This window comes from Pseudomonas sp. ANT_H4 (assembly GCF_008369295.1).
GTDB lineage: Bacteria > Pseudomonadota > Gammaproteobacteria > Pseudomonadales > Pseudomonadaceae > Aquipseudomonas.
Window position 1 is genome coordinate 1 of the sequence record NZ_VOBG01000033.1, and the last position, 56,777, is coordinate 56,777.

The following is a 56,777-nucleotide window of genomic DNA, read 5'->3' on the forward strand; positions in this document are numbered from 1 at the left end:
TTTGAACATTACAACGAGCAGCATCCGCACAGCGCTTTGAACTATCGCTCACCGAGGGAGTTCAGGCGCTTGGCGGCAGCACCAATTTAACAGGGAGTTGGTGTCCGGTTTTGTAGGGGCAAATCCATGTTGCTTGTTGGCATACCGCGATTAGTGATCGAGGCTAAGCGTGAATCTCGGTAATTAGCGATGATTTCTGCAGAGAGTGCTGCCATCGAGTACTTGCCCAGATGGTTTATCAGTTGCTTAGACTTCGTTACCTCGGAGCGCTGCGTGCTAAGTTTTTTCGTAGGGCTGATCTCGGCCAGGTATCGCTTCAACGCCATAGCCAATGTCATGCGCTCTGAGCCACTTCGCTGAATGTACACACCCCTGACCATTTCATCTTCTGTACGACGAGCCCAGTCTTCGGCATCACGTTTGGTACGAAAGGTCTTCGCGTTTGCGGGCCAGCCTGTCTTGCGCACTAAAGCTTTCCAGGTGCCGGCATCTGTTTTGACGATGGTGGCCATCTTGTTGCTGCTCCAAAATCGCACCGTTGCATTGGCACTGTACTGATTTTGTACCTGCGGACCATAGGATTGGTCTAGCTGTTTTTTTCGCAGACAGCAAAAAGCCGCGCAGTGCGCGGCTTTGAGTATGGTGGGCCCAGTAGGACTCGAACCTACGACCAAGGGATTATGAGTCCCCTGCTCTAACCAACTGAGCTATAGGCCCTCAGTAGGTCGCGGATTATAGCGATGGTTTCTCTGCTGTGCTATCCGAAAAATCCGAAAGGTTCATGCGAAGGAAGGTGGCGGCGAATACGTCGGCGGGTAGGGGTAGGCTGACGATGTAGCCTTGCATCTGTTCGCAGCCTTCGGCGGCGAGGAAGGCTTGTTGGGCGGGGGTTTCTACGCCTTCGGCGATGATGGTGAATTGCATGCTGTGGCCCAGGGCGATGATGGCTCGGACTATGGCCACGTCGTGGGGGTCGTCGGGCAGGCCGCGGACGAAAGATTGATCGATCTTCAGGAAGTCCAGGGGTAGGCGTTTCAGGTAGCTGAGGGATGAATAGCCGGTGCCGAAGTCATCGATGGCCAGTTGCACGCCGAGGCGCTTGAGTTGATGTAATACCTCCAGGGCTTCTTCGGCCTGACTCATGATGAAGTTTTCGGTGATTTCCAGTTGCAGGCAGCCCGGTTCCAGGCGGTTGTCCCGCAGCAGTTGTTCGATGCGCGCCAGCAGGTTGGGGTGACGCAGTTGGGCGCCAGCGAGGTTGACAGAAAGGGGGCCGAAGTCCTCGTAGGCCTCTTTCCAGGCGTGCATTTGCTGGCAGGCCTGTTCCAGTACCCAGTCGCCAATTTGCAGAATCATGCCGTTCTCTTCGGCCAGGGCAATGAAGTGTTCGGGCGGCACGTCGCCGAAGGTGGGGTGACGCCAGCGAAGCAGCGCTTCGGCGCCGATCAGTTGTTGAGTCCTCAGGCTTAGCTTCGGCTGGTAGTAAAGGAACAATTCGTCCCGTTCGATTGCCCGACGCAGTTCGTGTTCCAGCGCCACTCGCTCGTTGGCCTGGGCGGTGAGGTCTTGGGTGTAGCTCTCGACCCGGTTGCGGCCCTTGGCCTTGGAGCGGTACATGGCGGCGTCGGCGTTTTTTACCAGGGTGGCGACGTCAACACCGTCTTGTGGATAGAGGCTGGTGCCGATACTGGCGCTGATAAAGAACTCGTGTTCGCCGGCCTGGAATGGCGGGGTGAAGCAGGCCAGCAGTTTATTGGCCAGGTGCTCGGCGTCGCTGGCTTGTTGCAGGCCTGGAAGCAGAATGATGAATTCGTCGCCGCCCAAGCGGGCGACGGTGTCGATGTCGCGCAACTGGTCCTTGAGGCGAATGGCGATGTCCTTGAGCAGCAGGTCGCCGATCGGATGGCCGAGGCTGTCGTTGATGTGCTTGAAGCGGTCAAGGTCGAGAAACAGTACGGCGCCCTGGCTGCCGGTTTCCTGTTGATTGTTGAGGGCGGCCAGCAGGCGACTTTCAAACAGCGTGCGGTTGGGCAGACCAGTCAGTGGGTCGTGATGGGCCTGGTAGTCGAGCCGCGCCTGGGCGTGTTTGAGGCTGGAGATGTCGGCGAACACCGCAACAAAGTGGGTGATCACCTGGTCGCGGTTGCGCACGGCACTGATGGTTAGCCAACTGGGATAAAGCTCGCCGTTCTTGCGCCGGTTGGAAATCTCGCCCTGCCAGTGGCCGTAGGCGGTTAACTGGTGCCACATGGCAGCGTAGAAAGCGCTGTCATGCAGGCCTGAGGCAAGTAGGCGCGGGGTATGGCCCAGCGCTTCGGTTTCGCTGTAGCCGGTGATTTCGCTGAACGCACGGTTGACGGCGCTGATGTTTTGCCGGATATCGGTGATCAGTACGCCTTCGGCAGTGCTCTCGAAAACTGTCGCGGCCTGTTGCAGTTTTTCCTGCATCAGCTGACGTTCGGTGATGTCTCGGGCGATGGTCAGCATGCAGTCTTCGTCGCCGATGGGCAGCGGGCGACTGGAGACTTCGCACAGGCGGATCTGGCCGTCATTGCGCCGGATGTGGCAAACGAAATCGAGGACCAGGCCGTCCCGTTGTAACAGCTCGAGCATGTGCTTGCGTTCGTTCAGGTCCACCCAGATGCCCAGGTCCAGCGTTGATTGATCCAGTGACATCGCGCGGTTGAAGCCAGTAATGCGGCTGAACCCTTCGTTGACTTCAAGCAGCAGGCCGTCCTGCTGGCGAGTCAGCAACAAACCGTCGGGTGACGCGTGGAAGGCCTTGGCGAATTTCTCCTCGGAAGTCTGCAGTCGCTGCTGAGTTTCCTTCAGTTGAGTGATGTCGCGAACCACCACCACAAGGGCTTCGGTGGTATCGAGTTGAAAGGGTTCTGCAGAGATCAGTCCGGTAAATGCTTGGCCGTTGCTGCGCAAAAAGGGCATTTCCAGGTTGCGAATGCTGGTGGACTGCACCCGTTTCAGCAGGTTGGGGCCGACGCCTTGAATGCCCCAGATATTCAGCTCGGTGGCGGTTTTGCCGACTACTTCTGCGGCGCTGAGACCGATTTGATCCTCAAAGGCTTTGTTGACCTCCAGCAAGCAGCCATCCGGCAGCCGGGCAATGACCAGGATGTCTGGGCACTGCTGGAACACCGAGGCAAATTTTTGCTCCGAAAGCCGCAAGGCTTCCTCGGTGTGCTTGGCCTCGCTGATGTCGATCATCAAACCGCGCATCACTGGTTCATGACCATGCTCGATCAGGCTGACAATGTTCCGCACCCACAGGCAACGACCATCGGCAGTGATGACCCGGTAGTCAAGGCTATGGTCGCGATTGGCACGGGTTTCGCGGTAGCAGAAGGTTTCTGCACGGGTCAGGTCGGCGGGATGAATGATGTTGCGCCAGAAGCCGGGGGTCAGCCAGTTCGCTTGGGGATAGCCCAGCAGCTCCTCGGCATGGGGCGACACATAGCTGTAGGTGAAATCGTTGATGTCGGCTTCCCAAGCGATGGCGGAGAGGCTTTCTACCAGGCCACGGTAATGGTATTCGCTGCTGCGCAGCTCTTGCTCCAGGGCCACCCTGCGCGAAATTTCCGAACTGAGCCGGCGGTTGATACGAATGACGATGGCCAGCACGGTGCTTAATAGTAGTACGGCGGGCAGTCCATACAGCAGCAGATCGGTCCAGAAGGCTCGATGATCGATAACGTTACCGACCCAGTGTTGCTGGATGGCGTCAATTTCGTTCGGGCGGAGGTCGGCCAGGACTTTGTCCAGAATGCTGATCAGCACCTTGTTATCCTGCGGTACGCCCATCGCCAGTTGATAGCGATAGGGCGTCTCACCGCTCACATACAGGCCATCGAGCTTGAGCTGACGCAGGCTCCAGACGCTGGAAGCCAGGTCGCCTACCACTGCGTCGACTTCATCGGTGGCCAGGGCCTGCAGCGTTGAGCTGACGTTGGGCATGGCTACCAGGTTGAGGTCGGGATGGTGGGTGCGCAGCAGTTCGTGGGGTGCGTAGTTTTCCACAACGGCGATCTTCAGACCGTACAGGTCTTTGAGGGAGCGAGGTTGGGCGCCGCCTTCATGGGCGAGGATCACAATGGGGAAGTCGAGGTAGGGCCGGGTAAATGACAAAAAGCTCTGGCGTTCCGGAGTTGACATGATGCCGGGTAGCAGATCGAGCTGATTGTTCTTGGCTTGTTCCAGTACCGCACTCCAGTTTGCTGGCTCGATCAGTTTGATCTTGATCGCCAGGCGATCCTGGATCAGCCGTACATAGTCGGCGGCTAGGCCCTGGTAGCGGCCTTCTTCATCACGGTATTCAAACGGTGGCCACGATGCATCAACGCCCAGGCGTAACTCAGGGTGGTCCGCCAACCAGCCACGCTCTTGATCTGTGAGAGTCAGCGCGCCAGCCGTTGCGGTCCAGGTCAGCAGCGACAGCAGTAGCACGGTCGGCAATCTGGGCATAACGGTCTCGTTATGGCATGGGGAATGTTTCGAGTGTAGACGGGCATTTCGGGGGAGGGAGGCGGGTAGATTTAATCTGTAGAAAGCAAAACCCCCGGCCAAGGCCGGGGGTTTTGTGATCACTCGTCGAGGAAGGAGCGCAAATGCTCGCTTCTCGTCGGGTGGCGCAGCTTGCGCAGCGCCTTGGCTTCGATCTGGCGAATCCGCTCACGGGTCACGTCGAACTGTTTACCGACTTCCTCAAGGGTGTGGTCGGTATTCATGTCGATGCCGAAACGCATGCGCAGTACCTTGGCTTCACGGGCAGTGAGGCCGGACAGTACGTCGCGAGTCGCTTCTTTAAGGCTCTCAACAGTGGCGACATCGATTGGCGACTGCATGGTCGAGTCTTCGATGAAGTCACCCAGGTGGGAGTCTTCGTCATCACCGATCGGGGTTTCCATGGAGATCGGTTCTTTAGCGATCTTCAATACCTTGCGGATTTTATCCTCAGGCATTTCCATGCGTTCGCCCAGCTCTTCCGGGGTCGGTTCACGACCCATTTCCTGCAACATCTGCCGGGAAATACGGTTGAGCTTGTTGATGGTCTCGATCATGTGCACCGGAATACGGATGGTGCGGGCCTGGTCGGCGATCGAGCGAGTGATCGCCTGACGGATCCACCAGGTGGCATAAGTCGAGAACTTGTAGCCGCGACGGTATTCGAACTTGTCCACCGCTTTCATCAAACCGATGTTGCCTTCCTGGATCAGATCGAGGAATTGCAGGCCACGGTTGGTGTACTTCTTGGCGATGGAGATCACCAGACGCAAGTTCGCTTCAACCATCTCTTTCTTCGCGCGGCGGGCCTTGGCCTCACCGATCGACATGCGACGGTTGATGTCCTTGATCTCGGCAATCGTCAGACCGGTCTCGGTCTGCAGTGCGATCAGCTTATGCTGGCAACGAAGGATGTCGGCCTGGAAGCGACCAATAGCTTCAGCGTATTTGCTTTTGCCCTTGGCCAGCGCATCGGTCCAGCTTTCGTCAACTTCGTTGCCCGGGAACTGGCGCAGGAAGTCGGTACGCGGCATGCGCGCATCACGGACACAGAGCTGCATGATGGCGCGCTCTTGTGCACGTAGACGCTCAAGGGCGCCACGAACCCGTGCAACCAGGCCTTCGAACTGCTTCGGCACCAGTTTGATCGGCATGAAGAGTTCAGCCAGGGCCAGCAATTCGGCGGTTGCCTGCTTGCTGCCACGGCCATGCTTCTTCAGGGCCTTGCGAGCCAGTTCCATCTGGTCGGAGACAGCGCCAAAACGCTGTGCCGCGACGACCGGATCCGGACCGCTTTCGACTTCTTCGTCGTCGTCGGTGCTGGCTTCAGCTTCTTCTTCGTCGGTATCGTCGTCCGCTTTCGCGGTTTTCGGATCGACAGGCGGCGGAACTTCAGCCGCAGGTGGCGCAGCAATGCCGTCGTCCGGGTCGATATAACCGCTCAGGACGTCGGACAGGCGGCCACCTTCGGTGGTGACGCGAGTGTACTCGGAGAGAATGTGGTCAACCGTGCCTGGGAAGTGCGCGATTGCGCCCATCACTTCACGAATGCCCTCTTCGATACGCTTGGCGATTTCAATTTCGCCTTCGCGTGTCAGTAGCTCTACCGTACCCATTTCGCGCATATACATGCGCACAGGGTCAGTCGTGCGACCGATGTCGGTCTCGACCGCTGCCAACGCGGCAGCTGCTTCTTCAGCGGCTGCTTCGTCGGTATCGGAGTCGGCCAACATAAGGGCGTCCGCATCCGGAGCACTCTCGTGTACGGGGATCCCCATGTCATTAATCATGCGGATGATGTCTTCCACCTGCTCTGGATCTGAAATATCCTCAGGCAGGTGGTCGTTGACCTCTGCGTAAGTCAGATACTTCTGCTCACGACCCAGGGTGATCAACTCTTTGATACGAGACTGCTGTTGCGATTTTCCGGACATAACACCCTATCCACTGAAGGTCTTGGCGGGCAAAAAACAAGCCGAGGATTATACCCGAGCTATGACCTCACGCGCCAGCTGAGGTCGGGTTTGATGCGCAAACATTGCGACTTAAAAGGTCGCGCAGTTGATTTTTCTCTTCGGCAGTCAATTCACTCTGACGTGCTTTGCGAAGAAGTTGTTCCAAATTTCGCTCGCGTTGACGAGCTGACAAGCTAGTAATGGTGTCGAAAAACTGTTGTTCAAGGTTGTCGCCATCAATCAGCCATTCCTTTTCCGCCAATGCCTTGAGCAAGCGGCCCTGTTCGGTGCCGTGCCAGCGTGCAATCAACTGGAATGAGTTTAGCTTAGGATTCTTTTGTACGGCTTCGAGCAGTGCCACCAACAATTGCGTATTGGTGTGGTCCTCGGCTGCGAAATGCCCAGCGTCTTCGACCTTTTGCGCCAGTTGCGGATAGTGCAAAAGGGTACGCAGGGCTGCCATCGTGGGCGGTTCTACAGCAGCTGGGACGCGTGGTGCGCGAGGTTCGTCACGACTACCGCCACGCTTGCCGTTTTTATCCCAGGGTTTCTTGTCCCATTTCTTGCCGCCTACCCCCGGTTTCTTTGGCGTCCACTCCTGCTGGGGCGCGTACGCCTCCTGAGGCTGGTGGTAGTCGGCGAAGTCCGGCATGGCGTCGTAATCGATGCCGGGATCGTAAGCGGGCGGTGCGTCTTGAGGTGCGCTATGCACCAGCTGGCTGACCGCTTCGCCGCTCAATCCAGTGATTTCCAGCAGTCGCTGACGCATCAGGGTTCGCAGGTTTGCACCTGGAACCTTGTCGATCAGCGGCGCCGCAAGGGTGACCATATGGGCCTTGCCTTCGAGGGAGCGCGGATCGGACTCTTCGGTCAGTTGCTGGAAAAAATAATCGGCCAGCGGTTGTGCGTGTTGATTGATGCGTGCACGGAAGGCGTCGGTGCCTTCGGAGCGGACCAGGGTGTCCGGGTCTTCGCCTTCGGGCAGAAACAGAAAGCGCGCACGACGGCCGTCCTGCAGGCTTGGCAACGTTGCTTCAAGCGCGCGCCAGGCGGCGTTTCTGCCAGCCTGGTCGCCGTCGAAGCAAAACAGCACGTTGGGCACTACGCGAAACAGTCGCTTCAAATGCTCTTCGCTGGTGGCGGTGCCAAGAGTGGCTACCGCATTGCGCAGACCTTGCTGGGCCAGGGCGATAACGTCCATATAGCCTTCAACCACGATAATTTCATCGAGGTTGCGGTTGTTCTTGCGTGCTTCGAATAGGCCGTAGAGCTCTTGGCCCTTGTGAAATACCGGGGTTTCCGGAGAGTTCAGGTATTTGGGTTTGTCGTCCCCCAGCACTCGGCCGCCGAAGGCGATGATCCGGCCGCGACTGTCGCGGATCGGGAACATCACCCGATCGCGGAAGCGGTCATAGCGCTTTCCAGTCTCGGCATTTTCCACCAGCAGGCCGGCGTCGATCATGGCTTTCTGCTGCAGGGTGTCGCTGCTCAGGTGTTTGTACAGGTTGTCCCAGCCTGGCGGTGCGAAGCCGAGGCCGAAGTCGCGGGCGATTTCCCCGGTCAGGCCGCGGCCCTTGAGGTAATCGACGGCCGCTTTGCGCTGCGGGTGGCTTTTCAGTGCCAGGCGGTAGAAATCGGCAGCGGCGGTGAGCAGCGGGTACAGCGGCGAATCGGTGGGTTGCCGTGGTTTGTGCGGTCGGCCACTTTCTTCGCGGGGGATTTCCATGCCGGCGGCTTTTGCCAGTTCCTCGATGGCCTGGGGGAAGTCCAGGTTGTCGTGGTCCATGATGAAGCCGAGGGCATTGCCGCCAGCGCCGCAGCCGAAGCAGTAGTAGAACTGCTTGTCGGGACTGACGCTGAACGATGGGGTCTTTTCTTTATGGAATGGGCAGCAGGCGGTGTAGTTCTTGCCGGCCTTTTTCATTTGCAGGCGCGAGCTGACAACATCGACGATGTCGGTGCGGTTCAGAAGGTCGTCAATAAAGCTCTGGGGAATGAGCCCGGCCATGGCGTTCTCGTCATCACTGCATGTCAATGAGGCCCCGAAGGGCGGTCGAAGTGCTCGAGGCGCGCGCATTGTGCGGCTCGATCATCAATCGTCTGCTTGGGCTGTCAGGAAGTGTATCTGCCGAACATTCACTGACGTTAGTTCCAATCAGTCTTCGACGTTATTGAAAGTATTGCCCTGGAGTCCGGTCTCGGCCAATGGCGGGCCTCGGAAGCTCATCGGTGGGCACAGTCGACCTGTTGATCGCCTGTTTATAGAATGAGTGTGCTCGTCAGTAGCCTTGTTAGGCTCGTCAGAAGAGACGCGCACCGCTGGCAAAAGAGCCAGTCCTGACGTGTGAAGCAGTGTCTCGGTCGCGTGTGCGGCGTCGACGGTGAAGCATCAAGCGATATCCGCAAATGCCAACAGCCCGGCTGAGGGCCGGGCTTGGCAGAAGCTTGCTACGAACGTCTGTGTATTAGTACAGACGAACGGCGCGGCGCTGCTCGCGCTGAACTTTCTTGGCGTGACGCTTAACAGCGGCTGCTGCTTTACGCTTACGCTCAGAAGTTGGCTTCTCATAAAATTCGCGGCTACGAACTTCAGCCAGAACACCGGCTTTTTCGCAGGAGCGCTTGAAACGACGCAGAGCTACGTCGAAGGGTTCGTTCTCTTTTACTTTGACGGCTGGCATCCAGAGCTACCTTCTTTCATTACCGGGAATCAACGTTCTCGTCGCAAAAAATTCGCGGCTGAGGTCGTCGGTTTTTAAGGGTTGCGGATGTTAACCCCACATTGACCGGAATGCAAAGCCTCTGATCGAAAACCGCTAGTCGGGAGGGGGAGTGGCGACTATTATGCGCGCCTTCGAATTCAGCCTCTACAAGGCGCAAACCCATGTTAGTACTGGGATTAGAAACCTCCTGCGACGAGACCGGTGTCGCACTTTACGACAGTGAACGCGGGCTCTTGGCCGATGCGCTGTTCAGTCAGATCGACCTGCACCGCGCCTATGGCGGCGTGGTGCCGGAGCTGGCCAGCCGTGACCACGTCAAGCGCATGCTACCGTTGATCCGCCAGGTGTTGGACGAGGCCGGCTGCGTGCCAGCCGAGATCGATGCCATTGCCTACACCGCTGGCCCTGGATTGGTCGGAGCCCTGCTGGTTGGGGCTTCTTGCGCCCAGGCGCTGGCTTTTGCCTGGGGCATTCCAGCCCTTGGTGTGCACCATATGGAGGGTCATTTACTGGCGCCCATGCTGGAAAAAACGCCGCCGCAGTTCCCGTTCGTCGCTTTGTTGGTTTCGGGCGGCCATACGCAGCTGGTTCAGGTCGACGGAATCGGCCAATACACGCTGTTGGGCGAGTCCCTGGACGACGCCGCCGGCGAAGCGTTCGACAAGACCGCGAAGATGATGGGCCTCAATTATCCGGGTGGCCCGGAAATCGCCCACCTCGCCGAGAAAGGCGTCGCCGGCCGCTACACCTTCCCGCGCCCGATGTGCGATCGCCCCGGTCTCATGTTCAGCTTCAGCGGCTTGAAAACCTCCGCGTTGAACACCTGGCAGCAGAGCGTCAGCGCCGGGGACGACAGTGAGCAAGCCCGTTGCGACATCTCGCTGGCGTTCCAGCAGGCGGTGGTGGAGACTTTGACCATCAAGTGCAAGCGCGCACTGAAACAAGCGGGCATGAAGCGCCTGGTGATCGCAGGGGGCGTCAGCGCCAACAAGGCGTTGCGCACTTCGCTGGAAAAAATGCTCGGCGACATGAAGGGCGATGTGTTCTACGCCCGCCCTGAGTTCTGCACCGACAACGGCGCGATGATCGCCTATGCCGGTTGTCAGCGCCTGCAAGCCGGACAGCATGAAAGCCTGGCGATCAGCGTGCAGGCGCGCTGGCCCATGGAGCAGTTGTCGCCGCTGTAGTGGGAGAGCGTGAGCGGGGTTCATCGGGCGTATTTAAAAATGCCGTTCGCGCCCGGCAAACAGGTCGCGTAAATTGCCCCGGTGGCGCCAGACGATCAACAGCGTCAGCACGCTCATTGGCATCAGCGCTGCCGGTTCCTGCCAGGCCAGCAGCGGTAAGGTCAGAGGTGTGGCGATCAATGCCGCCAGGGAGCTGGTACGGGTCAGGTAGAACGTCAGCAACCAGGTGCCGATAGCCAGCAACGCTGCTGGTGGGTAGATCCCCAGCAGCATACCAGCCGCCGTGGCGACACCCTTGCCACCGCGAAAGCGAAAGTACAGCGGGAGCAGGTGGCCAAGGACAGCGCAGACGCCTACCCAGGCTTGTTGTTGCAGGGAAAGCCCGGCGAGATCGGCGATCAGCACTGGCAGGAGGCCTTTGCAGACATCGCCGAGCAGCGTCAGGACGGCGAGTTTCTTGCCGGCCAGGCGTAACATGTTGGTGGCACCGGCATTGCCCGAGCCACTCATTCGCGGATCGGGATTTCCCGTCAGGCGGCTGAGCAAAATGGCAAAGGACAGAGAGCCAAGTAGGTAGGCGAGAGTCGCCAGTAACCAAAACATGCTAACTATTCCGGGCGAGGACGCCCTGATTCTAACGGGGCATTGCGCCCTTGTCGTGCTGTGGAGAAGAGTGCTTGGACAGAGTGTTTATCGAAGGCCTGGAAGTTGACACCGTGATCGGGGCCTACGACTGGGAGCGAGGTATCAGGCAGTGCCTGCGCCTGGACCTCAGCTTCGCGTGGGATAACCGCCCGGCGGCAGCCGGCGATGACCTGACCCTGGCGCTCGACTATGCCAGTGTGTCCGCGCGCATCCAGGCCTTTGCCGAGCAGGCACAGTTCCAATTGGTGGAAACCTTTGCCGAGCGTCTGGCCGAAGTATTGATGAGTGAATTCCAGATTCCCTGGCTGTACCTGAAACTGACCAAGCCCGGTGCCGTTCCGGCAGCCAAGGGCGTGGGCGTGGAGATCGAGCGCGGATGCCGCTAACTCAGATTTACCTTGGTCTTGGCAGCAATATCGAGCGCGAGTCCCATCTGTGCGCAGGCCTTGATACGCTGGCGGGTTTTCTGACCGACGTGCGCTGTTCTGCGGTGTTCGAGAGTCAGCCGGTGGGCATCAAGAGCGGTCCGTTTTTCAATCTGGTGGTGTCGGCGTATACCGATTTGCCGTTGATGGAATTGGATCGCCGGCTGAAATTCATCGAGGCTGACAATGGCCGCTACGCCCCGGATCGAAAGGGCTTGCCCCTTGATATCGACGTGCTGCTGTATGGTGACCTGACGGGTAACTTCGATGGTTTGATTTTGCCTAGGGCAGAAATCCTGAAAAATGCCTTTGTGCTCTGGCCGCTGTCGTTGATGGCGCCGGATCGGGTGCATCCTGAAGCAGGCAAGACGTTTGCCTCGTTGTGGCGCGATGCACAAATCGACCAGGTATTGGTGCCAGTCGCGTTTGAGTGGCGCGCGCAGCAACTGACGCCGGACGCACTCTTGTAGGTAGGCGCTCGCTACAGGAGATGTTGTTCTTTGTAGGTCTTCAATGCCTTGAGTCGTTCACGCTTGAGCGCCTCACCCAACTCCGGCCCTTTGAAGCCTTGCTCCAGCAATGGCGCAACGGCAACGCCGCGTGCCACCAACGCAGCCCCGCGCAAATAATCAGCCTGTGGATAACTTCTTTCCTCCAGTCCCTTGCGGCCTCGGGCATCCATTTCGCACGCCACGACAAACTCTTCAAAGCGTTGCGGGCGGCGATAAACGTCAAAGCTTTGCAGCAACTCCAGCAATGTCGAGGCCCGCAACTCCAGTGCTCGGTGACCATGGGTATGGTATTCGCCCACCAGCAGCGCCAGTTCCTGGCAATCTCTGGGCACCTTGAAGCGCTCATTGGCCGCCTTGATAAGCCGCAAGCCCCTTTGCTCGTGAGCAATATGCTGCGGTAACTTATCCACAGGCGTCAGGCCCTTGCCCAGATCATGCAGCAGGCAGGCCCAGCGAACGGTCAAGGGTTGTCCATGGCGCGCGGCCTGTTCCAGCACGCTCAAGGTGTGCACGCCGGTATCAATCTCGGGATGGTGAGCTTCGGGTTGCGGCACGCCGAACAAGGCGTCGACTTCCGGCATCAGGGTTTTCAGCGCGCCGCAGTCTCGCAATACCTGGATAAATACCTGTGGCTGATCTTCCATCAGCGCCCTGGAAATTTCCTTCCAACTACGTTCCGGCGTCAATGCTTCCAATTCGCCGCAATCACTGAGTTGGCGCATCAGGTCCAGGGTTTCCGGGGCGACGGTAAAACCCAGGTTGGCATAGCGCGCGGCGAAACGGGCGACACGCAGAACCCTGAGGGGATCTTCGGCGAACGCGGGGGAAACGTGGCGTAGAACGCGGGCTTTCAAATCGCGCTGGCCATGATAGGGGTCGGTTAGGTTTCCATCGTCATCTTCGGCCATGGCATTGATCGTCAGGTCGCGACGGATCAGGTCTTCTTCCAGGGTGACGTCGGGGCTGGCATGAAAGACAAATCCGCCATAGCCGCGACCGCTTTTACGCTCGGTGCGGGCGAGGGCGTATTCCTCGCCTGTCCTGGGATGCAGGAATACCGGGAAGTCTGCACCTACCGGACGAAAGCCCTGAGCGAGCATTTCTTCGGTGGTCGCACCAACCACGACGCGGTCGATATCGGTAACGGGAATGCCCAGCAAACGATCACGGACCGCACCGCCGACTTTGTAGATTTGCATGAAAAAGCCTCCATTAGCGGCACAGGATAACGCCTGTGCCTTGCCAGTGGAGGCTTTGCTGTTTCAAAGGTGGACAACGGCCAGGTCCAGGCGGCCGTAATCGTTATCGCCGTGTTCGTGGCGGGGCGGCACATGGTGGGTTTTCATGATCTGGTCGCCTTGCAGGGTTTCCAGATGGATATCGAACCCCCACAGGCGATGCAGGTGCTTGAGGACTTCGTCTGTGGACTCACCAAGGGGTTTTCGGTCGTGTTGCTGGTGGCGCAGGGTCAGCGAGCGATCACCGCGTACGTCGATGCTGTAGATCTGCACGTTGGGCTCCCGGTTGCCCAGATTGTACTGCGCGGCCAGGGTTTCGCGGATGGTGCGGTAGCCAGGCTCGTCATGGATGGCCGGGACCAGCAAGTCGTCCTTGAGGTCATCGTCGAGAATGCTGAATAGCTTGAGGTCGCGAATTACCTGTGGCGACAGGTACTGCAGGATGAAGCTCTCGTCCTTGAAGCTGCTCATGGCGAACTTGAGTGTGGACAGCCAATCGCTGCCGGCAATGTCTGGGAACCAGCGCCGGTCCTCCTCGGTTGGGTGTTCGCAGATGCGGCGAATATCCCGGTACATGGCAAAGCCCAGGGCGTAAGGGTTGATGCCGTTGTAGTGCGGGCTGTCGAAGCCGGGCTGAAATACGACGCTGGTGTGGGAGGTCAGGAACTCCATCATAAAGCCGTCGGTGACCAGTCCTTCGTCGTACAGGTCGTTCATCAGCGTGTAGTGCCAGAACGTCGCCCAGCCTTCGTTCATCACTTGGGTCTGGCGCTGTGGATAAAAGTACTGGGCAATCTTGCGCACGATTCGCACGATTTCTCGCTGCCAGGGTTCCAGCAATGGAGCATGTTTTTCGATGAAGTACAGGATATTTTCCTGAGGTTCGACGGGGAAGCGCGCATTGTCCTTGTCGCTGTTCTTGTCGGCGCGCTTGGGAATGGTGCGCCACAGGTCGTTGATCTGTTTTTGCAAATGCTCTTCGCGATCCTTCTGGCGCAGCCGTTCCTCCTCGGCGGAAATTGGATAAGGCCGTTTGTAGCGATCGACCCCGTAATTCATCAGGGCGTGGCAGGAGTCCAGCAGGTCTTCCACTGCATCGATACCGTGGCGTTCCTCACACTGCATGATGTACTGCTTGGCGAACACCAGGTAATCAATGATCGAACTGGCATCGGTCCAGGTGCGGAACAGGTAGTTGCCCTTGAAGAAGCTGTTGTGGCCATAGCACGCGTGCGCGACCACCAGCGCCTGCATGCAGATGGTGTTTTCTTCCATCAGGTAGGCAATGCAGGGGTCGGAGTTGATGACGATCTCGTAGGCCAGGCCCATCTGGCCACGTGTGTAGGACTTTTCGGTGCTAAGGAAGTGCTTGCCGTAGGACCAATGGTGATAGCCCAGTGGCATGCCCACCGAAGCGTAGGCGTCCATCATTTGTTCGGCGGTGATCACTTCAATCTGGTTGGGATAGGTGTCCAGGGCGTAACCGGACGCTATGCGGCTGATTTCCCGGTCGTAGGCCTGGATCAGTTCGAAGGTCCATTCGGACCCCGTGGAAATGGGTTGGCGCTTATGCTCTTTGGCGGTCATGTCACTAACCTGCGCTGGAAGAGTTCACGAAAGACCGGATAGATATCACCGGCCGAGATCAATTGTTGCTGGGCAAAGGTGTCAGAGAAGGCTTCGCTGATCCGCTCGTATTCGAACCACAGGGCCTGGTGTTCGCGGGGAGTTATCTCGACGTAAGTGTAGTACTGCACAAACGGCATGATCTGGTTGATCAGGATGTCGCGGCAGATCGGCGAGTCGTCGTTCCAGTTGTCACCGTCGGAGGCCTGGGCGGCGTAGATGTTCCACTCGTTGGATGGATAGCGTTCGGCCATGATCTCTTGCATCAGCTTCAAGGCGCTGGAAACGATGGTGCCACCGGTTTCCCGTGAGTAGAAGAACTCTTCTTCGTCTACCTCACGAGCGCTGGTGTGATGGCGGATGAACACCACGTCAATCTTGTCGTAGTTACGCTTGAGGAACAGATACAGCAGGATGAAGAAGCGCTTGGCGATGTCCTTGGTCGCCTGGGTCATGGAGCCGGAGACGTCCATCAGGCAGAACATCACGGCCTTGGAGCTGGGATTGGGCTGCTTGACGAGCAGGTTGTACTTCAGGTCGAAGGTGTCGAGGAACGGTACGCGATGAATCCGTGCGCTGAGTTTGGCTATTTCCGCCTCGATTTCCTGGATATCGCCGAAATTGTCTGGCTCTTCGCGCTTCAAACGTTCCAGTTCGGTCTTGGCGTCCCGCAGTTTTGCCCGGCTGCTGCCAGACAGCGCAATACGCCGGGCATGGGCCGAGCGCAAGGTGCGGATGATGTTGATCCGTGACGGATTGCCTTCGTTGCTGATCCCGGCGCGCACGGTCTTGAAGGTGTCGGTACCGGTCAGGTTGCGCTTGACCAGGTTGGGCAGTTCGAGGTCCTCGAACATGAATTCGAGGAACTCTTCCTGGGTAATCTGGAACACGAATTCATCCATGCCCTCGCCGGAGTTGCCGGCCTTGCCTGGGCCTTTGCCTCCAGCACCGCCCTGTGGGCGCTGGATGTGTTCGCCGCTGGTGAATTCCTTGTTGCCTGGGTGGACGACGGTCTGTTTGCCGCCACGGCCATGGTGCAGCACCGGTTCATCGATATCCCGTCCGGGAATGCTGATCTGTTCGCCATGCTCCATGTCAGTGATGGAACGGCGGCTGACAGCCTCTTCGACGGCCTTTTTGATGTGATCACGGTAACGCCGCAGGAAACGCTGGCGGTTTACCGTGCTCTTGTTCTTGCCATTGAGACGTCGGTCGATCACATAGCTCATGGGGAGCCCTCCGGGCAGCTTCAAGTTACAAGCTTCAAGCCGCAAGCTGGAAGCTTAAAGACAGGCGGTCGGTTGCCGCGTCTCCAGCCGCGCCCGTCGGTGCGGCTGGTGCCTGCAACTTGTCGCTTGTCGCTGCCTCACTGCGATTTTCTGACCCGCAGGTACCACTCGGAGAGCAGTCGTACCTGTTTGTCGGTGTAGCCACGCTCGACCATTCGTGTAACGAAGTCGTTGTGTTTTTGCTGATCCTCCTTGCTGGCCTTGGCATTGAAGCTGATGACGGGCAGCAGATCCTCGGTGTTGGAGAACATTTTCTTCTCGATGACCACCCGCAGCTTCTCGTAGCTGAGCCAGGTGGGGTTCTTGCCGTTGTTGTTGGCGCGGGCGCGCAGAACGAAGTTGACGATTTCGTTGCGAAAATCCTTCGGATTACTGATGCCAGCCGGTTTTTCGATCTTTTCCAGCTCCTCGTTGAGGGCCACTCGGTTGAGGATTTCGCCGGTTTCCGGGTCGCGGTATTCCTGGTCCTGTATCCAGAAGTCGGCGTACAACACGTAGCGGTCGAAGATGTTCTGGCCGTACTCGCTGTAGGACTCCAGGTATGCGGTTTGGATTTCCTTGCCAATAAACTCGATATAGCGCGGTGCCAGATACTCTTTCAGGAAGCGCAGGTAGCGCTCGCGGATTTCGGCCTGGAATTGCTCCTGTTCGATCTGTTGTTCCAGCACGTAGAGCAGATGCACTGGGTTGGCAGCAATTTCGTGCGGGTCGAAGTTGAAGACCTTGGAGAGGATTTTGAAGGCAAAGCGCGTTGAAAGGCCGTTCATGCCCTCATCAACGCCCGCGGTATCGCGGTATTCCTGGATCGACTTGGCCTTGGGATCAGTGTCCTTGAGATTTTCCCCGTCATACACGCGCATTTTTGAGTAAATGTTGGAGTTTTCCGGCTCCTTGAGACGCGACAGCACGGTGAACTGGGCAAGCATTTTCAAGGTGTCAGGGGCGCAATGGGCCTTGGCCAGGGAGCTGTTGAACAGCAACTTGTCGTAAATCTTGATTTCATCGCTGACCCGCAGGCAGTACGGCACCTTGACGATATAGATCCGGTCGATGAAGGCTTCGTTGTTCTTGTTGTTGCGGAAGGTGTGCCATTCCGATTCGTTGGAGTGGGCCAGCAGGATCCCGGTAAACGGAATCGCCCCCAGGCCCTCGGTGCTGTTGTAGTTGCCTTCCTGGGTGGCGGTGAGCAGTGGATGTAGCACCTTGATCGGTGCCTTGAACATCTCCACGAACTCCATCAGGCCCTGGTTGGCCCGGCACAGCGCGCCCGAGTAGCTGTAGGCGTCGGCGTCGTTCTGTGGGAATTCTTCCAGTTTGCGGATATCGACCTTACCCACCAGCGCCGAGATGTCCTGGTTGTTCTCGTCTCCGGGTTCGGTCTTGGCCACGGCGATCTGGTTGAGGACTGAAGGGTAGAGCTTGACCACCTGGAACTGGCTGATATCGCCGCCGAATTCGGCCAGGCGCTTGGTGGCCCATGGCGACATGATGGTATTGAGGTAGCGCCTTGGAATGCCGAAGTCTTCTTCGAGAATCGCACCATCTTCTGTGGCGTTGAACAACCCCAATGGCGACTCGAACACCGGAGAGCCCTTGATGGCGTAGAAGGGCACCTTCTCGATCAGTTGTTTGAGCTTTTCGGCCAGGGATGATTTACCGCCGCCGACCGGACCGAGCAGGTAGAGGATCTGTTTCTTCTCTTCCAGGCCTTGGGCGGCATGGCGGAAATAGGAGACGATCTGGTCAATGCATTCTTCCATTCCGTGGAAGTCTTCAAAGGCCGGGTAGCGGCGGATCACCTTGTTGGAGAATATTCGCGACAATCGCGAATTGGCTGAGGTGTCCTGCAGCTCCGGCTCACCGATCGCCAGCAGCAGGCGTTCGGCTGCAGACGCGTAGGCGCTACGGTCGCTTTTGCACAGATTGAGGTACTCCTGAAGCGAGAGCTCTTCCTGGCGTGTGGACTCGAAGCGTTGTTGGAAGTGGCTAAAAATACTCATGACGTCGTCACCTCGCTCGATACGTGGAGCCGACGCCGGATCAATCAGTCGATGCTGGCAGTCATTGGCTATTGCCAATGGCCGTTTTCCCCCCAGAACACCCTCAAACGCTACCGATGACCCGCACGCCGGTGTACCGGCTCTCCCCTGTTTTGGATGGCCTGCGCTAAGGATAGTTCGGAATACGGGAGGTCAAGGCGGGATGCGTAATTAGTTTGGGTGCGCCGTTTGTCAGAAACGGCGCGAGCCCAAGTGTCACGGGGGATAGCGGGGTGTGAAAAAAATTATTGCGAGTCGCCAGAGGCAATTTCTGCCGGATAGGTCGTACGCCACAGTTCAAAGCCGCCGTCCAGGCTGTAGACGTCGCTGAAGCCCTGGCTAACCAGATAGGCGGCTGCGCTCTGGCTGGAATTGCCGTGGTAGCACGACACGATCACTGGCGCGTCGAGGTCGGCGGCGCGGATGAAGTCGGCAATCGAATGATTGTCCAGATGCTTGGCACCACTGATATGGCTCGCGGCATAGGTGGGCTGGTCGCGGATGTCGACAACGACAGCGCCTTGCTCACGCAGGGCCTGGGCTTGTTCGGGAGGGATACGTTTGAATTCGCTCATGGCGGGCTCCTTGGGCCTGGATGAAAGTGCCGTCTAGCGCTTTGCGATGGCCTGTAATTGTTCGGGAATAGGGGGTTGGTTGTGGCCCTGAGCGTCGCACTGGCAGCTCAGGCGCTCGCCGGTGTCGATGTTCATCAGGGTCATGGCGCCGCCCCAGACGCAGCCGGTGTCGAGGGCGAATACGCCAGGCTCGTCGCACTTGCCTTCAAGGGCTGCCCAGTGACCGAAGATGATCTTCGTTTCACGGGTCTTGCGTTCCTTGTGGGCGAACCAGGGTTTATAGCCGGGCAGCGCGGTGTCGGCGCCTTCCTTGCTCTTGAGGTCAAGTTTGCCTTCGGCGGTGCAGAAACGCATGCGCGTGAAGTAGTTGGTGATGACCCGCAGGCGTGCGACTCCGGTGAGATCGTTGTCCCACTTCACCGGTTCATTACCGTACATGCCATCCAGGTAGGGCGTGAACAGGTTGTCATCACCCAGGGCTTCTTCGACTTCAGCGGCGCACTTGAGGGCTTTTTTCAGCGTCCATTGAGGAGGAATACCGGCATGGACCAGCGCCATGTTGCGGTCTTCGTCGTAATGCATGAGCTTTTGCTGGCGCAGCCAGTCGAGCAATTCGACGCAATCTGGCGCTTCAAGAATTTCCCGTAGGGTGTCGCCCTTTTTCAGGCGCTCGATGTTATTGCCGGCGGCCAGCAGGTGCAGGTCATGGTTGCCCAGTACGCACACCAGCGAATCGCGTATGCCATAAAGGAAGCGCAGGGTCTCAAGGGATTGCGGGCCACGGTTGACCAGGTCGCCCACCAGCCACAGGCGATCCTGTGTCGGCTTGAAGGCCACGCGTTCAAGCAGGCCCTTGAGCGGTTCCAGACAGCCTTGCAGGTCGCCGACGGCATAGGTTGCCATCAGTGTAGGGCTCCGGGCACCGCCAGGCGGAAGGGGGCGATGATGGCGTCGAAGTGCTTGCCGTCGTCGCAGAGCATCTGATAGCTGCCTTGCATATTGCCAACGCGGGATGTCATCACCGTGCCGCTGCTGTAGGTATGGCTCTTGCCCGGGGCGATAAGCGGTTGTTGGCCCACGACGCCGGCGCCACGCACTTCCTCGACCTGACCGTCACCGTCGGTGATGACCCAGTGACGTGACAGCAACTTGGCCGAGAGCTCACCGTTGTTCTTCACCGTTACGGTGTAGGCAAACGCGAAGCGGTTTTGGTCGGGTTGCGATTGTTCCGCCAGGAAGCGGGTGACGACGCTGACGTCGATCTGATAACGAGGATCGGACATGCAAGAGGCCTTAAAAGCAAAATCGGGGGGACAACGGATGCCGGTCAGTCTAGGCCAAGTGACAGGCACTAGGCCAGACATGGTGTCTGGCTGTGCACAGGTGGTGCGGGTGAGGCTCAGGTTCAGTCGGCGGCTGGCGCAGGCTGAATGGCAAGTTGGTCAGCCAGACGCACGAACGCTGCCAGGTCCAGTTGCTCTGGGCGCAGGCTGCCGTCGACGCCGGCGGCTTCGATTTCGTCGTTGCTGAGCAAGGCCTTGAGGGTGTTGCGCAGGGTCTTGCGGCGCTGGTTGAAGGCTTCGCGCACAACGCGTTCCAGCAGCTTGTGATCCTTGGCCGGGTGCGGCAGCACAGCGTGAGGCACTAGGCGCACGATGGCCGAGTCGACCTTCGGTGGCGGATTGAATGCGCCCGGACCGACGTTAAATAGATGCTCAACCCGGCAATGGTACTGAACCATGATCGACAGGCGACCCCAATCACCACCGCCAGGGCCTGCTGCCAGACGCTCGACTACTTCCTTTTGCAGCATGAAGTGCATGTCGCGGATCAGGCCTGCGTTGTTCAGCAGGTGAAAAATCAGCGGTGTGGAGATGTTGTACGGCAGGTTGCCCACAACCCGCAGGCTGTTGGGCGCCGCATTCAGGCTGGTGAAGTCGAACTTCAGTGCATCGCCCTGGTGCAGGTGGAAGTTGGGTTGGCTGGCGAACAGCTGGTTGAGGATCGGGATCAGGTCCTTGTCCAGTTCAACCACGTCCAGTTGGCCGCCACTGTTGAGCAGGCCTTTGGTCAGCGCACCCTGGCCCGGGCCGATTTCCAGCAGACGGTCTTCGGGCTTGGCGTGGATGGAACGCAGGATGCGGTCGATCACGCCAGCGTCGTGCAAGAAGTTTTGCCCGAAGCGCTTGCGCGCACGGTGTTGGTAATGCTCAGTCATATACGGGTCTCGGCCATCTGATAGGCGGTTTCCAGGGCCACATGCAGGCTGCCGGTATCGATCTTGCCGCTGCCGGCCAGGTCCAGGGCGGTGCCATGGTCGACGGAAGTACGGATGATCGGCAGGCCCAGTGTCACGTTGACTGCGGCGCCGAAGCCTTTGTATTTCAGCACGGGCAGCCCCTGGTCATGGTACATCGCCAGCACTGCGTCGCAGTGCTCCAGATATTTGGGGGTGAACAGAGTGTCGGCAGGCAGTGGGCCACGTAGGTCCATGCCCTCTTTGCGCAGGCGCTCTAATGTCGGTTCGATGATGTCGATTTCTTCATGGCCCAGGTGGCCGCCTTCACCGGCATGGGGGTTGAGGCCACATACCAGGATCCGCGGTTGGGCGATGCCGAATTTTTGTTGTAGGTCAGCGTGCAGGATGCGCGTCACACGTTCCAGGCGTTCAGGGGTGATGGCGTCGGCAACCGCCCGCAGGGGCAGGTGAGTGGTCACCAAAGCTACTCGCAGGCCACGGGTCGCCAGCATCATCACTACTTGTGCGGTATGGGTCAGTTCGGCGAGGAATTCGGTATGGCCGGAAAAGGCGATGCCGGAATCGTTGATCACGCCCTTGTGTACCGGAGCGGTGATCATCCCGGCGAAGTCTCCATCCACGCACCCTTGTCCAGCGCGGGTCAGAGTCTCCAGGACGAATGACGCATTGGCTTTGTCCAGTTGCCCGGCAACAACCTTGGCCTGCAGCGGGGTGTCCCACACATATAGGCTGTTGGCGGGCGCCGGAAGATCTGGCCAGTTGCCGGGTGCCACCGATAGCAAGTCGACAGCCACCCCCAGTTGCGCGGCCCGCTCAAGGAGCAGGTCGCGGCTGGTAATGGCAATCAGAGGGTATGGCTGGGGCTGCGAGGCGAGCAGCAGGCAAAGGTCAGGACCAATGCCGGCCGGCTCGCCGGGTGTCAACGCGAAACGCTGGGGTTTCACTGTGCTGCCTGGTCGGTGCCTGTTTGATCGGCGCCAGGAAGCTTGTTTTCCACGTAGGCTTCGTCACGGATCTGACGCAACCAGGTTTGCAGTTCTTCGTCGTATTTGCGGTTTCGCAGTACGGTCAAGGCTTGTTGCTCGCGGGCCTGGGCGGTGCTGTCAGTGGCGCGACGGCCAAGGACTTCCAGGACGTGCCAGCCATATTGGGTCTTGAATGGCTTGGACAGTACGCCTTGCGGAGTATCGGCCATCACTGCCTGGAACTCGGGCACTAGTGCCTTCGGGTCGATCCAGTTCAGGTCGCCGCCGTTGAGGGCAGAGCCTGGGTCTTCCGAGTAGCTTTTGGCCAGGGTGGAAAAGTCTTCGCCGCTGGTAATGCGCTCGTAGAGCTTCTGGGCCAGGGCCTTGGTCTCTGCTTCGCTGCGAATTTCGCTTGGTTTGATCAGGATGTGACGAACATGTACTTCGTCCCGTACCTGAGTCTCGCCGCCGCGCTTTTCCAGCAACTTGAGGATGATGAAGCCGCCAGGAGTCCGAGCGGGCTGGGTGATGCCGCCGATCTCCATGGTGCTCAGCTCGCGATCGAACGGAGGTGGCAGTTGAGCAGCTTTACGCCAGCCCATGTCACCGCCTTCGAGGGCGTTGTCGCTGCCGGACTGGGCAATAGCCATCTGAGCAAAGTCAGCGCCTTGCTTGAGCCGGTCATAGACAGCCTGGGTTTTTGCCGCCGCTGCGTTGAGCTGTTCAGCGTTGGCACTGTCTGGCGTCGGGATCAGGATATTAGCCAGGTGCAGTTCTTCAGAGAGCTGCATCTTGCCCAGGTCCGAGGCCAGGAAGTTCTTCACTTCCTGTTCGGAAACCTGAACCCGCTCGGCCACACGGCGCTGACGCACACGGCTGATGATCATTTCGCGGCGAATCTGGTCACGGGCGTCTTCATACGACAGACCGTCGTGAGCCAGTGCGGCGCGGAACTGATCAATGCTCATGTTGTTGCGTTGAGCGATGGTGCCGACGGCCTGGTTCAACTCTTCGTCGGTGATACGAATGCCGGAACGGTCGCCGATCTGCAATTGCAGGTTTTCGACGATCAGGCGTTCCAGCACCTGCTGGTCCAGGACGCTGGTAGGCGGCACGCCACCGCCACGCTTGGCGATGGTTTGCTGAACTTCCTTGACCCGTTGGTCCAGTTGGCTCTGCATGATCACGTCGTTATCGACGATGGCCACTACCTTGTCCAGCGGTTGAACTGCAGCGTGTGCCGCTGCAGTACCCAGGAACAGCGCGCCCAGCATCAGCGGGCGCAGACAATCAGAAAGCTTTATCTTCACGTTCACGATAACCTTGGATGCCTTTGTCGAGGAAGCTCTCTACCTTGGCGCCAGTGAGGCCGCCGAGTCCCTTCAGGACAATTTGGAGGAAGAGGCCGTGGTCGCCTTTTTCGTTGAGCGGGGCGATCTGGCTGTATTCGTCGTTGGAAACCCAATAACGGTTGATCACGCGCAGTTTCCAGCAGCAGTTGTCGTACTCGAAACCACCGAAGGCTTCCAGGGTACGGTTGCGTGCATAGTCATACTGCCAGCGGGTGATCAGGTTCCACTGGGGAATGATCGGCCACATCATCGAGAAGTCGTGTTGCTGGATTTTGTAGTAATCCTTCACGAAGTTCGGTTGACCTTCCTGGCCGTAGTCGCCACCAAACTGCCATTTACCGGTCAACTGGTTATAGACAACCTGGTCATTGCGATAGCGATAACCAACGTTGACGACCTTGTTCGGGTTGTCTTCCGGCTGGTAGTGGAACATCGCGCTGCCGGAGCGTGCGCTATGGCTTTCGGTGTCCCAGTTGTAGTCGGCGGTGGCGCGCCAGTCGCGGTTGAAGCGGAACTCGTAGTCAAGGGCGATAGGCGAAACATTCGACTGTGCATCCGCGCGGTCGGCGGCCAGGATGCCTGGCAGTTGGACTTCACGGTCCTTGAAGTACAAGGCTTGGCCGACGGAAATACGTTGACGCTCAAAGCCGTTTTCTTCGATCCAGCGGTTGGTGACGCCAAGCGATAGCTTGTTTTCGTCACCGATGCGGTCGCCGCCGACGAAGCGATTGTCACGGAACAAAGAGGCGTAATTGAACGTGGTTTCGCCGGTGTCGAATACGGGGATATCAGCCTGGTCTTTCTCAGGAACGTAGAGATAGAAAAGGCGAGGTTCCAAGGTTTGGTTGTAGTTCTTGCCGAACCACTGTGTGCTGCGGTCGAAGTAGAGACCACTGTCTACGCTGGCGATCGGGACTGAAAGGTCCTGGGAGCTTTTGAACTTCTGGCCTGCTGTGACCATTTGCGACTTGCCTGTTCCGTCGAGGTCAAGATCGTATTTGGTATAGCGGTATTTGAGCTTTGGTGTAATGAACCCGTAGGTCCAGTTCATCGGGTACTCGACGCTCGGCGCGCCGCTCAAACGGGTGCCGTTGGCGCGGGTCAACCCTGTCACGTAGGTATCTAGACGAGGCGATACGAGGCCGTTCTCATCAGTAAACGACCCCGTCTCAAGATCCCGATCAAAGCGTACAGCTTCGGTTTCATAGGCAAAATTCAACCCGCCCGGATGGTACGGCAGCGCACCATTGAAGGTGATCTGTGGCAAACGGTTATACGGAGTGATGTTGGAAATCGTCGCCAGCTTGTAAGCCTGGAGATTTAACCGAGCAGTGTAGTTGTCGCCACGATAGTTGACGGCACCCTGCTGGTTGATAAAGTCCTGGGACTCAACGCCAATCTGATCAGTCTTCAGATCCTGGAAGTAGTACGGATCGCTGATGTCGGTGTAGTCGACTTCAGTCATTACGCGCGAATCCAGGCCACCCTTGTGCTGCCAGTTAAGCATCCAGCGGGTTTTCTCGTAATCGGATTGCTTGCTGCGCTCATCGTTGTCGTCGTTGAGATACGCGCCGCCGAACTGCCCTTCGCTGGACTTGGTCAGGTAGCGGAACTCGCCTTCCATCAACATGCCGCGCTTGGTCATGTATTGCGGGTACAACGTGGCATCGTAGTTCGGTGCCAGGTTGAAGTAATACGGCGTATTCAGGGTAAAGCCCGTTTCACTGCCGGTGCTGAAACTCGGCGGCAGGAAGCCGGATTGACGACGGTTGTCGATCGGGAAGTAGATGTACGGCGTGTACAGGATCGGAATGTTCTTGATCCGCAACGTCGCGTTTGTCGCCGTACCGAAACCGGTGGCCGGGTTCAACGTGATGTTGTTGCCCTTGAGCTGCCAGGCGTTGCTGTCTGGCTCGCAGGTAGTGTACGTACCGTCCTTGAGACGGATGATCGCGTTCTCGGCACGCTTGGCGTACAGCGCGCTACCGCGGATGCGTGATTTGTGCATCACGTATTCGGCGTTGTCGACTTGCGCGGCACCGGTGTCCAGTTGGACCTGGGCATGGTCGCCGACGATCAGGGCGCCGTTGTCGCGCAAACGGACGTTGCCGTTCAGCTCTCCACGGTTCTCGGCCTGGTACAGGCTGGCCTCTTCGGCTTCGACCTGCATGCTGCCTTGGCGCATGACAACGTCACCGGCCAAGGTCGCGACTTGTTGTTCCTGCTCATAACGAGAGACCTTGGCTCCGATGAAGGTCGGCGCGTCGCTCTTGTCCGTCTTGTCGTTCATGCCAGGACGAAGCGGCTCGACATAGGAACCGGCGCAATAAGGACCGGTTTCAGCCAGCTGAGCGGCGGTTAGCTTCTCGCGAGGGACCCAATCCAGGTGGCTGTAGTCGGCGCTGCGCGAACGCAGGCCACGGCCTTTGGCTTCGGTGACCAGCTTGGTCTGCGGCACGGCCTCGGCGCCAGCAGTCTCGCCTTGCGGCGTGCCGTTGGCCGAGCTGACGGCACTGCCGTCATGCACCGGACGCGGTGGTAATGGGGCGGCGCTGGTTTTCGGCGCGCAATCCCAGGCACCCGAAGCAGAGACTGAGCAGTCATACTGTTCCGCGGCGACCACGAATGAGGTGGCGAAGGGTTGCATGGCCAGCAGACTGCCGGTTACCAGCAACGGAAATTTTCTACGAAACGCGGGGGATTTCAATGCCATCTTATTAGTCCGGGCTTCCTGCGTGCCATCTGCCCGCGGTGTGGGCCGCACGCCTCTCGATGGTCTGAAAAAGATGCGTGATAATAAAGCATGACCCGCTTGACGGCTAGCGCCGTCGGAGACCCTTGTAATGCCCGAGCAAGATCTACGTTTGCAACACCTGAAAGTCTGGCTTGATGAGCAGCTACCTTCACTTTTTACCGCTCAAGGCTGGGGTGTCGTACCCCCGGCCACGTTGACTGCGGCCAGCAGCGACGCGAGTTTCAGGCGCTATTTCCGTTGGGAAGGCGAGGGCCGCAGTTTTGTCGTCATGGACGCCCCTCCCCCCCAGGAAAACTGCAAACCTTTCGTCGATATCGCTCAAATGCTGGCGAAATCGGGGATAAACGTCCCACAAATTTATGCAGAAGATCTGCCTCGCGGCTTTCTTTTGCTCAATGACCTGGGTAGAAAAACGTATCTGGACGTCATGGACGGCGAAAATGCCGATCAATTGTTCGCTGATGCCATCGACGCGTTGCTGGCTTTCCAGCAGTTGCCAATGGACGCCGGTTTGCCCAGCTATGACGTTGCGCTGTTGCGCCGAGAGTTGGAACTGTTCCCCGAGTGGTATGTGCACCGGCACCTGGGCATTGAGTTCGATGCTCATCAACTGGACCTGTGGCAGCGGGTCAGCACATTGCTGATCGACAGTGCCCTGGCTCAGCCCAAGGTGCTGGTGCATCGCGACTACATGCCGCGCAACCTGATGATCAGCGAGCCGAACCCCGGTGTGCTGGATTTCCAGGATGCGGTCTACGGCCCGGTGACCTATGACATCACCTGCTTGTTCAAGGACGCGTTCCTCAGTTGGCCCCAGGCTCGTGTGCAGGAATGGCAGCGTGGCTATTGGCAGCGCGCTGGCCAATTGGGCATCCCTGTACAGGAAGACTTTGAAGATTTCCTGCGGGCCAGCGACCTGATGGGTGTGCAGCGTCACCTCAAGGTGATCGGTATCTTCGCGCGTATCTGCCATCGTGACGGCAAGCCGCGCTACCTGGCCGATGTGCCGCGCTTCTTTGCCTATATAGACGCGGTGCTTGCGGATCGTGCGGAGTTGAACGACCTGGGCGAACTGCTGGCGAGCCTGCGCCAACCCGCCGAGGCCGTTGTATGAAGGCCATGATCCTGGCTGCCGGCAAAGGTGAGCGGATGCGTCCGCTAACTTTGCATACCCCCAAGCCGCTGATCCAGGCGGGAGGCAAGCGCCTGATCGAGTACCACCTTGAGGCGCTGGCGAAAGCCGGCTTCACCGACATCGTCATCAACCACGCCTGGCTCGGTCAGCAGGTCGAGGGCTATCTGGGCGACGGTTCGCAGTATGGCGTGCGAATCCAGTACTCCGCCGAAGGCGAGCCGCTGGAAACGGGTGGCGGGATTTTCCAGGCATTACCGCTTCTGGGTGACGAGGCGTTCCTGGTGGTCAATGGTGATATCTGGACTGACTACGACTTCGCCGGCCTGAATCAGCCGCTCAAGGGGCTGGCCCACTTGGTGATGGTCGATAACCCGGCGCATCACCCCAGTGGTGGTGACTTCTATCTCAAGGACGGTTCGCTTCATGATGCCGTGCCCGGTGCCGATAACCTGACCTTCAGTGGCATTTCAGTGCTGCACCCCGAGCTTTTCGCGGGTTGCAGCGCTGGCGCCTTCAAGCTGGCGCCGTTGTTGCGCGCGGCGATGGCTCAAGGTTTGGTGACGGGGGAACACATGGAAGGACGCTGGATCGATGTCGGGACGTTGGAGCGCCTTGCGCAAGTCGAAAACCTGCTGACAGCGGGGCAGTAAGATGCTGTGGCCAGGGACTCTGATTGGAGCCGGGGCGGGCTTTGCCATCGCCAGCATTCCGGGGGCCATGTTGGGCGCGCTGTTGGGTCAGGCGATGGACCGACGTTTGCAACTGCACAGTTGGGCGCAATTGCGCGAGCGACTGGGTGGGCGTCCGGCGCTGCGCAACGATGAATTGCTGTTTGTACTGCTCGGCCGCCTGGCCAAGAGCAATGGCCGGGTGGTGGACGGGCATATCCAGCAGGCCCGTCAGGAGATGCGTTCGCTGAATATGACCGAGCCGGCCCAGCGCCGGGCCATTGCTGCGTTCAACCGAGGCAAGTCCGGCTCTGACCGAGTGCGCAGTTATCTGCGCCTGCTCAAGGCCCAGCCCCATGCGGCGGAAGGCGTGTTGCGCGCCTGTTGGCGGATGGTCTGGGCGGATGGCAAGGCCAGCACTGCCGAGCGCGAGCTGATCGGGTTATGGGGCAAGTGGCTGGGCTGGACGCCGCAGCAGACTCAGGCACTGGCGGCTGATTACGAACCTGAGCGCAAACCGTTGGCCAACCGTGGCAGCACTTATCAGGAAGCGTTGCGGATTCTCGGGGTGACGGCGACCACTGAGCCGTCGGTGATTAAGCGGGCTTACCGGCGGCTGCTCAGTCGTCATCACCCGGACAAGATTGCCGGGAGTGGTGCCAGCCCGGCGCAGGTGCGTGAGGCGACCGAAAGGACTCGCGAACTGCATAACGCCTATGCGTTGATTCGTGAGCGGCGGGATTTCAGGTAGCCGCTGGCGATCAACTCCCAGTGTTCTGCGGGCTTAACCAGCCACGAATCCGGCGATACAACTGTTCCTGCCCGGCCTGGTTGTTGCCGGGAAGGGCCTTCAATGACACCTGTTTGTAGTTGTCATTCTTCAAGCGCTTGCTCGCCTGGGCTCGTTCCAGGGCATTTTTGCGTGCCTGGGCGTTGTCCTGATAGAAAAAGTCGGCGGTGGCCAGTTTCAGCGTTGGTGCCAGTTGTTGCAGGTCCGGAGCGCCTGCGAGCGGCGTCTGCGCCGCCACCATGATGAATTTCTGGACCTGAGGCGGTTGTTTTTCACTCAGATAGCGAGCCGCCCACCATGCGCCCGTGCCGTGCCCCAGCAGCACCACGCTGCGGGCATTTTGCGTCTGGGCGAAGGCAACGGCGGCATCGATGCGGGCAAAGATTCGCGTGGCGTCGGTCTTGTCCTGCTCATCTACGCCTGGGACGACGGCCGGGTCGGTGCCCTCGGCTTCGGCGCTGGCAGCCTGTTCGATCGGCTTGGGTGCTACGGTGCTGGCATCTTTGCTGCTGGTGTCCACGGCAGCCTTGGGGGCTTCGATTACACGCGGTGGAGTAGTGGCCAGGCTCAGGTCTGGCAGTGACAAACTGAGACTGCCCCAGGCGGCGTCCGGCAATTTTTGCCGCAAAGGGCCGATTGCTTGAGGCCAGTCAGCACTTTCCCCAGCGCCAGGGACAATAATTACCACGCCCTCAGGCTCGGCGCTGTTGGCAGGTTTCCACAGGGCGAGGAACGTATCGCTGCCGGCCTGCAATTGTTGCTGTTCCTGGGACGGGACTGTCCTCTCAAGCGCCGCGGTTTCTTCCTGGCTACGCTCGGGCAATGGCTGGCGCTCGGCCGGTTTTTCTGCAGCCGGTGGTTGGGTATCAGCGGCCTGGACACAAAAGGCGCTGGTAAACAGCAGCGACAGGCACAATGCTGGCAGTGCCGAACGGTGGGGAAGGGGCATCGTTGATTCCAGGCCAGAAGTGATTCCGGCAGCCTAATGGGTTGGTCAGTATTTGTCAGTGATGTGAGATGTGAATCATGATTTTTCGCTGTCTGCTGGTTATCGGCTGTCTGTGCTTTCCCTTGATGGCGGGCGCTGTGCCGGTGCCTGTCGTGCCGCAGGCGGTACTCAGTGTCGAGCAGCGTGAATGGCTGGCCCAGCACCCGGAGCTGCGGGTCGGGCTGGTCCTGCAGGCGCCCTATGCGCAATACGACCGGCGCTTGCAGCGTTTATCCGGGGCCAATGTCGAGCTGATGCAGTGGTTAGCCAAGGCGCTGAATATAGAGCTGACCTGGCGCAACTTCCCCAATCAGGAACAGTTGGACGCGGCGGTACGCGACGGCGAGGTCGATCTTGCCCCCGGCCTGTTGCAAACCCCGGCCGGTCTGCGTCTGTGGCAGTTTTCCGACCCCTATATGCGGGTTCCCCAGCGCGTCGTCGGCATCCGCGAGGGCGGCGGCACCGTGGATCTGGAAAAGCTCGATGAGCAATCCCGGGTGGCGGTGCGCATGCCCAGCACTGTCGCCGATTACCTGCGCAGCAATTACCCCAGCCTAAACCTGCAAGGCGTGCCCCTGGAGCGCCAGGCCCTGCAATTGCTGCTGAGCCAGCAAGCCCGCTACGCTGTGATCGATGAAGCGCAGCTCAGTCGCTTGTCTGTGGAGCCTGAGTTTTCCGGGCTCGCGGTGGTAGGTGATATCGGCCTGCCGCAACTGCTGCGGGTGGCAACTCGACGTGATTGGCCCGAGCTTGCCGAGATCATGGAAAGCGCCTTGCGGGCGATTCCGGCTCGGGACCTGGACCAGTTGCATGCTCGCTGGCTGCAGCCCAAATACCCGCGCCTGACCGAATCCCCCGGTTTCTGGCAGAACCTGAGCCTGCTGCTGGGCATCCTGTTGCTGGCCTGCATGGCGGTGGCATTGTGGCAGCGTCGTCAGCAGCGCGGTTTGGAGCAGGACCTGCTGGCGACTCGGGAAGAAAGCGCCGCTCGCGCCGCCGGTGCCGAAGCGTTGCGCCTGACGCAGTTTTCCATCGACCAGAGCACCGTCGGCATCCTCTGGGTCAACTGGGACAGCCATGTGCGCTACGCCAACGTGGCGGCAGAAACCATGCTCGGCTACGCCCCCGGTGCGCTGATCGAGCGGCCGCTGATCGAGTTCGAACCCAAGTTGACCATGGACCGCTGGCTGAACCTGTGGAAGCGCGCCCGTGCCAGCGAAGACGGGCCGCAAAGTTTTGCCACCGATTGCCTGCGGGCCGACGGCAGTGTGTTGCCCACTGATGTCTCCTTGAGCTTCCTGCGTTTTGCCGGTGGCGAATACCTGGTGGTTTACCTCAATGATGTCACTGAGCGTCGCCGAGCCCTGGCCGCGTTGCAGGAAAGTGAAGCGCGCTTGCAAGGGATTGCCGCCAATGTGCCGGGATTGGTGTTTCGGCTGGAGCGGCTGCCGTTGAGCGCCGCTATCGACTTTGCCTATATCAGTGAAGGAAGTGAAAGCCTGGTGGGCTATGCCCCGGCGGTGCTCCGTCATCGCGATGTTGGCATTCGCAGCCTGGTGCACCCGGACGACCGCGCCAGTTACCACCGCACTCAGGACCAGGCCATCGACACCGAAAGCAATTGGTCGTGGCAAGGCCGCATCCTCACCCGCCAGGGCGAGCAGCGTTGGGCCGAAATCAAGGCCGTCACCCGGCGCCTGGAGGAGGGTGTTGTGGTGTGGGACGGGATTGTCTGGGATATCAGCGAGAGCAAGCGCATCGAGTTGGAGCTGGACGCCTCCCGCGCACAATTGCGTGAATTGTCAGCTCACCTGGAAACCGTGCGTGAGGAAGAAAAGGCGCGCATCGCCCGCGAAGTGCATGACGAACTGGGGCAAATGCTTACGGTACTCAAGCTGGAAACTTCGATGTGCGAACTGGCCTATGCGCAGCTTGACCCAGGCTTGCATGAGCGCTTGAACAGCATGAAGCGCCTGATTTCCCAGCTCTTTCAACTGGTACGGGATGTTGCCACCGCGTTGCGCCCGCCGATTCTCGACGCCGGGATTGCCTCGGCTATTGAGTGGCAGGCCCGGCGTTTCGAATCCCGCACGCAGATTCCTTGCCTGGTGCAAGTGCCGGACAACCTGCCGGCGCTCAGCGACGCCAAGGCCATTGGCCTGTTCCGGATACTGCAGGAGGCGCTGACTAATGTGATGCGCCATGCCCAGGCGCATACTGTTGAACTGACCCTGGCGGTGGAAGGTGCCAATCTGCGGCTGACCATCAGCGATGACGGCGCAGGTTTTGTGCCTGCGCCAGGGCGTCCGGTGTCATTTGGCCTGGTCGGCATGCGTGAGCGGGTACTGATCATGGGCGGGCAGTTGACCCTCGACAGTGAGTTGGGGGAGGGCACGACCCTGAGTGTTACGGTGCCGCTGGATGCATAACTCCAAGAAGAGGAAACCCCTGTGATCCGCGTACTGGTAGCCGAAGACCACGCCATTGTTCGTGAAGGCATCAAGCAATTGATCGGCCTGGCCAAGGACCTGCTGGTAGTAGGCGAGGCGAGCAATGGTGAACAACTGCTGGAAACCTTGCGCCACGTTCCGTGCGAGGTGGTGCTGTTGGACATCTCGATGCCCGGCGTCAACGGCCTGGAAGCCATCCCGCGGATACGCGCCCTGAACAATCCTCCCGCTATCCTGGTGCTGTCTATGCACGACGAAGCGCAAATGGCCGCCCGTGCGCTGAAGGTGGGTGCCGCCGGTTATGCCACCAAGGACAGTGACCCGGCGCTGCTGCTGACGGCGATCCGCAAAGTGGCGGCCGGCGGGCGTTACATCGACCCGGACCTGGCGGACCGCATGGTCTTCGAAGTTGGCCTCACCGACGCCCGGCCCTTGCATTCGCTGCTGTCGGAGCGGGAGTTCTCGGTGTTCGAGCGCCTGGCCCAGGGCGCCAACGTCAACGACATCGCCCAGCAACTGGCCTTGAGCAGCAAGACTATCAGTACCCACAAGGCGCGGTTGATGCAGAAACTCAACATCACCTCCCTGGCGGAACTGGTGAAGTACGCCATGGAGCACAAGCTTCTATAGAGTCATATCTATTTGCGACACCCCGAAAAACGTCGCCAAGCCCATTCTTACCGCTTGCAGCTTGATGCTCATGCCTGCACTGTCCAGTGCCCGCCATCCGTGTAGGGCAATCCCTACCCTGAACCTTCCAAGATGCTGATGCCAATCTCTCCTGCACCCCGATTTTCGGGGGCTTGCGCCTGGACTACGCTTGCTTCACGGCAGTCCAAAACGAAAAGGTGTGGGTATGAGCGAGGTGGATTCAAATGATGTGCTGGTCAGCTTTCGTGGCGTACAGAAGAGCTACGACGGCGAGAACCTGATCGTCAAAGACCTCAACCTGGAGATTCGCAAGGGCGAATTCCTCACCCTGCTCGGGCCGTCCGGTTCGGGCAAGACCACCAGCCTGATGATGCTCGCCGGTTTCGAAACGCCGACCGCGGGCGAAATCCAGCTGGCCGGGCGCTCTATCAACAACGTGCCGCCCCACAAGCGTGACATCGGCATGGTGTTCCAGAACTACGCCTTGTTCCCCCACATGACGGTCTGCGAAAACCTGGCGTTTCCGCTGTCGGTCCGGGGCTTGAGCAAGACCGATATCAGTGAGCGGGTAAAGCGCGTGTTGAGCATGGTCCAGCTCGATGCCTTCGCCCAGCGCTACCCGGCGCAACTCTCCGGCGGCCAGCAGCAGCGGGTGGCCCTGGCCCGGGCGCTGGTATTTGAACCGCAGTTGGTGTTGATGGACGAGCCCCTCGGTGCCCTCGACAAGCAACTGCGCGAACACATGCAGATGGAGATCAAACACCTGCACCAGCGCCTCGGCGTGACCGTGGTCTACGTGACCCACGATCAGGGCGAAGCGCTGACCATGTCCGACCGTGTGGCGGTGTTCCACCAAGGTGAGATCCAGCAGATCGCAGCTCCGCGCACCTTGTATGAAGAGCCGAAAAACACCTTCGTTGCCAACTTCATTGGCGAGAACAACCGTCTTAATGGCCGCTTGCACAGCCACAGCGGCGACCGATGCGTAGTCGAGCTGGCGCGGGGCGAGAAGGTCGAGGCGCTGGCGGTGAATGTCGGCCAGATCGGCGGCCCGGTGACCCTGTCGGTGCGCCCGGAGCGGGTAAACCTCAATGGCTCCAGCGAAAGCTGTGTCAACCGCTTTTCCGGGCGTGTGGCGGAGTTCATCTACTTGGGCGACCACGTGCGGGTGCGCCTGGAAGTCTGCGGCAAGAGCGATTTTTTTGTGAAACAACCGATCGCCGAGCTGGACACGGCGTTGACGGTCGGCGACGTGGTACCGATTGGCTGGCAAGTCGAGCACGTTCGCGCACTCGACCCACTTCTAGAGGCGAATTGATCGCCCCCTTGCTTCACCCAACCCTGCACGTGGAGAGAACAACAATGTTGAGATCCCTTAAATTCAGCGCTCTGACCCTTGGTTTGTTGGGCGCGACACAGGCCATGGCAGGCCCGGACCTGACGGTCGTGTCCTTCGGCGGCGCGAACAAGGCGGCGCAGGTCAAGGCCTTCTACGCCCCGTGGGAAAGCGCGGGCAACGGCAAGATCATCGCCGGTGAATACAACGGTGAAATGGCCAAGGTCAAAGCTATGGTCGACACTAAGAGCGTGTCCTGGGACCTGGTGGAAGTCGAGTCGCCGGAGCTGTCCCGTGGCTGTGACGAAGACATGTTCGAACCGTTGGACCCGGCGCTGTTTGGCAAGGCTGAAGATTTCGTCAAGGGTGCGATTCAGCCGTGTGGCGTAGGTTTCTTCGTGTGGTCGACGGTTATGGCGTACAACGCCGACAAACTGAAGACCGCCCCTACCGGTTGGGTGGATTTCTGGGACACCAAGAAATTCCCCGGCAAGCGTGGCTTGCGCAAGGGTGCCAAGTACACCCTGGAGTTCGCTTTGATGGCGGACGGCGTAGCGCCTAAAGACGTTTATAAAGTGCTGGCCGGCAAAGACGGTCAGGACCGGGCTTTCAAGAAACTCGACGAACTCAAGCCGTCGATCCAGTGGTGGGAAGCCGGCGCACAACCGCCGCAGTACCTGGCCTCGGGCGATGTGGTCATGAGCTCGGCCTACAACGGCCGGATCGCCGCAGTGCAGAAAGAAAGCAATCTGAAAGTGGTGTGGAACGGCGGCATTTACGACTTCGACGCTTGGGCGATTCCAAAAGGCCTGGCCAAGGATCGTGCTGAAGCAGCGAAGAAATTCATCGCCTTCTCGGTCGCGCCACAGCAGCAGAAAACTTATTCGGAAAACATCGCTTACGGTCCGGCCAACACTCTGGCGGTACCGCTGCTGGCTAAAGATGTGCTCAAGGATATGCCGACCACCCCGGAAAACATCGCCAACCAGGTGCAGATCGACGTCAGCTTCTGGGCGGATAACGGTGAGCAACTGGAGCAGCGCTTCAATTCCTGGGCGGCCAAGTAACCCGGCTTTGCCACTGAGCTTTTGTGGCGAGGGGGCTTGCCCCCGTTGGGTTGCGAAGTAACCCCAGTAGAGTCACCGCGTTTTATCAGACATAGCGCGGCGGCTGGTTTTGGGGCTGCTACGCAGCCCAACGGGGGCAAGCCCCCTCGCCACAGGGGTTGCAGCCTTACGCGAGACTGTTGTCATTATCAGAATTTCGGAGTTTGCCATGGCCATCGCCGTTCCCTCGAACGAGGTCTCCACCCCCACCTTGAAGCAGCGCCTGGCGCGTGCCGAGCGGCTTAACCGCTGGAAGGCCCAAGCCTTGATTGCGCCGCTGGTGCTGTTTTTGTTGCTGGTGTTCCTGGTGCCGATCGTCGCGCTGCTCTACAAAAGCGTTGGCAACCCGGAAGTAGTGGGCGGCCTGCCGCGCACCGTGGTCGCGGTGACCGCGTGGGACGGGCGTGGCTTGCCCGGCGAGCCTGTGTATCAGGCCCTCAGCGAGGACCTGGGCGAAGCCCGGAAAAACCAGACCCTGGGCGATTTGTCCAAACGCCTGAACATGGAATTGGCCGGCTACCGCAGTCTGCTGACCAAAACCGCGCGGGCGCTGCCGTTTACTCAAGTGCCTGTCTCTTATAAAGAAGCGCTGGAAAACCTCGACGAGCGTTGGGGCGACCCGGCGTACTGGCAGGCGATCCGCCGCAATACTAGCAGCTTGACGCCTTACTACCTGCTGGCGGCCGTCGATCACCGTATTGACGACCTCGGCGAAGTCGCCCCGGCCACACCGGACCAGGCGATTTACCTCGACATCTTCGCCCGGACCTTCTGGATGGGCCTGGTGATTACCGTGTTTTGCCTATTGTTGGCCTATCCCCTGGCCTACCTGTTGGCCAACTTGCCGGCTCGGCAAAGCAACCTGCTGATGATCCTGGTGCTGCTGCCGTTCTGGACCTCGGTGCTGGTGCGAGTGGCGGCGTGGATTGTGCTGTTGCAATCGGGTGGGCTGATCAATGGCGCGCTGATGAGTATGGGCATCATCGACAAGCCCCTGGAGTTGGTATTCAACCGGCTGGGGGTCTACATCTCCATGGTGCATATCCTGCTGCCGTTCATGATCTTGCCGATATACAGCGTGATGAAGGGAATTTCGCCGACCTATATGCGTGCGGCGATTTCCCTGGGCTGTCATCCATTTGCCAGCTTCTGGCGGGTGTACTTTCCGCAGACCTACGCGGGCGTCGGTGCGGGCTGCCTGTTGGTGTTCATTCTGGCAATTGGTTACTACATCACCCCGGCGTTGCTGGGTAGCCCGAACGACCAGATGGTCAGCTACTTTGTGGCCTTCTACACCAACACCAGCATTAACTGGGGCATGGCCACGGCCTTGGGTGGATTGCTGCTGCTGGCCACCGTGGTGCTGTATCTGATCTACAACTGGCTGGTGGGCGCCAGCCGCCTGCGCCTGAGCTGAGGAGACCTTGAGATGCTGAGCCCTTACATGTCACCCGTTGAGCGGGTCTGGTTCTACAGCTTGCGGATTCTCTGCGGCCTGATCCTGTTGTTCCTGATTTTGCCGGTGCTGGTGATCATTCCGCTGTCGTTCAACTCCGGGAGTTTCCTGGTGTACCCGCTGCAAGGGTTCTCGCTGCACTGGTACGAGGACTTTTTCGCCTCGGCGGAATGGATGCGAGCGTTAAAGAACAGCATCATCGTCGCCCCGGCGGCGACCGTGTTGGCCATGGTCTTCGGTACCCTGGCGGCGATTGGCCTGACCCGTGGCCATTTCCCCGGCAAGGCGCTGGTGATGGCGTTGGTGATTTCACCGATGGTGGTGCCGGTGGTAATTATCGGTGTGGCCAGCTACCTGTTCTTTGCGCCGTTGGGCCTGGGCAACAGCTTCTTTTCGTTGATCGTGGTGCATGCGGTGTTGGGCGTGCCGTTTGTGATCATTACCGTCTCGGCGACCTTGCAAGGCTTCAACCATAATCTGGTGCGTGCGGCAGCCAGCCTGGGGGCTTCGCCGGTGACGGCATTTCGGCGGGTGACCTTGCCGCTGATTGCTCCTGGGGTGATCTCCGGCGCGCTGTTTGCCTTCGCCACTTCGTTCGATGAAGTGGTGGTGACACTGTTCCTCGCAGGTCCCGAGCAGGCGACTTTGCCCCGGCAGATGTTCAGTGGTATCCGTGAAAACCTCAGCCCGACCATCGCCGCTGCGGCGACCTTGCTGATTGCGTTCTCGGTTGTGCTGTTGCTGACCCTAGAGTGGTTGCGTGGGCGCAGTGAAAAGCTGCGTACCGCACAAGTCTGAAGGCTAAGTCTGCCATTCAACCCCTGAATGGCAGACAACCCTCAATCCCGAGCTATCCTTGTGCCAGCCCCCAACCTCTAAGAGGCCACGCACATGAGTACTTCCTCATTCAAGATCGCCCACAAATTGCTCACTGGACCAGGTGCCATCGAGCAACTGGCCGCCGAGCTGACAAGGCTGGATGTCGACAACCCGCTGATCGTCACCGACGCGGCGCTGGTCAAGTCCGGCACCGTGCAGTTGGCGTTGGCGCAGTTGGGTGATCGTCCGTACGAAATTTTCGACCGTGTGATGCCCGACCCGGAAATTGCCATCGTCGAAGACTGCATGCAGGTCTACCGCGAAGGCGGGCATGACGGCTTGATTGGCGTGGGGGGCGGCAGTGCCATCGACATCGCCAAGAGCGTCGCCGCCTATGCCGGCTATCACGGCGCCCTGGAGGACCTGTTCGGCGTCGACCAGGTGCCCCGCAAGGGCCCGCCGCTGATCGCGATTCCCACCACCGCCGGCACCGGTTCGGAGGTGACCAATGTGGCGATTCTGTCGGACAAGGTCGCCCAATTGAAAAAAGGTATCGTCAGCGATTTCCTGTTGCCGGACGTAGCGCTGATCAGCCCGCAGATGACCTTGACCTGCCCGCGCAGCGTCACCGCAGCCAGTGGCGTCGATGCGCTGGTGCATGCCATCGAGTCCTACCTGTCGCTGAATGCCTCGCAGATCACCGACGCCCTGGCCATTGGCGCGATCAAATTGATCGTCAATGCCTTGCCCAAGGCCTACGCCAACCCGGCCAATCTCCAGGCCCGTGATGACATGGCCACCGCCAGCCTGATGGCCGGCATGGCCTTCGGTAATGCCGGCGTGGGCGCGGTGCATGCCCTGGCGTATCCGTTGGGCGGGCGCTTCAATATCTCCCATGGGGTCAGCAATGCCTTGTTGCTGCCCTATGTCATGCACTGGAACAAGCTGGCCTGCGTCGAACGCATGCGGGATATCGCCCAGGCCATGGGGGTGAATGTCACGGGGTTGAGTGTCAACGATGCCGCCGACCAGGCCGTCGACGCCATGACACGGCTGTGCGCCGCCGTGGAGATCCCGTCAGGTTTGCGCAGTTTCGGTGTTCCCGAAGAGGCTATCCCGGCCATGGCTGTGGAGGCTGCGGGCATCGAGCGACTGATGCGCAACAATCCGCGCAAGCTCAGCGCCGCGGATATAGAGAAAATCTACCGCGCTGCGTACTAGCCATTGAGTCAGGTCACGGTGCGCGCAACAAAGCATGCGGTATACAATGCGCGCCATCGTGATTTAGCTCAAAAAGGTGCGTCATGCAGCCCTTCGTTATTGCTCCATCGATTCTCTCCGCCGACTTCGCCCGCCTGGGCGAGGAAGTGGACAACGTGCTGGCCGCCGGTGCCGACTTCGTTCACTTCGATGTCATGGATAACCACTATGTGCCGAACCTGACCATTGGTCCGATGGTCTGCGCCGCCCTGCGCAAGTACGGCGTAACCGCGCCTATTGATGCGCACTTGATGGTCAGCCCGGTGGACCGCATCATCGGTGACTTCATCGACGCTGGCGCGACCTACATCACCTTCCACCCGGAAGCCACGCTGCACGTCGACCGCTCCCTGCAACTGATCCGCGAAGGCGGCTGCAAGGCCGGCCTGGTGTTCAACCCGGCGACGCCGCTGGACGTGCTCAAGTACGTGATGGACAAGGTCGACATGATCCTGCTGATGAGCGTCAACCCAGGCTTCGGTGGGCAGAAGTTCATTCCCGGCACCCTCGACAAGCTGCGCGAAGCCCGCGGGCTGATCGATGCCTCAGGTCGTGATATCCGCCTGGAAATCGACGGTGGCGTCAACGTCAACAATATCCGCGAAATCGCTGCTGCCGGTGCCGATACCTTTGTCGCCGGCTCGGCGATTTTCAACGCGCCGGACTATCAGGAAGTGATCGCCAAAATGCGCGCAGAACTGGCGCTGGCGCGTCCATGAGCGGCTTTGAGCAGTTGTTCCCCGGCACACTGCCGCGGCTGGTGATGTTCGATCTGGACGGGACGTTGGTCGACTCGGTCCCGGACCTGGCGGCTGCCGTGGATAACATGCTGCTCAAGCTCGGACGCGCGCCGGCCGGTATCGACTCGGTGCGTGAGTGGGTCGGCAACGGCGTGCAGATATTGGTACGCCGGGCCCTGGCCAACCATATCGACGCGCAAGGTGTGGATGACGTCGAGGCCGAGCATGCCCTGCAACTGTTCAACGCCGCCTATGAAGACGGCTATGAACTGACCGTGGTCTATCCCGGCGTGCGTGACACCCTCAAGTGGCTGCACAAACAGGGCGTGGAAATGGCGTTGATTACCAACAAGCCGGAGCGCTTTGTCGCGCCGTTGTTGGACCAGATGAAGATCGGCCGCTATTTTCGCTGGATCATCGGTGGCGATACCCTGCCGCAGAAGAAACCCGACCCGGCGGCGCTGTTCTTCGTGATGAAAATGGCCAATATCCCGGCCTCCCAGTCGTTGTTTGTCGGCGACTCGCGCAGCGATGTGTTAGCGGCGAAAGCGGCAGGGGTCCAGTGCGTGGCCTTGAGTTACGGCTATAACCACGGCCGGCCGATCGCCGAAGAGTCACCAACGCTGGTGATTGACGACCTGCGACTGCTAATCCCCGGTTGCTTGGGAGCTGGCGCTGAGATAACGTTGGCCGACGCTGTTCCATCCCCTTCTGGAAATCCCATCGTGGTGGTCACTCGCAAACTCTGGATGAAAGTCATCAAGGCTCTGGCCCGCTGGCGTTGGCGCGCCTGACTGATCCTGGCCGCGCTGCGGCACGTTTGCACACCTGACCGTTAGACCCTCATGCCACGAGGCACCTCATGATCCGCGAAGAATTCCTGCGTTTGGCCGCTGCTGGCTACAACCGTATCCCCCTGGCCTGCGAAACCCTGGCCGACTTCGACACCCCGCTGTCGATCTACCTGAAACTGGCCGACGAGCCCAATTCTTATTTGCTGGAATCGGTGCAGGGCGGCGAGAAGTGGGGGCGTTATTCGATCATTGGCCTACCGTGCCGCACGGTACTGCGAGTTCACGACCATCACGTCAGCATCACCTGTGACGGCGTCGAGATCGAAAGCCATGATGTGGAAGACCCGCTGACCTTCGTCGAAGCCTTCAAGGCCCGCTATAACGTACCGACCATTGCCGGCCTGCCGCGCTTCAACGGCGGACTGGTGGGCTACTTCGGCTACGACTGCGTGCGTTACGTGGAGAAACGCCTGGGCAAATGCCCGAATCCTGACCCGCTGGGCGTGCCGGACATTCTGTTGATGGTCTCCGACGCGGTAGTCGTTTTCGACAACCTTGCCGGCAAGATGCACGCGATTGTGCTGGCCGATCCCTCCCAGGATGGCGCGTTCGAGCAAGGCCAGGCCAGCCTGGAAGCCTTGCTGGAAAAACTACGCCAGCCGATCACCCCGCGTCGCGGCCTGGACCTAAGCCGTCCGCCGGCTGCCGACCCGGTGTTCCGCTCCAGCTTTACCCAGGATGACTACGAGCGCGCAGTCGATACCATCAAGGAATACATCCTCGCCGGCGACTGCATGCAAGTGGTGCCGTCGCAGCGAATGTCCATCGACTTCAAGGCCGCACCCATTGATCTCTATCGGGCGCTGCGCTGCTTCAACCCGACGCCGTACATGTACTTCTTCAACTTTGGCGACTTTCATGTCGTGGGCAGTTCGCCGGAAGTGCTGGTGCGTGTCGAAGATAATCTGATCACCGTGCGCCCGATTGCCGGTACCCGTCCTCGCGGTGCGACCGAAGAGGCGGACCTAGCGCTGGAGCAAGACCTGCTGTCCGACGACAAGGAAATTGCCGAGCACTTGATGCTGATCGACCTGGGGCGTAACGACACTGGGCGAGTCTCGGAAATCGGTTCGGTGAAACTCACTGAGAAGATGGTCATCGAGCGTTATTCCAACGTGATGCACATTGTCTCCAACGTTACTGGCGAGCTGAAGGCCGGGCTGACGGCGATGGACGCTTTGCGGGCGATTCTGCCGGCCGGCACTTTGTCCGGCGCACCAAAGATTCGCGCGATGGAAATCATCGACGAGCTGGAGCCAGTCAAGCGCGGTGTCTATGGCGGCGCGGTGGGCTACTTCGCCTGGAACGGCAACATGGACACCGCCATTGCGATCCGCACTGCGGTGATCAAGGACGGCGAGCTGCATGTGCAGGCGGGTGGCGGCATTGTTGCCGACTCGGTGCCAGCCCTTGAGTGGGAAGAAACCTTGAACAAGCGCCGGGCGATGTTCCGCGCAGTGGCGTTGGCTGAACAGACCCCGCAGGGCTAAGAATTCAAGAGGTTTCCCCCATGTTGCTGATGATCGATAACTATGACTCCTTTACTTACAACGTTGTGCAATACCTGGGCGAGCTCGGCGCCGAGGTCACGGTGGTGCGCAACGATGAACTGACCGTGGCCGAAATTGCCGCGCTGAATCCTGAGCGCATCGTGGTTTCCCCTGGTCCGTGTACCCCGACTGAAGCGGGAATATCCCTGGAAGCCATCAAGTTTTTTGCCGGGAAATTGCCGATTCTCGGTGTGTGCCTGGGCCATCAGTCCATCGGCCAGGCATTCGGCGGCGACGTGGTTCGCGCCCGCCATGTGATGCATGGCAAGACCAGCCCGGTGTTCCATAATGACCAGGGTGTATTTCACGGTTTGAAGCTGCCGGTGACGGTTACTCGCTACCACTCGTTGGTGGTCAAACGCGAGACCCTGCCGGAATGCCTTGAACTGACCGCCTGGACTCAGTTGGAAGACGGCTCGGTCGACGAGATCATGGGCCTGCGTCACAAGACATTGAATGTCGAAGGGGTGCAATTTCACCCTGAATCGATTCTGACCGAGCAGGGCTATGAGCTGTTCGCCAACTTTCTCAAGCAACGCGGCGGCACGCGCTAAGGACTTTTCATGGATATCAAGACTGCACTGAACCGTATCGTCGGCCATCTGGACCTGAGCACCGCCGAGATGAGCGATGTCATGCGCGAAATCATGACCGGTCAATGCACCGATGCGCAGATCGGCGCCTTCATGATGGCCATGCGTATGAAGAGCGAGAGCATCGACGAAATCGTCGGCGCCGTCTCGGTCATGCGTGAGTTGGCGGACAAGGTCGAACTCAAGACCCTCGACGGCGTGGTCGACGTGGTCGGCACCGGTGGCGACGGTGCGAACATTTTCAACGTGTCGACGGCTGCCTCTTTTGTCGTGGCGGCTGCCGGTTGCACCGTGGCCAAGCACGGTAACCGTGCGGTATCAGGCAAAAGCGGCAGCGCCGATTTGCTGGAAGCCGCAGGGATCTACCTGAACCTGACGCCGGTGCAAGTGGCGCGCTGCATCGATAATGTCGGCATTGGCTTCATGTTCGCTCAGTCCCATCATGGGGCGATGAAGTACGCTGCCGGTCCGCGTAAGGACCTCGGCTTGCGTACCCTGTTCAACATGCTCGGCCCGCTTACGAATCCGGCTGGCGTGAAACATCAGGTGGTAGGTGTGTTTAGCCAGGCGCTGTGCCGGCCACTGGTCGAAGTCTTGCAGCGCATGGGCAGCAAACATGTGCTGGTGGTGCACTCCAAGGATGGCCTGGACGAATTTAGCCTGGCGGCACCGACCTTCGTGGCAGAGCTGAAGAATGATCAGGTCACCGAATATTGGGTCGAACCTGAAGACTTGGGCATGAAGAGCCAGAGCTTGCACGGCCTGGCGGTGGAAAGCCCGGCCGCCTCCCTTGAGTTGATTCTCGATGCCTTGGGCCGCCGAAAAACCGAAAATGGCCAGAAAGCTGCGGAAATGATCATCCTGAATGCTGGCGCGGCACTTTACGCTGCCGACCACGCCTATAGTCTTAAGGAAGGCGTCGCCTTGGCCCACGATGCTTTGCATACGGGCCTGGCTCGCGAGAAGCTCGAAGAACTGGGAGCATTCACGGCCGTGTTCAAAATGGAGAATGAAGGATGAGTGTTCCGACCGTTCTGGAAAATATCCTGGCCCGCAAGGCAGAAGAGGTGGCCGAGCGTCGTGCCCGTGTCAGCCTGGCCGAGCTGGAAGGCTTGGCGAAAAGCGCCGATGCACCACGCGGCTTCGCCGATGCCCTGATCAAGCAGGCCAAGGCCAAGCAGCCGGCCGTCATTGCTGAAATCAAAAAGGCTTCGCCGAGCAAAGGGGTGATTCGCGAGATCTTCATTCCTGAAGACATCGCCAAGAGTTATGAAAAGGGCGGCGCGACATGCCTCTCCGTGTTGACCGATATCGACTATTTCCAGGGCTGTGATCTTTACCTCCAGCAAGCGCGGGCAGCCTGCACGCTGCCGGTGATCCGCAAGGACTTCATGGTCGACCCGTATCAAATCATTGAAGCCCGCGCGCTGGGCGCCGATTGCGTGCTGTTGATCGTCTCCGCATTGGATGACGTGAAGATGGCAGAGCTGGCCGCCGTGGCCAAAAGCGTAGGCCTAGATGTACTGGTGGAAGTTCACGACGGTGACGAGCTGGAGCGTGCGCTGAAAACCCTCGATACACCGCTGGTGGGGGTTAACAATCGCAACCTGCACACATTCGAAGTCAGTCTGGAAAACACCCTCGACCTGCTGCCGCGCATTCCTCGCGATCGCCTGGTGATCACCGAGAGTGGCATCGTCAACCGAGCAGATGTTGAATTGATGGAAATCAGCGGCGTGTATTCGTTCCTGGTGGGCGAAACCTTCATGCGTGCCGAAAATCCGGGGGCTGAACTGCAGCGCTTGTTCTTCCCTGAACGTGGTGTGGCAATCAGCGGCTCGACGCTGGATTGATGATGATCAAGCCCGTTGCAATGACGGTCGAGGCGGGCCTTGCGGCTGAACAGGATTTGCTGGCCGCCGTTTGCGCGGGCGAGCAGTCCTTTGGGCTGCTGTTTTGGCAGCCCAATGACCAAGCGTTGGTCATGCCTCGTCGGCTGAGTCGGCTCCCCGCGTTTGAAGTCGCCAGCCAAGTCTCGGCGGCCCACGGTTGGCCCGTCTTGCTGCGCGAGACAGGCGGTGAACCGGTGCCGCAATCGGCGGCCACCGTCAATATTGCACTAGTCTATGCACCGCCCCGCAGCGAAGGTGACCAAGGCCGAATCGAAACCGGGTATCAACGGTTGTGCCAGCCTATCTGCGACCTGCTCATCGAGTTGGGTGGCGATGCATCGGTGGGCGAAATCGACGGGGCTTTTTGCGACGGGCGCTACAACGTCAACCTCGACGGCCGCAAAATGGTCGGCACCGCACAGCGCTGGCGGCAAAGCGGTGGTCGTCCGGTAGGCTTGGTGCATGGCGCGTTGCTGTTGGATAACGACCGCGATGCGTTGATCGCGGCGGTCAACCGCTTCAACGAAGCCTGTGGGTTGGAGCAGCGTGTTCGCGTCGAAAGCCATATTGCCTTGCACGAAGCTTTCCCCGCCCCCGATGCAATTAGCCGGCTCAACGCGTTGTACCGGCAAATGCTCGGTCAGTTCCTGCCGGTTTAGCGGGTACCGAACACCACCATGGTCTTGCCTTTGACATGAACCAGGTTGCGCTCTTCCAGATCCTTGAGCACCCGACCGACCATCTCCCGTGAACAACCGACAATACGTCCGATTTCCTGCCGAGTGACTTTGATTTGCATGCCGTCTGGGTGGGTCATCGCGTCAGGTTGTTTGCACAATTCCAATAAGCAGCGCGCCACTCTACCCGTGACATCAAAGAATGCCAGGTCACCGACCTTGCGGGTTGTATCACGCAAGCGCTGAGCGATCTGGCCACTCAGGGCGTACAGGATGTCCGGATCTTGCTGGGCCAATTCGCGAAATTTCGTATAGCTGATCTCTGCTACTTCGCACTCGATCTTGGCCCGCACCCAGGCGCTGCGCTCCTGTTCTTTTCCGGCTTGTTCAAACAGCCCCAGTTCACCAAAGAAATCACCGATATTAAGGTAGGCGATGATCATTTCACGGCCATCGTCATCCTCGATCAGGATGGTGACAGAGCCTTTGATGATGAAGAACAGCGTTTCCGAGCGCTCCCCTGCACAGATGATGTTGTGCTTGGCCGGATAGCGCCGACGCTGACAATGCATCAACAGTTTGTCGAGGTTCTTGATTTTGGGTGTGGGAGTAATAGCAACCATGGTTGTATCCCGAAAAGACTGCACGGTGTGGTCGGACTTGTATTTTTTATCGAGCGCTATCAATGGCTGTGCAAACATCCATTGGATGGCAATGCGCCATTGATTTGGCGCCAGCTTAACAGACACATTCTGACTCGATTAGGGAATTTAACTATCAAACCCTGCAGTTGATCGTTTTCATGGGAAACACTGCCGCCCCAAGGCCCTGTGCTAAGCTGGCGACCCTTTTTTAGCAGTGGAGTCTGGGCGATGAAGGCACGCATCCAATGGGCGGGCGAAGCGATGTTCCTCGGTGAGTCGGGCAGTGGCCATGTCGTGGTCATGGACGGCCCTCCTGAAGCTGGCGGTCGCAACCTGGGCGTACGGCCGATGGAAATGCTCTTGTTGGGTGTCGGCGGTTGCAGCAATTTCGATGTGGTCAGCATCCTGAAGAAGTCCCGCCAAGCGGTGGAAAGCTGTGAGGCTTTTCTTGAGGCGGAGCGCGCCACCGAAGACCCCAAGGTGTTTACCAAGATCCATATGCACTTCGTGGTCAAGGGCCGGGCGCTGAAAGAAGCCCAGGTCAAACGTGCCATTGAGCTGTCGGCTGAAAAGTATTGCTCGGCCTCGATCATGCTGGGTGCGGCAGGTGTGGCCATTACTCATGATTACGAGATCATTGAGCTGGGTTGATCGATAGATTGGTGTCTAGTCCTGAAATAGGGTTACACCTATTTCAACCAGGCAAAAAGAAGGGCGCTTAAAAAGCGCCCTTTCTGCTTTGTTTAGAAGCAAGTTATCAGATGCGGTAAGTACTCTTGGTCATTACCTTGGCCAGCAGGCTCATGCCGAACTTCACCGGTGCCGGAAAACGGAAGCCGCCAGCATCCAGCGCACTTTCGGCATGGTGTTCTTCGTCAATACGCATCTGCTCAAGAATCGCCCGGGACTTCTCGTCTTCGGGTGGCAGTTGCTCCAGGTGCTCATTGAGGTGCTTGCAGACCTGATGCTCAGTTGCCGCCACAAAGCCGAGGCTGACCTTGTCGCTGATCAGCCCGGCAACGGCGCCGATGCCAAACGACAAACCATAAAACAGCGGGTTCAACACGCTCGGGTGGCTGCCCAGTTGGCGAATGCGTTGCTCGCACCAGGCTAGGTGGTCGATTTCTTCCTCGGCAGCATGCTCCATGGCGGCGCGTACTTGCGGCAGTTTGGCGGTCAGGGCCTGGCCCTGGTACAGCGCCTGGGCACAGACTTCGCCGGTATGGTTGATGCGCATCAGGCCCGCGACATGGCGAGTATCGGTCTCGCTCATTTGCGCTTCGGGTTGCACGATGGCGGGCGAGGGGCGGTACGGTTGGCCGCTGAACGGCAACAACGTGCGCATTGCCGTATCGGCTTGCAGCAACAGACGGTCAATCGGCGAGTAGTGACGTTGGGTAGTCATGCTGACCTCCGGGAAGAATCTCGGCGGCCAGTTTACCGCAATTAGAGGGGGAAGCGTTTGCGTTGGGTCAAGGCTGTAAGGTCGCAGCCAGCGGTTACGACTCGAACGAGCGGTCACTCAGCCCGGGGGCCAATTCATCTGACGCTGACCCAGTACATGCATATGGATGTGGTAAACGGTTTGCCCACCCATCGGGTTACAGTTCATCACCACGCGGAAACCCTCTTCGCAGCCCAGCTCCAGGGCCAAGCGCTGGGCGGTGAACAAAATATGTCCGGCCAGTGCCTTATCTTCCTCGGTGAGGTCGTTAAGGGTGCGGATCGGCTTTTTCGGAATCACGAGAAAATGCACCGGTGCCGCTGGAGCGATGTCGTGGAAGGCCAGGACCTGGTCATCCTCGTAGATGATCTTCGCGGGTATTTCTCTGTTGATGATCTTGGTGAACAGAGTATCCACAGCTGTTTCTCCGTAGTGAAAGTGCAGGCTGAGTGTACTCAGGCGATCTGCATGCGCCCAGCCCTTTGCGTGTGTCGATTACGGTCAGCGCGGGCAGTAGGCCTTATTGATGGCACCGGCGATTTTGCGAGTCAGCCAGCGTGGGCTCAAGCGAGGGCTGAATGCCAGCCAGCGATTCCGACGACCGGGGATGATGATGGCTTTGTTTTTTTCGAGTGCGCGTACGGTATACAGCGCGACCTCTTCCGGACTCATTAGCTGTTGGCTGTTGTCCAATTTGACGGTATCCAGTTGCGCGGTACGGAAAAACGCGGTTCGCGTGGGGCCGGGGCAGAGCACCGAGACTTTTACTGCGCAGGTCTTCAGTTCTTCCCGCAGGCCTTCGGAAAAGTGCAACACATAGGCTTTGCTGGCGTAGTAGCTGCTCATCCACGGGCCGGGTTGGAACGCGGCGACTGAGGCGACGTTGAGGATTTGTCCGCCACCCTGCAGGGCCATTGAGTTGCCCAAGGCATGGCAGAGTCGGGTCAGGGCCAGGATATTGACCTCCAGCAGATCTTGTTCGGTCATCCAGTCCTGGGCCAGGAACGGGCCACACGTGCCGATGCCGGCGCAGTTGACCAGCAAATCGATCTGTCGCTCGCCTTCTTCAAGCTCCAGCAGAAACCCGGACAGGCGCAAGGGCTCGCCAAGGTCGCAGGCACGGAACAGCACTTCGACGCCAAAGCGTTGAGTCAACTCGATTGCGATACTTTCCAACTGATCACGCTGGCGGGCCACCAGAATCAAGCTGCGGCCACGGCGGGCCAATGCTTCGGCCAAGGCCAGGCCAATGCCGCTGGAGGCACCGGTGATCAGAGCGTAACGGGTCATGCGTTTCTCCATCGCAACGCCGCCTAGCCTGAGACAAAGGCATCACAGGCGTCGGGCGTTTCTTCATTCTTCAGGAGAGTCTACAGGTTCGGCTGCGTCGACAGCACTCTGCACATCGTCTTGCTCAACGATGACGCTTTGATCGGCATCTTCATCAGTGGCCATGGAGCTGCTTTCGTAGGAGCTATCCACAGTGCCTTCAAATTCATCCAGCATGCCGCTCAGGCCGGGTATCAATAGTGCGACGAAGATCAACGGAATTAGCGCCAGCCATAGAACAGAGAGCACTTTGACCGAAGTGCTGTTGGGCGGTGGCGGTGCGCCATATTGGTTGGCGCCGGTGTTGCCCGGCAACACCATTAATAGAATAGGGAAAACACTGCCCACGAAGGGCACCAGGTTGAGGAACCACAACCAGCCGGACCAGCCTAGGTCATGCAAGCGCTGCACGGTAATCTGCACGCTGACCCAGATAAACGCGACGCCAAAAGCGATCCCCACCAGGGTGCCAATGACGATAGCCGCTGTCGAAGACGCCGCAGCGATACCCAAACCTATGGTAAAGGCCACGCCGGTCACGGCGAGTATCGCCAGCGTCAGCACCAGGGTCCAGGCCAGGAAGCGCAATCGGCCAATACGTCCATTGACGGTAAAGACTTTCAGGGTGGCGAACTCTGGCAGTTTTTCACCTACGGCGGCTCGTGGCGGCGCGTAAGGTGATGCTGCCGGACGACTGTAATCGGTTGAGCTGCTGGAGTCGGTCTCGAGAGTCTCGGCCAGGCTGAAGGCCACTGGCTGTTCGGCTTCGATGCGTGCATCGATGCCAGTTTTGGTCAGTGCTTCAAGGTAGGTTTGGGCGTTAGCTTGAGTTAGGTCGCGCTTGAGGGCGACAGGGCGTCCGGTAAACAGCTTCTCGATGGACTCGACATCACTTTTGAACAGGTCGGCGAGGTTCAGCTTAGCTGTGCTGACTTCGACACCCGGCAGCAGTGCGCCATCAAACACAATCTTGAAGCGGTTATCGCTCATGCGGGCATCCTTGTCACTTGAGTTAGGTGGGTGTTGCAGGGGCGTGTAACGCCGGCCTCAATCAGCAGGCGATACATTACCGCTAGATCAGCGCGGCCAACGCGTTGGCAGTTGTGCTGCGTGCTCAAGCGCCTTGCGGTATTCGGCATCCAGGCGGGCAATGAGTTCATCTACGCTGGGTAGATCATTAATCTCACCGACGCCCTGGCCGGCGGACCATACAGTTTTCCAGGCCTTGGCCTCGTCACTCAATGGCTTGAGTTTGGAGCCGAAATTGACTTCGCCCTTGCCTTGTAGTGCGGCGAGGTCGAAGCCGGCGTTTTCCAGGCTTTGGCGCATAAAGCTCGCCGGCACGCCCGAGACGGCAGGAGTGTGCACTATGTCGGCGGCGCGCGATGTGAGCAGCATATCTTTATAAGCCTCCGGGGCATGGCTTTCGGTGGTGCCGATGAATCGGGTGCCGAAATAGGCCAGGTCTGCACCGAGCAACTGCGCAGCGAGAATCTCGTGCCCGTGGTTCAGGCAGCCGGCCAGCAGCAGGGTTTTATCGAAAAATTGGCGTATTTCGGCAATCAACGAGAAGGGGCTCCAGGTGCCGGCATGGCCACCGGCGCCGGCCGCGACGGCGATAAGGCCATCAACACCGGCCTCTGCGGCTTTTTCCGCGTGGCGCCGGGTGGTGACATCATGGAATACCAGGCCGCCGTAGCTATGCACGGCGTCCACCAACTCTTTCACCGCGCCCAGGCTGGTGATGATGATCGGCACCTTGTGCTCGACGCAAATCGCCAAGTCGGCTTCAAGGCGCGGGTTGCTGTTGTGCACGATCAGATTGACTGCATAGGGCGCCGGGTTTTCCAACAGCGCCAAGCCTGCTTCGATTTCTTCCAGCCAGGCCTTGAAGCCGCTGCTTTCCCGTTGGTTGAGTGCCGGGAAGCTCCCGACCACACCGTTACGACAGCAGGCTAATACCAGTTGCGGGTTGGAAATCAGGAACATCGGCGCAGCCACCACGGGCAGGCGCAGACGTTGTTCAAGCAAAGCGGGCAGCGACATTGGAAGTACCCCGGATTAAGTGCGGCTGATTAGAAGTTAGAACGGCTTTACGACGACTAAAATTACAATAGCCAGCAATATCAGAACTGGCACTTCATTGAACCAGCGATAAAAGACATGGCTGCGGGTGTTTTCGCCACGGGCGAAACGTTTCACCTGTGCGCCGCACATATGGTGGTAGCCTATCAAGATCACTACCAAGGTCAGCTTGGCATGCATCCAGCCGCCTTGGCTGAATACGCTGGGGTTGAGGCTGATCAGCCAGATGCCGAACACCAGCGTGGCGATCATCGCCGGCAGCATGATGCCTTTGTACAACTTGCGCTCCATGACACAGAAGCGTTCCTTGCTGACGGTGTCTTCGCTTTGTGCGTGGTAGACAAACAGGCGGGGTAGATAAAACAGCCCGGCAAACCAGCAGACGATGCTGACGATATGAAAGACTTTGAGCCATAGATAAAGCATTTTTAGTTATTCCCAGGTTCACGGTAACTGGAGATAATAGAGGTTAGAGCGTGCGTACGTCACCTTGGCGGTTGTCGCAGAACGATACGGACCCTATTATCGACGGCTTTCCAGTGGGTTCGTTGAGGGCAGGTTTATGGTCAAGGTCGGTATCGTCGGCGGCACGGGTTACACCGGTGTCGAATTGCTGCGTCTGTTGGCTCAGCATCCGCAAGCTGAGGTGGTGGTTATCACTTCTCGATCCGAGGCCGGCCTGGCCGTTGCCGATATGTACCCGAACCTGCGAGGCCACTACGACGGTCTGGCGTTCAGTGTTCCGGACATCAAGGCCCTGGGCGCCTGCGATGTGGTGTTTTTCGCCACGCCCCATGGGGTTGCCCATGCCCTGGCGGGTGAGTTGCTGGCCGCTGGCACCAAGGTTATCGACCTGTCTGCGGACTTCCGTCTGCAGGATGCCGATGAGTGGGCCAAGTGGTACGGGCAGCCTCACGGTGCTCCAGAGCTGCTTGAAGAGGCCGTTTATGGGCTGCCGGAAGTCAATCGCGAGCAGATCAAGCAGGCGCGTCTGATTGCTGTGCCGGGTTGCTATCCGACCGCTACGCAGTTGGGCTTCCTGCCGTTGTTGGAAGCAGGTTTGGCAGATGCCTCGCGGTTGATTGCTGACTGCAAGTCGGGCGTCAGCGGTGCCGGTCGTGGCGCTGCGGTAGGTTCGCTGTACTCTGAGACGTCGGAGAGCATGAAGGCCTACGCGGTCAAAGGGCATCGCCATTTACCGGAAATTCGCCAAGGCTTGCGTCGTGCTGCTGGCAAGGACGTCGGTCTGACTTTCGTCCCGCATTTGACTCCGATGATTCGTGGGATTCACTCCACGTTGTACGCGACCGTTGTGGATCGCTCGGTAGACCTGCAAGCACTGTTTGAAAAGCGCTACGCGAACGAGCCGTTCGTCGATGTGATGCCCGCGGGCAGCCATCCGGAAACACGCAGCGTACGTGGAGCCAATGTTTGTCGTATCGCGGTACATCGCCCGCAGGATGGTGATTTGGTAGTGGTCCTGTCAGTCATTGATAACCTGGTCAAAGGCGCGTCGGGGCAGGCGGTGCAGAACATGAACATTCTGTTTGGCCTGGATGAGAAGCTGGGCTTATCCCACGCGGGTATGCTGCCTTAAGGCAGCTACAAGCTTCAAGTTGTAAGCCGCAAGCTTGGAGCTAATGGCTTGAAGCTTGCCACGGCCCCCATAATAGTTGACCGTTTTTCTAGGAGAAGCGGATAATGGTCGCCATCACGCATATGGCGGCGCTACGCCGGGAGATAATCAGCATGAGCGTTGAATCCTTCACCCCCACGGTTTTGCAATTCACCCACGGTGCTGCGCACAAGGTGAAGAGCCTGGTCGATGAAGAGGGTAATGATCGCTTGAAGCTGCGCGTATTTGTTACGGGCGGCGGTTGTTCAGGGTTTCAGTACGGTTTCACTTTCGATGAAGATGTGGCCGATGATGACACCATCGTCGAGCGCGAGGGCGTAAGCCTGGTCGTCGACCCTATGAGCTTCCAGTACTTGGCAGGCGCCGAGGTGGATTACCAGGAAGGTCTGGAAGGCTCACGTTTCGTGATCAAGAACCCGAATGCGACCACAACTTGTGGTTGTGGGTCTTCGTTCTCGATCTGATCGCTAGCGGATTGGGCAAAGCGCCGCTTGGTTCTAATGGAGCCAAGCGGCGTTTTGCTATCTGGGGCTCAGGCAGGGTAGATCGCGCCGAGTACTCGCAGCCCCCGGGCGCCTGTGACGCTTGGGCGGTTGGCGGCGATGCCTTCAAGACAACAGTGGGCCAGCCAGGCGAAGGCCATGGCTTCGACCCAGTCAGGATCTACGCCGCAAGTGGCGGTGCTGCTGACGTGTGTGTCGGGTAGCCGCGCGCGCAAGCGGCTCATCAGTGCGCCGTTGTGGGCGCCGCCGCCGCACACCAGCAGGGTTTCGGTCCGCAATTGGGCGGCTTGCAGCGACTCGACGATGGTCTGGGCGGTCAGTTCAAGCAGTGTGGCTTGAACGTCCTCAGCGGCGAACTCGGGTAGTCGACGGAGATGGTGTTCCAGCCAGCCAAGGTTGAACACTTCGCGCCCGGTACTTTTCGGGCCTTGTGTCAGGAAGAAGGGGTCGCTCAGCAAAGCCTTGAGCAGTAGCGGCTCAATGTTTCCGCTGGCAGCCCATTGGCCGTTACGGTCAAAGTTCTCACCTCGCTGCTGATGAATCCAGGCATCAAGCAAGACATTGCCAGGGCCGCAGTCAAATCCGGCGACAGGCTTGCCGGTCTCGATCAGGCTCAGGTTACTGAAGCCACCCACATTTAATACTGCGCGGTTGCCGTTGTGCTCGCTGAAGAGCGCCTCATGAAAAGCAGGCACCAACGGCGCACCTTGGCCGCCTGCGGCAACATCGCGACTGCGAAAGTCACTGACGACAGTGATGCCGGTCAATTCGGTCAGCAGCGCTGGGTTGCCGATCTGCACCGTAAACCCGCGAGCGGGTTCATGACGAATGGTCTGCCCGTGGCTGCCGATCGCGCGAATGTGCTGGGGAGTGAGTTTCTGTTGTTCCAGTAATGCATGAATGCCTTGGGCTGCGAGCGTTACCCAGTTCTGTTGGGCAATGGCTGCGCGGGCAATTTCGTCCGGGCCGCTGGCGCAAAGGCCAAGCAGCTCGGTACGCAGGGATTCGGGCATTGGAATGTAGTGGGTGGAGATCAACCTGATCGCCGGGCCTTGCTCGATCAGCGCAATGTCCAGGCCATCAAGGCTGGTCCCGGACATCACGCCTATATAGAGCGGCATGGCTCAGCGCTTCGCCGAGGCCAGCATGGTGGCCCGTTCCTGGTCCATGCGTGCCATTAGTGGCTGGCTCTGCTGCAGGAAGCGTGAGCGCTCTGCTTTGGCGATTGGATCGGCCATCGGCAGCTTTTGGCCCAGTGGGTCGACATGTACGCCGTTGACCTGGAATTCATAATGCAAATGCGGGCCGGTAGACAGGCCGGTGGTGCCGATGTAGCCGATTACCTGGCCTTGTTTGACGTTACCGCCAGTCTTGACGCCTTTGGCAAAGCCCTGCATGTGGCCGTAAAGCGTGCGATAGGCATTGCCGTGCTGGATGATCACGGTATTGCCATAGCCGCCGCGACGACCAGCCAGCAACACCTTGCCGTCTCCGGCTGCCTTGATCGGTGTGCCGCGAGGTGCCGCGTAGTCCACACCTTTGTGGGCGCGGATTTTGTTCAGAATTGGATGCTTGCGGCCCATGGAGAAACGCGAGCTAATACGGGCGAAGTCAACCGGGGTGCGGATGAAAGCCTTGCGCATACTGTTGCCATCGGCGGTGTAGTAGCTGTTATTGCCTTGTTTGTTGGTGTAGCGCACGGCGGTGTAGGTCTTGCCACGGTTGGTGAACCGCGCCGAAAGGATATTGCCCGTGCCGACGACCTTGCCGTTGGCGACCTTTTGTTCGTAGATCACGTCGAACTCATCGCCTTGGCGAATATCCTGGGCGAAGTCGATGTCGTAGCCAAACACGCTGGCCATGTCCATGGTCATGCTGTGGGACAGGCCGGCGCGAGCAGCGGACTGTGACAGCGAGCTGTTGATAACACCGTGGATATAGGCGGAGCGCACCACGGGTTTGGTGGTGGTACGGTTGAAGGCGAAGCCTTTGGCTCCCTTGGTCAGGGTGATGCTTTCAAGGTCGCTGATACTGCTGTGCAGGTTATTCAGTTGGCCGTCGGGAGTCAGCTCGAATTCAAGCTTCTGGCCGTGTTTGAGCTGGGTGAACTGCTTGGCTTGCTTGTCGCTGGCCAGCACTTCATTAACCGTTGACGCCGGGAGGCCGACCTTTTCGAACAGCGTTGACAGCGTGTCGCCTTTGGCAACAATCACTTCGCGGTGTTCTGGGCCCTTCGCTACCTCTGGGGCGGTAGCTGGAGTCGCCTGGGCTGTTCCCTTGGTGTCGTCAGTGCTGTTTTCAATCTGCGCAAATGGCGATTCAACAGCGCCATTTGTGGCTTGTTGTGCGTCAGAAGCGTCTTGATCTTGTGTCTGTTGCTCAATCGGACTGTCTAAGTCGAGACTCAAGGTTGTTCGTTTGGCTTCTACGTCACTGGAAGGGAATACCAGGAGTGCCAAGCTTAGAAGGGCGGCGATACCACTTGCGGCGAGCAGGTGGGTCTTCGGGTAAAGCGGCGGCGCTTTAGACGGTTCAGTGGTCATAGGTGATTTTTGACTTTGAAAAAGTGAATTGGAAAAGATGACTGACATGATGAAGATGAAATAACTGTATAAAATATAACCAAATCATCTGTGACGCAAGCCTACGAACGCCGGGGTAGTGGAATGGTGTCCGTACGCAGGGCAAAACTTGTATTTAGTCCCTGATCTTGTATGGTTGGTTCCCTTTTGAATCTGAGCCTTACGGGTCTGTTATGAAGTCGGTTGAAGAGCAGCTAGCGCTGATCAAACGTGGTGCGGAAGAACTGTTGGTCGAAGCCGAGCTGATCGAAAAGCTCAAGCGTGGTCAGCCCCTTCGTATTAAAGCTGGCTTCGATCCGACTGCGCCGGATCTGCACCTGGGCCATACCGTGCTTATTAATAAGCTGCGCCAGTTCCAGGAGCTGGGGCATCAGGTGATCTTCCTTATAGGTGACTTCACTGGGATGATCGGTGATCCCAGTGGCAAGAGTGCCACGCGTCCGGCCCTGACCCGTGAACAGGTTCTCGATAATGCAGAGACCTATAAGACGCAGGTCTTCAAGATTCTTGATCCGGCCAAGACTGAGGTGGCTTTCAACTCCACCTGGATGGATCAGATGGGGCCGGCGGATTTCATTCGCCTGACGTCCCAATACACTGTTGCTCGAATGCTTGAGCGCGATGACTTCGATAAGCGTTACTCCACCAATCAGCCAATTGCTATCCATGAGTTCCTTTATCCGCTGGTTCAGGGTTACGACTCCGTGGCCTTGCGCGCTGATGTCGAGCTGGGTGGTACTGATCAGAAGTTCAACCTGCTGATGGGGCGTGAGCTGCAGCGTGCCTATGGGCAAGAAGCTCAATGCATTCTGACCATGCCTTTGCTGGAGGGGTTGGATGGTGTCAAGAAGATGTCCAAGTCCTTGGGCAACTATGTAGGCATTCAGGAGGCGCCGGGCGTTATGTATGGCAAGCTGGTTTCCATTCCGGATGCGCTCATGTGGCGTTACTTCGAGCTGCTGAGCTTCCGTTCGATGGAAGAGATCAGTGCGCTGCGTGCTGATGTAGAGGCAGGGGCCAATCCTCGTGATGTGAAAATCAAGCTGGCGGAAGAAATCGTTGCGCGCTTCCATGGTGAGGAAGCTGCGGCCAGTGCTCATCGTGCTGCGGGCAACCGTATGAAGGATGGCGAGCTGCCGGACGATCTGCCTGAGGTTGAGTTGACTGCTGCTGAAGCGATGCCAATTGCGGCTGTGCTTAATAAGGCGGGCCTGGTGAAGAACTCTGCAGTAGCGCGGGACCTTCTGGGTTCTGGCGGTGTGCGTATAGATGGTGAGGTTGTAGATCGCACCTTTATATACGAGCTGGGCGCTACCCATGTTTGCCAGGCTGGCAAGAAGGCATTTGCGCGCATTACGCTCAAATTCGAATAAGTTTGAAATTAAGGGTTGACGGCAGATTCTGGAAGTCTATAATTCGCCCACTTCCGGCGCAGTCGAAACGGAAAACTCCTTGGTAAACAAAGAGTTATGTAGGTTTCGATAGCGAGTTGCTTCAGTTCATCGAAGCCCAGAAGGAGTTGATAAGG

At 58.8% G+C, this 56,777-nt stretch carries 51 protein-coding genes and 1 tRNA gene; 24 read left to right on the plus strand and 28 right to left on the minus strand.

What is annotated here, in order from left to right:
- Positions 1 to 86 precede the first annotated feature (86 nt).
- From FQ182_RS26430 to rpsU, 6 genes are all read right to left on the minus strand, one after another.
- Positions 87 to 512, minus strand: a complete 426-nt coding sequence (locus tag FQ182_RS26430) for a site-specific recombinase (protein WP_256666339.1) — start codon at positions 510 to 512, stop codon at positions 87 to 89.
- A gap of 128 nt (positions 513 to 640) precedes the next feature.
- Positions 641 to 717: transfer RNA gene (locus FQ182_RS26435), tRNA-Ile, on the minus strand.
- 15 nt (positions 718 to 732) lie between these two features.
- Complete coding sequence (locus FQ182_RS26440) at positions 733 to 4,476, minus strand: EAL domain-containing protein (protein WP_149414375.1); 3,744 nt, start codon at positions 4,474 to 4,476, stop codon at positions 733 to 735.
- Between the two features lie 119 nt (positions 4,477 to 4,595).
- Positions 4,596 to 6,449, minus strand: a complete 1,854-nt coding sequence (gene rpoD / locus FQ182_RS26445) for an RNA polymerase sigma factor RpoD (protein ID WP_149414376.1) — start codon at positions 6,447 to 6,449, stop codon at positions 4,596 to 4,598.
- 67 nt (positions 6,450 to 6,516) lie between these two features.
- On the minus strand, positions 6,517 to 8,478 hold the full coding sequence (dnaG, locus tag FQ182_RS26450; protein ID WP_149414377.1) for a DNA primase: 1,962 nt from the start codon (positions 8,476 to 8,478) through the stop codon (positions 6,517 to 6,519).
- Positions 8,479 to 8,935: 457 nt separating this feature from the next.
- Complete coding sequence (rpsU, locus tag FQ182_RS26455; RefSeq protein ID WP_002551877.1) at positions 8,936 to 9,151, minus strand: 30S ribosomal protein S21; 216 nt, start codon at positions 9,149 to 9,151, stop codon at positions 8,936 to 8,938.
- Between the two features lie 203 nt (positions 9,152 to 9,354).
- Here rpsU and tsaD point away from each other — a divergent pair, with 203 nt between their 5' ends.
- Positions 9,355 to 10,380 carry a tRNA (adenosine(37)-N6)-threonylcarbamoyltransferase complex transferase subunit TsaD gene (tsaD, locus tag FQ182_RS26460; RefSeq protein ID WP_149414378.1) on the plus strand — a complete coding sequence of 342 codons (1,026 nt, stop codon included), beginning with the start codon at positions 9,355 to 9,357 and terminating at the stop codon, positions 10,378 to 10,380.
- A 33-nt stretch (positions 10,381 to 10,413) separates the two neighbouring features.
- On the opposite strand, the gene plsY is transcribed toward tsaD, so the two are convergent.
- Positions 10,414 to 10,983, minus strand: a complete 570-nt coding sequence (plsY, locus tag FQ182_RS26465) for a glycerol-3-phosphate 1-O-acyltransferase PlsY (RefSeq protein WP_149414379.1) — start codon at positions 10,981 to 10,983, stop codon at positions 10,414 to 10,416.
- Between the two features lie 74 nt (positions 10,984 to 11,057).
- On the opposite strand from plsY, the gene folB reads away from it, so the two are divergent.
- On the plus strand, positions 11,058 to 11,411 hold the full coding sequence (folB, locus tag FQ182_RS26470) for a dihydroneopterin aldolase (RefSeq protein WP_149414380.1): 354 nt from the start codon (positions 11,058 to 11,060) through the stop codon (positions 11,409 to 11,411).
- The gene (folK, locus tag FQ182_RS26475; RefSeq protein ID WP_149414381.1) at positions 11,402 to 11,920 is read left to right on the plus strand and encodes a 2-amino-4-hydroxy-6-hydroxymethyldihydropteridine diphosphokinase; all 519 of its coding nucleotides are present in this window, start codon (positions 11,402 to 11,404) and stop codon (positions 11,918 to 11,920) included. The genes folB and folK overlap by 10 nt, the downstream gene beginning before the upstream one ends.
- 11 nt (positions 11,921 to 11,931) lie before the next feature.
- On the opposite strand, the gene FQ182_RS26480 is transcribed toward folK, so the two are convergent.
- The 11 genes from FQ182_RS26480 to FQ182_RS26530 all read right to left on the minus strand — a co-directional run bounded on the left by FQ182_RS26480 (position 11,932) and on the right by FQ182_RS26530 (position 26,019).
- Entirely contained in the window at positions 11,932 to 13,161 is a 1,230-nt protein-coding gene (locus FQ182_RS26480) for a multifunctional CCA addition/repair protein (RefSeq protein ID WP_149414382.1), read from the minus strand.
- 63 nt (positions 13,162 to 13,224) lie between these two features.
- Positions 13,225 to 14,787, minus strand: coding sequence for a SpoVR family protein (locus FQ182_RS26485; RefSeq protein ID WP_149414383.1), 1,563 nt, complete (start codon positions 14,785 to 14,787; stop codon positions 13,225 to 13,227).
- Positions 14,784 to 16,055, minus strand: a complete 1,272-nt coding sequence (locus FQ182_RS26490; protein ID WP_149414384.1) for a YeaH/YhbH family protein — start codon at positions 16,053 to 16,055, stop codon at positions 14,784 to 14,786. Before FQ182_RS26490 ends, FQ182_RS26485 begins: the two co-directional genes overlap by 4 nt.
- A gap of 137 nt (positions 16,056 to 16,192) precedes the next feature.
- Positions 16,193 to 18,115: a PrkA family serine protein kinase gene (locus FQ182_RS26495; RefSeq protein WP_133102277.1), complete on the minus strand. Its 1,923-nt coding sequence runs from the start codon at positions 18,113 to 18,115 to the stop codon at positions 16,193 to 16,195.
- Positions 18,116 to 18,399: 284 nt separating this feature from the next.
- Positions 18,400 to 18,729 carry a thiosulfate sulfurtransferase GlpE gene (gene glpE, locus FQ182_RS26500; protein ID WP_149414385.1) on the minus strand — a complete coding sequence of 110 codons (330 nt, stop codon included), beginning with the start codon at positions 18,727 to 18,729 and terminating at the stop codon, positions 18,400 to 18,402.
- 33 nt (positions 18,730 to 18,762) lie between these two features.
- Complete coding sequence (locus tag FQ182_RS26505) at positions 18,763 to 19,632, minus strand: symmetrical bis(5'-nucleosyl)-tetraphosphatase (RefSeq protein WP_149414386.1); 870 nt, start codon at positions 19,630 to 19,632, stop codon at positions 18,763 to 18,765.
- Complete coding sequence (apaG, locus tag FQ182_RS26510) at positions 19,632 to 20,012, minus strand: Co2+/Mg2+ efflux protein ApaG (protein WP_149414387.1); 381 nt, start codon at positions 20,010 to 20,012, stop codon at positions 19,632 to 19,634. Before apaG ends, FQ182_RS26505 begins: the two co-directional genes overlap by 1 nt.
- 122 nt (positions 20,013 to 20,134) lie before the next feature.
- The gene (gene rsmA / locus FQ182_RS26515; RefSeq protein WP_149414388.1) at positions 20,135 to 20,947 is read right to left on the minus strand and encodes a 16S rRNA (adenine(1518)-N(6)/adenine(1519)-N(6))-dimethyltransferase RsmA; all 813 of its coding nucleotides are present in this window, start codon (positions 20,945 to 20,947) and stop codon (positions 20,135 to 20,137) included.
- Positions 20,944 to 21,933 carry a 4-hydroxythreonine-4-phosphate dehydrogenase PdxA gene (gene pdxA, locus FQ182_RS26520; RefSeq protein WP_149414389.1) on the minus strand — a complete coding sequence of 330 codons (990 nt, stop codon included), beginning with the start codon at positions 21,931 to 21,933 and terminating at the stop codon, positions 20,944 to 20,946. The genes rsmA and pdxA overlap by 4 nt, the downstream gene beginning before the upstream one ends.
- Entirely contained in the window at positions 21,930 to 23,264 is a 1,335-nt protein-coding gene (locus FQ182_RS26525; protein WP_371923918.1) for a peptidylprolyl isomerase, read from the minus strand. The genes pdxA and FQ182_RS26525 overlap by 4 nt, the downstream gene beginning before the upstream one ends.
- A complete protein-coding gene (locus tag FQ182_RS26530; protein WP_149414391.1) occupies positions 23,245 to 26,019 on the minus strand; it encodes an LPS-assembly protein LptD in 2,775 nt (924 codons plus the stop codon). The genes FQ182_RS26525 and FQ182_RS26530 overlap by 20 nt, the downstream gene beginning before the upstream one ends.
- Before the next feature lie 130 nt (positions 26,020 to 26,149).
- Here FQ182_RS26530 and FQ182_RS26535 point away from each other — a divergent pair, with 130 nt between their 5' ends.
- The 3 genes from FQ182_RS26535 to FQ182_RS26545 are packed head-to-tail and all read left to right on the plus strand — an operon-like array spanning position 26,150 to position 28,615.
- On the plus strand, positions 26,150 to 27,175 hold the full coding sequence (locus FQ182_RS26535) for an aminoglycoside phosphotransferase family protein (RefSeq protein ID WP_149414392.1): 1,026 nt from the start codon (positions 26,150 to 26,152) through the stop codon (positions 27,173 to 27,175).
- Positions 27,172 to 27,846 carry an N-acetylmuramate alpha-1-phosphate uridylyltransferase MurU gene (murU, locus tag FQ182_RS26540; RefSeq protein ID WP_149414393.1) on the plus strand — a complete coding sequence of 225 codons (675 nt, stop codon included), beginning with the start codon at positions 27,172 to 27,174 and terminating at the stop codon, positions 27,844 to 27,846. The genes FQ182_RS26535 and murU overlap by 4 nt, the downstream gene beginning before the upstream one ends.
- Before the next feature lies 1 nt (position 27,847).
- Entirely contained in the window at positions 27,848 to 28,615 is a 768-nt protein-coding gene (locus FQ182_RS26545) for a TerB family tellurite resistance protein (protein ID WP_149414394.1), read from the plus strand.
- A gap of 10 nt (positions 28,616 to 28,625) precedes the next feature.
- On the opposite strand, the gene FQ182_RS26550 is transcribed toward FQ182_RS26545, so the two are convergent.
- Complete coding sequence (locus FQ182_RS26550) at positions 28,626 to 29,603, minus strand: alpha/beta hydrolase family protein (protein ID WP_149414395.1); 978 nt, start codon at positions 29,601 to 29,603, stop codon at positions 28,626 to 28,628.
- Positions 29,604 to 29,680: 77 nt separating this feature from the next.
- Between FQ182_RS26550 and FQ182_RS26555 the strand changes: the two genes are divergently transcribed.
- The 14 genes from FQ182_RS26555 (at position 29,681) to FQ182_RS26620 (ending at position 45,008) form a co-directional block, all read left to right on the plus strand.
- The gene (locus tag FQ182_RS26555; protein ID WP_149414396.1) at positions 29,681 to 32,071 is read left to right on the plus strand and encodes a PAS domain S-box protein; all 2,391 of its coding nucleotides are present in this window, start codon (positions 29,681 to 29,683) and stop codon (positions 32,069 to 32,071) included.
- A 21-nt stretch (positions 32,072 to 32,092) separates the two neighbouring features.
- Entirely contained in the window at positions 32,093 to 32,722 is a 630-nt protein-coding gene (locus FQ182_RS26560) for a response regulator transcription factor (protein ID WP_133102265.1), read from the plus strand.
- A 226-nt stretch (positions 32,723 to 32,948) separates the two neighbouring features.
- Positions 32,949 to 34,061 (plus strand): ABC transporter ATP-binding protein, encoded by a 1,113-nt coding sequence (locus FQ182_RS26565; RefSeq protein WP_149414397.1) that lies wholly within the window; start codon positions 32,949 to 32,951, stop codon positions 34,059 to 34,061.
- 44 nt (positions 34,062 to 34,105) lie between these two features.
- The gene (locus tag FQ182_RS26570; protein ID WP_149414398.1) at positions 34,106 to 35,146 is read left to right on the plus strand and encodes an ABC transporter substrate-binding protein; all 1,041 of its coding nucleotides are present in this window, start codon (positions 34,106 to 34,108) and stop codon (positions 35,144 to 35,146) included.
- Positions 35,147 to 35,354: 208 nt separating this feature from the next.
- Positions 35,355 to 36,602 (plus strand): ABC transporter permease, encoded by a 1,248-nt coding sequence (locus FQ182_RS26575; protein WP_149414399.1) that lies wholly within the window; start codon positions 35,355 to 35,357, stop codon positions 36,600 to 36,602.
- A 12-nt stretch (positions 36,603 to 36,614) separates the two neighbouring features.
- The gene (locus FQ182_RS26580; protein WP_149414400.1) at positions 36,615 to 37,439 is read left to right on the plus strand and encodes an ABC transporter permease; all 825 of its coding nucleotides are present in this window, start codon (positions 36,615 to 36,617) and stop codon (positions 37,437 to 37,439) included.
- A 93-nt stretch (positions 37,440 to 37,532) separates the two neighbouring features.
- Entirely contained in the window at positions 37,533 to 38,681 is a 1,149-nt protein-coding gene (locus FQ182_RS26585) for an iron-containing alcohol dehydrogenase (protein ID WP_149414401.1), read from the plus strand.
- A gap of 83 nt (positions 38,682 to 38,764) precedes the next feature.
- Positions 38,765 to 39,439: a ribulose-phosphate 3-epimerase gene (gene rpe / locus FQ182_RS26590; RefSeq protein ID WP_149414402.1), complete on the plus strand. Its 675-nt coding sequence runs from the start codon at positions 38,765 to 38,767 to the stop codon at positions 39,437 to 39,439.
- On the plus strand, positions 39,436 to 40,254 hold the full coding sequence (locus tag FQ182_RS26595) for a phosphoglycolate phosphatase (protein ID WP_149414403.1): 819 nt from the start codon (positions 39,436 to 39,438) through the stop codon (positions 40,252 to 40,254). The genes rpe and FQ182_RS26595 overlap by 4 nt, the downstream gene beginning before the upstream one ends.
- Before the next feature lie 68 nt (positions 40,255 to 40,322).
- Positions 40,323 to 41,804, plus strand: a complete 1,482-nt coding sequence (gene trpE / locus FQ182_RS26600; RefSeq protein WP_133102257.1) for an anthranilate synthase component I — start codon at positions 40,323 to 40,325, stop codon at positions 41,802 to 41,804.
- 20 nt (positions 41,805 to 41,824) lie between these two features.
- Complete coding sequence (locus FQ182_RS26605) at positions 41,825 to 42,418, plus strand: aminodeoxychorismate/anthranilate synthase component II (protein ID WP_149414404.1); 594 nt, start codon at positions 41,825 to 41,827, stop codon at positions 42,416 to 42,418.
- 9 nt (positions 42,419 to 42,427) lie between these two features.
- Positions 42,428 to 43,477, plus strand: a complete 1,050-nt coding sequence (gene trpD, locus FQ182_RS26610; RefSeq protein ID WP_149414405.1) for an anthranilate phosphoribosyltransferase — start codon at positions 42,428 to 42,430, stop codon at positions 43,475 to 43,477.
- Entirely contained in the window at positions 43,474 to 44,310 is an 837-nt protein-coding gene (gene trpC / locus FQ182_RS26615; RefSeq protein ID WP_149414406.1) for an indole-3-glycerol phosphate synthase TrpC, read from the plus strand. Before trpD ends, trpC begins: the two co-directional genes overlap by 4 nt.
- Before the next feature lie 2 nt (positions 44,311 to 44,312).
- Positions 44,313 to 45,008 carry a lipoate--protein ligase family protein gene (locus tag FQ182_RS26620; RefSeq protein WP_149414407.1) on the plus strand — a complete coding sequence of 232 codons (696 nt, stop codon included), beginning with the start codon at positions 44,313 to 44,315 and terminating at the stop codon, positions 45,006 to 45,008.
- Here the strand turns inward: FQ182_RS26620 and crp are convergent.
- Positions 45,005 to 45,649, minus strand: a complete 645-nt coding sequence (gene crp, locus FQ182_RS26625) for a cAMP-activated global transcriptional regulator CRP (RefSeq protein WP_149414408.1) — start codon at positions 45,647 to 45,649, stop codon at positions 45,005 to 45,007. The two genes, FQ182_RS26620 and crp, sit on opposite strands and share 4 nt — an antisense overlap.
- A gap of 249 nt (positions 45,650 to 45,898) precedes the next feature.
- Here crp and FQ182_RS26630 point away from each other — a divergent pair, with 249 nt between their 5' ends.
- A complete protein-coding gene (locus tag FQ182_RS26630; protein WP_005792019.1) occupies positions 45,899 to 46,321 on the plus strand; it encodes an OsmC family protein in 423 nt (140 codons plus the stop codon).
- Positions 46,322 to 46,427: 106 nt separating this feature from the next.
- Here the strand turns inward: FQ182_RS26630 and coq7 are convergent, their stop codons facing one another.
- The 6 genes from coq7 to hemJ all read right to left on the minus strand — a co-directional run bounded on the left by coq7 (position 46,428) and on the right by hemJ (position 50,954).
- Entirely contained in the window at positions 46,428 to 47,075 is a 648-nt protein-coding gene (gene coq7, locus FQ182_RS26635) for a 2-polyprenyl-3-methyl-6-methoxy-1,4-benzoquinone monooxygenase (protein WP_133102252.1), read from the minus strand.
- 117 nt (positions 47,076 to 47,192) lie between these two features.
- Positions 47,193 to 47,531 carry a histidine triad nucleotide-binding protein gene (locus FQ182_RS26640; RefSeq protein WP_149414409.1) on the minus strand — a complete coding sequence of 113 codons (339 nt, stop codon included), beginning with the start codon at positions 47,529 to 47,531 and terminating at the stop codon, positions 47,193 to 47,195.
- A gap of 84 nt (positions 47,532 to 47,615) precedes the next feature.
- A complete protein-coding gene (locus tag FQ182_RS26645) occupies positions 47,616 to 48,404 on the minus strand; it encodes an SDR family oxidoreductase (protein WP_149414410.1) in 789 nt (262 codons plus the stop codon).
- A gap of 63 nt (positions 48,405 to 48,467) precedes the next feature.
- Positions 48,468 to 49,433 carry a DUF805 domain-containing protein gene (locus tag FQ182_RS26650; protein ID WP_149414411.1) on the minus strand — a complete coding sequence of 322 codons (966 nt, stop codon included), beginning with the start codon at positions 49,431 to 49,433 and terminating at the stop codon, positions 48,468 to 48,470.
- An 87-nt stretch (positions 49,434 to 49,520) separates the two neighbouring features.
- On the minus strand, positions 49,521 to 50,489 hold the full coding sequence (locus FQ182_RS26655) for a nitronate monooxygenase family protein (protein WP_149414412.1): 969 nt from the start codon (positions 50,487 to 50,489) through the stop codon (positions 49,521 to 49,523).
- A gap of 36 nt (positions 50,490 to 50,525) precedes the next feature.
- Complete coding sequence (hemJ, locus tag FQ182_RS26660; RefSeq protein ID WP_149414413.1) at positions 50,526 to 50,954, minus strand: protoporphyrinogen oxidase HemJ; 429 nt, start codon at positions 50,952 to 50,954, stop codon at positions 50,526 to 50,528.
- Between the two features lie 136 nt (positions 50,955 to 51,090).
- On the opposite strand from hemJ, the gene argC reads away from it, so the two are divergent.
- Together argC and erpA are read left to right on the plus strand one after the other, a co-directional pair.
- The gene (gene argC, locus FQ182_RS26665; RefSeq protein ID WP_149414414.1) at positions 51,091 to 52,125 is read left to right on the plus strand and encodes an N-acetyl-gamma-glutamyl-phosphate reductase; all 1,035 of its coding nucleotides are present in this window, start codon (positions 51,091 to 51,093) and stop codon (positions 52,123 to 52,125) included.
- A gap of 152 nt (positions 52,126 to 52,277) precedes the next feature.
- Positions 52,278 to 52,628 carry an iron-sulfur cluster insertion protein ErpA gene (erpA, locus tag FQ182_RS26670; RefSeq protein WP_084379622.1) on the plus strand — a complete coding sequence of 117 codons (351 nt, stop codon included), beginning with the start codon at positions 52,278 to 52,280 and terminating at the stop codon, positions 52,626 to 52,628.
- A gap of 68 nt (positions 52,629 to 52,696) precedes the next feature.
- On the opposite strand, the gene FQ182_RS26675 is transcribed toward erpA, so the two are convergent.
- Together FQ182_RS26675 and FQ182_RS26680 are read right to left on the minus strand one after the other, a co-directional pair.
- Positions 52,697 to 53,788 carry an anhydro-N-acetylmuramic acid kinase gene (locus tag FQ182_RS26675; protein WP_149414415.1) on the minus strand — a complete coding sequence of 364 codons (1,092 nt, stop codon included), beginning with the start codon at positions 53,786 to 53,788 and terminating at the stop codon, positions 52,697 to 52,699.
- Between the two features lie 3 nt (positions 53,789 to 53,791).
- Positions 53,792 to 55,210, minus strand: a complete 1,419-nt coding sequence (locus tag FQ182_RS26680) for a peptidoglycan DD-metalloendopeptidase family protein (RefSeq protein WP_149414416.1) — start codon at positions 55,208 to 55,210, stop codon at positions 53,792 to 53,794.
- Between the two features lie 212 nt (positions 55,211 to 55,422).
- Here FQ182_RS26680 and tyrS point away from each other — a divergent pair, with 212 nt between their 5' ends.
- Positions 55,423 to 56,622: a tyrosine--tRNA ligase gene (gene tyrS / locus FQ182_RS26685; protein ID WP_149414417.1), complete on the plus strand. Its 1,200-nt coding sequence runs from the start codon at positions 55,423 to 55,425 to the stop codon at positions 56,620 to 56,622.
- Positions 56,623 to 56,777: the final 155 nt, after the last annotated feature.

Bases quoted from the DNA above. Each gene is read 5' to 3' on its own strand.
- FQ182_RS26680 (WP_149414416.1), bottom strand. From the start codon at position 55,210: ATGACCACTGAACCGTCTAAAGCGCCGCCGCTTTACCCGAAGACCCAC.
- rpe (WP_149414402.1), top strand. From the start codon at position 38,765: ATGCAGCCCTTCGTTATTGCTCCATCGATTCTCTCCGCCGACTTCGCC.
- FQ182_RS26570 (WP_149414398.1), top strand. From the start codon at position 34,106: ATGTTGAGATCCCTTAAATTCAGCGCTCTGACCCTTGGTTTGTTGGGC.
- rpoD (WP_149414376.1), bottom strand. From the start codon at position 6,449: ATGTCCGGAAAATCGCAACAGCAGTCTCGTATCAAAGAGTTGATCACC.
- rpsU (WP_002551877.1), bottom strand. From the start codon at position 9,151: ATGCCAGCCGTCAAAGTAAAAGAGAACGAACCCTTCGACGTAGCTCTG.
- FQ182_RS26530 (WP_149414391.1), bottom strand. From the start codon at position 26,019: ATGGCATTGAAATCCCCCGCGTTTCGTAGAAAATTTCCGTTGCTGGTA.
- apaG (WP_149414387.1), bottom strand. From the start codon at position 20,012: ATGTCCGATCCTCGTTATCAGATCGACGTCAGCGTCGTCACCCGCTTC.
- erpA (WP_084379622.1), top strand. From the start codon at position 52,278: ATGAGCGTTGAATCCTTCACCCCCACGGTTTTGCAATTCACCCACGGT.
- coq7 (WP_133102252.1), bottom strand. From the start codon at position 47,075: ATGACTACCCAACGTCACTACTCGCCGATTGACCGTCTGTTGCTGCAA.
- tsaD (WP_149414378.1), top strand. From the start codon at position 9,355: ATGTTAGTACTGGGATTAGAAACCTCCTGCGACGAGACCGGTGTCGCA.
- dnaG (WP_149414377.1), bottom strand. From the start codon at position 8,478: ATGGCCGGGCTCATTCCCCAGAGCTTTATTGACGACCTTCTGAACCGC.
- argC (WP_149414414.1), top strand. From the start codon at position 51,091: ATGGTCAAGGTCGGTATCGTCGGCGGCACGGGTTACACCGGTGTCGAA.
- folK (WP_149414381.1), top strand. From the start codon at position 11,402: ATGCCGCTAACTCAGATTTACCTTGGTCTTGGCAGCAATATCGAGCGC.
- plsY (WP_149414379.1), bottom strand. From the start codon at position 10,983: ATGTTTTGGTTACTGGCGACTCTCGCCTACCTACTTGGCTCTCTGTCC.
- trpC (WP_149414406.1), top strand. From the start codon at position 43,474: ATGAGTGTTCCGACCGTTCTGGAAAATATCCTGGCCCGCAAGGCAGAA.
- FQ182_RS26550 (WP_149414395.1), bottom strand. From the start codon at position 29,603: ATGCCCCTTCCCCACCGTTCGGCACTGCCAGCATTGTGCCTGTCGCTG.
- FQ182_RS26620 (WP_149414407.1), top strand. From the start codon at position 44,313: ATGATCAAGCCCGTTGCAATGACGGTCGAGGCGGGCCTTGCGGCTGAA.
- FQ182_RS26505 (WP_149414386.1), bottom strand. From the start codon at position 19,632: ATGGCAACCTATGCCGTCGGCGACCTGCAAGGCTGTCTGGAACCGCTC.
- FQ182_RS26605 (WP_149414404.1), top strand. From the start codon at position 41,825: ATGTTGCTGATGATCGATAACTATGACTCCTTTACTTACAACGTTGTG.
- FQ182_RS26585 (WP_149414401.1), top strand. From the start codon at position 37,533: ATGAGTACTTCCTCATTCAAGATCGCCCACAAATTGCTCACTGGACCA.
- trpE (WP_133102257.1), top strand. From the start codon at position 40,323: ATGATCCGCGAAGAATTCCTGCGTTTGGCCGCTGCTGGCTACAACCGT.
- trpD (WP_149414405.1), top strand. From the start codon at position 42,428: ATGGATATCAAGACTGCACTGAACCGTATCGTCGGCCATCTGGACCTG.
- FQ182_RS26430 (WP_256666339.1), bottom strand. From the start codon at position 512: ATGGCCACCATCGTCAAAACAGATGCCGGCACCTGGAAAGCTTTAGTG.
- FQ182_RS26630 (WP_005792019.1), top strand. From the start codon at position 45,899: ATGAAGGCACGCATCCAATGGGCGGGCGAAGCGATGTTCCTCGGTGAG.
- FQ182_RS26645 (WP_149414410.1), bottom strand. From the start codon at position 48,404: ATGACCCGTTACGCTCTGATCACCGGTGCCTCCAGCGGCATTGGCCTG.
- FQ182_RS26545 (WP_149414394.1), top strand. From the start codon at position 27,848: ATGCTGTGGCCAGGGACTCTGATTGGAGCCGGGGCGGGCTTTGCCATC.
- FQ182_RS26565 (WP_149414397.1), top strand. From the start codon at position 32,949: ATGAGCGAGGTGGATTCAAATGATGTGCTGGTCAGCTTTCGTGGCGTA.
- FQ182_RS26650 (WP_149414411.1), bottom strand. From the start codon at position 49,433: ATGAGCGATAACCGCTTCAAGATTGTGTTTGATGGCGCACTGCTGCCG.
- FQ182_RS26480 (WP_149414382.1), bottom strand. From the start codon at position 13,161: ATGCAAATCTACAAAGTCGGCGGTGCGGTCCGTGATCGTTTGCTGGGC.
- FQ182_RS26555 (WP_149414396.1), top strand. From the start codon at position 29,681: ATGATTTTTCGCTGTCTGCTGGTTATCGGCTGTCTGTGCTTTCCCTTG.
- hemJ (WP_149414413.1), bottom strand. From the start codon at position 50,954: ATGCTTTATCTATGGCTCAAAGTCTTTCATATCGTCAGCATCGTCTGC.
- FQ182_RS26575 (WP_149414399.1), top strand. From the start codon at position 35,355: ATGGCCATCGCCGTTCCCTCGAACGAGGTCTCCACCCCCACCTTGAAG.
- murU (WP_149414393.1), top strand. From the start codon at position 27,172: ATGAAGGCCATGATCCTGGCTGCCGGCAAAGGTGAGCGGATGCGTCCG.
- FQ182_RS26655 (WP_149414412.1), bottom strand. From the start codon at position 50,489: ATGTCGCTGCCCGCTTTGCTTGAACAACGTCTGCGCCTGCCCGTGGTG.
- crp (WP_149414408.1), bottom strand. From the start codon at position 45,649: ATGGTTGCTATTACTCCCACACCCAAAATCAAGAACCTCGACAAACTG.
- glpE (WP_149414385.1), bottom strand. From the start codon at position 18,729: ATGAGCGAATTCAAACGTATCCCTCCCGAACAAGCCCAGGCCCTGCGT.
- FQ182_RS26495 (WP_133102277.1), bottom strand. From the start codon at position 18,115: ATGAGTATTTTTAGCCACTTCCAACAACGCTTCGAGTCCACACGCCAG.
- FQ182_RS26485 (WP_149414383.1), bottom strand. From the start codon at position 14,787: ATGACCGCCAAAGAGCATAAGCGCCAACCCATTTCCACGGGGTCCGAA.
- FQ182_RS26675 (WP_149414415.1), bottom strand. From the start codon at position 53,788: ATGCCGCTCTATATAGGCGTGATGTCCGGGACCAGCCTTGATGGCCTG.
- FQ182_RS26440 (WP_149414375.1), bottom strand. From the start codon at position 4,476: ATGCCCAGATTGCCGACCGTGCTACTGCTGTCGCTGCTGACCTGGACC.
- FQ182_RS26595 (WP_149414403.1), top strand. From the start codon at position 39,436: ATGAGCGGCTTTGAGCAGTTGTTCCCCGGCACACTGCCGCGGCTGGTG.
- FQ182_RS26580 (WP_149414400.1), top strand. From the start codon at position 36,615: ATGCTGAGCCCTTACATGTCACCCGTTGAGCGGGTCTGGTTCTACAGC.
- FQ182_RS26535 (WP_149414392.1), top strand. From the start codon at position 26,150: ATGCCCGAGCAAGATCTACGTTTGCAACACCTGAAAGTCTGGCTTGAT.
- rsmA (WP_149414388.1), bottom strand. From the start codon at position 20,947: ATGACTGAGCATTACCAACACCGTGCGCGCAAGCGCTTCGGGCAAAAC.
- tyrS (WP_149414417.1), top strand. From the start codon at position 55,423: ATGAAGTCGGTTGAAGAGCAGCTAGCGCTGATCAAACGTGGTGCGGAA.
- FQ182_RS26490 (WP_149414384.1), bottom strand. From the start codon at position 16,055: ATGAGCTATGTGATCGACCGACGTCTCAATGGCAAGAACAAGAGCACG.